The sequence below is a fragment of the Ornithinibacillus xuwenensis genome (assembly GCF_039614845.1).
Taxonomy (GTDB): domain Bacteria; phylum Bacillota; class Bacilli; order Bacillales; family Amphibacillaceae; genus Ornithinibacillus; species Ornithinibacillus xuwenensis.
Genome location: NZ_JBDIML010000007.1, coordinates 56,521 through 114,191, shown reverse-complemented (window position 1 = coordinate 114,191; position 57,671 = coordinate 56,521). Strand labels below are relative to the sequence as shown.

General features: G+C 37.5%; 55 protein-coding genes, 1 tRNA gene and 1 pseudogene (2 of these 57 only partly in view). 34 read left to right on the top strand and 23 right to left on the bottom strand.

Annotated elements, in window-relative coordinates; all coding sequences use genetic code 11:
- Positions 1–246, bottom strand: the 5' portion of a protein-coding gene (locus ABC228_RS16910) for a hypothetical protein (protein ID WP_345826354.1). 234 nt of this gene lie to the left of the window's left edge; 246 of the gene's 480 nt are visible here — the first part of the coding sequence; it begins with the start codon at positions 244–246; the stop codon falls past the left edge of the window.
- A gap of 195 nt (positions 247–441) precedes the next feature.
- On the opposite strand from ABC228_RS16910, the gene ABC228_RS16905 reads away from it, so the two are divergent.
- The 6 genes from ABC228_RS16905 (at position 442) to ABC228_RS16880 (ending at position 5,796) form a co-directional block, all read left to right on the top strand.
- Positions 442–1,179 carry an ABC transporter ATP-binding protein gene (locus ABC228_RS16905; protein WP_345826353.1) on the top strand — a complete coding sequence of 246 codons (738 nt, stop codon included), beginning with the start codon at positions 442–444 and terminating at the stop codon, positions 1,177–1,179.
- Positions 1,169–2,203 carry an ABC transporter permease gene (locus tag ABC228_RS16900; protein ID WP_345826352.1) on the top strand — a complete coding sequence of 345 codons (1,035 nt, stop codon included), beginning with the start codon at positions 1,169–1,171 and terminating at the stop codon, positions 2,201–2,203. Before ABC228_RS16905 ends, ABC228_RS16900 begins: the two co-directional genes overlap by 11 nt.
- An 87-nt stretch (positions 2,204–2,290) precedes the next feature.
- Positions 2,291–2,911, top strand: coding sequence for a TetR/AcrR family transcriptional regulator (locus tag ABC228_RS16895; protein ID WP_345826351.1), 621 nt, complete (start codon positions 2,291–2,293; stop codon positions 2,909–2,911).
- Between the two features lie 183 nt (positions 2,912–3,094).
- On the top strand, positions 3,095–4,135 hold the full coding sequence (locus ABC228_RS16890; RefSeq protein ID WP_345826350.1) for a LytTR family transcriptional regulator DNA-binding domain-containing protein: 1,041 nt from the start codon (positions 3,095–3,097) through the stop codon (positions 4,133–4,135).
- 108 nt (positions 4,136–4,243) lie between these two features.
- Positions 4,244–5,092: an ABC transporter ATP-binding protein gene (locus ABC228_RS16885; RefSeq protein WP_345826349.1), complete on the top strand. Its 849-nt coding sequence runs from the start codon at positions 4,244–4,246 to the stop codon at positions 5,090–5,092.
- Positions 5,089–5,796, top strand: coding sequence for an ABC transporter permease (locus ABC228_RS16880; RefSeq protein ID WP_345826348.1), 708 nt, complete (start codon positions 5,089–5,091; stop codon positions 5,794–5,796). Before ABC228_RS16885 ends, ABC228_RS16880 begins: the two co-directional genes overlap by 4 nt.
- 88 nt (positions 5,797–5,884) lie before the next feature.
- Here ABC228_RS16880 and ABC228_RS16875 read toward each other — a convergent pair whose 3' ends face one another.
- Complete coding sequence (locus tag ABC228_RS16875) at positions 5,885–7,912, bottom strand: prolyl oligopeptidase family serine peptidase (RefSeq protein ID WP_345826347.1); 2,028 nt, start codon at positions 7,910–7,912, stop codon at positions 5,885–5,887.
- A gap of 286 nt (positions 7,913–8,198) precedes the next feature.
- On the opposite strand from ABC228_RS16875, the gene ABC228_RS16870 reads away from it, so the two are divergent.
- The 4 genes from ABC228_RS16870 to ABC228_RS16855 all read left to right on the top strand — a co-directional run bounded on the left by ABC228_RS16870 (position 8,199) and on the right by ABC228_RS16855 (position 11,514).
- Complete coding sequence (locus ABC228_RS16870; RefSeq protein WP_345826346.1) at positions 8,199–8,528, top strand: DUF4870 domain-containing protein; 330 nt, start codon at positions 8,199–8,201, stop codon at positions 8,526–8,528.
- Positions 8,529–8,948: 420 nt separating this feature from the next.
- Positions 8,949–9,695: a metal ABC transporter ATP-binding protein gene (locus ABC228_RS16865; protein WP_345826345.1), complete on the top strand. Its 747-nt coding sequence runs from the start codon at positions 8,949–8,951 to the stop codon at positions 9,693–9,695.
- Positions 9,695–10,552 (top strand): metal ABC transporter permease, encoded by an 858-nt coding sequence (locus ABC228_RS16860; RefSeq protein ID WP_345826344.1) that lies wholly within the window; start codon positions 9,695–9,697, stop codon positions 10,550–10,552. The genes ABC228_RS16865 and ABC228_RS16860 overlap by 1 nt, the downstream gene beginning before the upstream one ends.
- A gap of 23 nt (positions 10,553–10,575) precedes the next feature.
- Positions 10,576–11,514, top strand: a complete 939-nt coding sequence (locus ABC228_RS16855) for a metal ABC transporter substrate-binding protein (protein ID WP_345826343.1) — start codon at positions 10,576–10,578, stop codon at positions 11,512–11,514.
- 98 nt (positions 11,515–11,612) lie between these two features.
- Here the strand turns inward: ABC228_RS16855 and ABC228_RS16850 are convergent, their stop codons facing one another.
- Positions 11,613–12,338 carry a ZIP family metal transporter gene (locus tag ABC228_RS16850; RefSeq protein ID WP_345826342.1) on the bottom strand — a complete coding sequence of 242 codons (726 nt, stop codon included), beginning with the start codon at positions 12,336–12,338 and terminating at the stop codon, positions 11,613–11,615.
- Between the two features lie 228 nt (positions 12,339–12,566).
- On the opposite strand from ABC228_RS16850, the gene ABC228_RS16845 reads away from it, so the two are divergent.
- The gene (locus tag ABC228_RS16845) at positions 12,567–12,944 is read left to right on the top strand and encodes a metal-dependent transcriptional regulator (protein ID WP_345826341.1); all 378 of its coding nucleotides are present in this window, start codon (positions 12,567–12,569) and stop codon (positions 12,942–12,944) included.
- Positions 12,945–13,043: 99 nt separating this feature from the next.
- Here the strand turns inward: ABC228_RS16845 and ABC228_RS16840 are convergent, their stop codons facing one another.
- The 4 genes and pseudogenes from ABC228_RS16840 to ABC228_RS16825 form a co-directional block, all read right to left on the bottom strand.
- The gene (locus tag ABC228_RS16840; protein WP_345826340.1) at positions 13,044–15,698 is read right to left on the bottom strand and encodes a heavy metal translocating P-type ATPase; all 2,655 of its coding nucleotides are present in this window, start codon (positions 15,696–15,698) and stop codon (positions 13,044–13,046) included.
- Positions 15,698–16,030, bottom strand: a complete 333-nt coding sequence (locus tag ABC228_RS16835; RefSeq protein ID WP_345826366.1) for an ArsR/SmtB family transcription factor — start codon at positions 16,028–16,030, stop codon at positions 15,698–15,700. The genes ABC228_RS16840 and ABC228_RS16835 overlap by 1 nt, the downstream gene beginning before the upstream one ends.
- Before the next feature lie 201 nt (positions 16,031–16,231).
- The gene (locus ABC228_RS16830) at positions 16,232–17,047 is read right to left on the bottom strand and encodes a ZIP family metal transporter (protein ID WP_345826339.1); all 816 of its coding nucleotides are present in this window, start codon (positions 17,045–17,047) and stop codon (positions 16,232–16,234) included.
- A gap of 180 nt (positions 17,048–17,227) precedes the next feature.
- Positions 17,228–17,383: pseudogene (locus ABC228_RS16825) on the bottom strand (polynucleotide kinase); the annotation flags it as partial.
- A 248-nt stretch (positions 17,384–17,631) separates the two neighbouring features.
- Here ABC228_RS16825 and ABC228_RS16820 point away from each other — a divergent pair.
- Together ABC228_RS16820 and ABC228_RS16815 are read left to right on the top strand one after the other, a co-directional pair.
- Positions 17,632–18,138 carry an RNA polymerase sigma factor gene (locus tag ABC228_RS16820; RefSeq protein WP_345826338.1) on the top strand — a complete coding sequence of 169 codons (507 nt, stop codon included), beginning with the start codon at positions 17,632–17,634 and terminating at the stop codon, positions 18,136–18,138.
- A complete protein-coding gene (locus ABC228_RS16815; protein ID WP_345826337.1) occupies positions 18,125–19,054 on the top strand; it encodes an anti sigma factor C-terminal domain-containing protein in 930 nt (309 codons plus the stop codon). Before ABC228_RS16820 ends, ABC228_RS16815 begins: the two co-directional genes overlap by 14 nt.
- Before the next feature lie 91 nt (positions 19,055–19,145).
- On the opposite strand, the gene ABC228_RS16810 is transcribed toward ABC228_RS16815, so the two are convergent.
- A tRNA-Ala gene (locus ABC228_RS16810) sits at positions 19,146–19,218 on the bottom strand.
- Positions 19,219–19,356: 138 nt separating this feature from the next.
- Here ABC228_RS16810 and nagZ point away from each other — a divergent pair.
- Positions 19,357–21,054, top strand: coding sequence for a beta-N-acetylhexosaminidase (gene nagZ / locus ABC228_RS16805; RefSeq protein WP_345826336.1), 1,698 nt, complete (start codon positions 19,357–19,359; stop codon positions 21,052–21,054).
- A gap of 231 nt (positions 21,055–21,285) precedes the next feature.
- Positions 21,286–24,993 carry a 5'-nucleotidase C-terminal domain-containing protein gene (locus tag ABC228_RS16800; RefSeq protein WP_345826335.1) on the top strand — a complete coding sequence of 1,236 codons (3,708 nt, stop codon included), beginning with the start codon at positions 21,286–21,288 and terminating at the stop codon, positions 24,991–24,993.
- A gap of 369 nt (positions 24,994–25,362) precedes the next feature.
- Here ABC228_RS16800 and ABC228_RS16795 read toward each other — a convergent pair whose 3' ends face one another.
- Both ABC228_RS16795 and ABC228_RS16790 read right to left on the bottom strand, forming a co-directional pair.
- On the bottom strand, positions 25,363–27,399 hold the full coding sequence (locus ABC228_RS16795; protein WP_345826334.1) for an ankyrin repeat domain-containing protein: 2,037 nt from the start codon (positions 27,397–27,399) through the stop codon (positions 25,363–25,365).
- Entirely contained in the window at positions 27,365–27,907 is a 543-nt protein-coding gene (locus tag ABC228_RS16790; RefSeq protein WP_345826333.1) for an RNA polymerase sigma factor, read from the bottom strand. The genes ABC228_RS16795 and ABC228_RS16790 overlap by 35 nt, the downstream gene beginning before the upstream one ends.
- 222 nt (positions 27,908–28,129) lie before the next feature.
- On the opposite strand from ABC228_RS16790, the gene ABC228_RS16785 reads away from it, so the two are divergent.
- The 4 genes from ABC228_RS16785 to ABC228_RS16770 all read left to right on the top strand — a co-directional run bounded on the left by ABC228_RS16785 (position 28,130) and on the right by ABC228_RS16770 (position 31,536).
- Positions 28,130–28,411 (top strand): YhdT family protein, encoded by a 282-nt coding sequence (locus ABC228_RS16785; RefSeq protein ID WP_345826332.1) that lies wholly within the window; start codon positions 28,130–28,132, stop codon positions 28,409–28,411.
- Positions 28,408–29,859: a sodium/pantothenate symporter gene (gene panF / locus ABC228_RS16780; RefSeq protein WP_345826331.1), complete on the top strand. Its 1,452-nt coding sequence runs from the start codon at positions 28,408–28,410 to the stop codon at positions 29,857–29,859. Before ABC228_RS16785 ends, panF begins: the two co-directional genes overlap by 4 nt.
- An 82-nt stretch (positions 29,860–29,941) precedes the next feature.
- Positions 29,942–30,334, top strand: a complete 393-nt coding sequence (locus tag ABC228_RS16775) for a thiol-disulfide oxidoreductase DCC family protein (protein ID WP_345826330.1) — start codon at positions 29,942–29,944, stop codon at positions 30,332–30,334.
- A gap of 110 nt (positions 30,335–30,444) precedes the next feature.
- The gene (locus ABC228_RS16770) at positions 30,445–31,536 is read left to right on the top strand and encodes a DUF4097 family beta strand repeat-containing protein (RefSeq protein ID WP_345826329.1); all 1,092 of its coding nucleotides are present in this window, start codon (positions 30,445–30,447) and stop codon (positions 31,534–31,536) included.
- Positions 31,537–31,773: 237 nt separating this feature from the next.
- Here ABC228_RS16770 and ABC228_RS16765 read toward each other — a convergent pair whose 3' ends face one another.
- The 6 genes from ABC228_RS16765 to ltaS all read right to left on the bottom strand — a co-directional run bounded on the left by ABC228_RS16765 (position 31,774) and on the right by ltaS (position 37,895).
- Positions 31,774–33,765, bottom strand: coding sequence for an acetoacetate--CoA ligase (locus ABC228_RS16765; RefSeq protein WP_345826328.1), 1,992 nt, complete (start codon positions 33,763–33,765; stop codon positions 31,774–31,776).
- 237 nt (positions 33,766–34,002) lie between these two features.
- Positions 34,003–34,527, bottom strand: a complete 525-nt coding sequence (locus ABC228_RS16760) for a type 1 glutamine amidotransferase domain-containing protein (RefSeq protein ID WP_345826327.1) — start codon at positions 34,525–34,527, stop codon at positions 34,003–34,005.
- Between the two features lie 128 nt (positions 34,528–34,655).
- Positions 34,656–34,898, bottom strand: a complete 243-nt coding sequence (locus ABC228_RS16755; RefSeq protein WP_345826326.1) for a DNA alkylation repair protein — start codon at positions 34,896–34,898, stop codon at positions 34,656–34,658.
- A gap of 82 nt (positions 34,899–34,980) precedes the next feature.
- Positions 34,981–35,430, bottom strand: a complete 450-nt coding sequence (locus ABC228_RS16750) for a YueI family protein (protein ID WP_345826325.1) — start codon at positions 35,428–35,430, stop codon at positions 34,981–34,983.
- A 181-nt stretch (positions 35,431–35,611) separates the two neighbouring features.
- The gene (locus ABC228_RS16745; RefSeq protein ID WP_345826324.1) at positions 35,612–35,785 is read right to left on the bottom strand and encodes a YfhD family protein; all 174 of its coding nucleotides are present in this window, start codon (positions 35,783–35,785) and stop codon (positions 35,612–35,614) included.
- Between the two features lie 118 nt (positions 35,786–35,903).
- Complete coding sequence (gene ltaS / locus ABC228_RS16740; protein WP_345826323.1) at positions 35,904–37,895, bottom strand: lipoteichoic acid synthase; 1,992 nt, start codon at positions 37,893–37,895, stop codon at positions 35,904–35,906.
- A gap of 248 nt (positions 37,896–38,143) precedes the next feature.
- Here ltaS and ABC228_RS16735 point away from each other — a divergent pair, with 248 nt between their 5' ends.
- Positions 38,144–39,007, top strand: a complete 864-nt coding sequence (locus tag ABC228_RS16735) for a YitT family protein (protein WP_345826365.1) — start codon at positions 38,144–38,146, stop codon at positions 39,005–39,007.
- 59 nt (positions 39,008–39,066) lie between these two features.
- Here ABC228_RS16735 and ABC228_RS16730 read toward each other — a convergent pair whose 3' ends face one another.
- A complete protein-coding gene (locus ABC228_RS16730) occupies positions 39,067–39,861 on the bottom strand; it encodes a TIGR00266 family protein (RefSeq protein WP_345826322.1) in 795 nt (264 codons plus the stop codon).
- Positions 39,862–40,007: 146 nt separating this feature from the next.
- Here ABC228_RS16730 and ABC228_RS16725 point away from each other — a divergent pair, with 146 nt between their 5' ends.
- Positions 40,008–41,960, top strand: coding sequence for an aconitate hydratase (locus ABC228_RS16725; protein WP_345826321.1), 1,953 nt, complete (start codon positions 40,008–40,010; stop codon positions 41,958–41,960).
- 21 nt (positions 41,961–41,981) lie between these two features.
- Complete coding sequence (locus ABC228_RS16720; RefSeq protein ID WP_345826320.1) at positions 41,982–42,158, top strand: hypothetical protein; 177 nt, start codon at positions 41,982–41,984, stop codon at positions 42,156–42,158.
- Positions 42,159–42,209: 51 nt separating this feature from the next.
- On the opposite strand, the gene ABC228_RS16715 is transcribed toward ABC228_RS16720, so the two are convergent.
- Entirely contained in the window at positions 42,210–42,824 is a 615-nt protein-coding gene (locus ABC228_RS16715; RefSeq protein ID WP_345826364.1) for a spore coat protein, read from the bottom strand.
- Between the two features lie 241 nt (positions 42,825–43,065).
- On the opposite strand from ABC228_RS16715, the gene ABC228_RS16710 reads away from it, so the two are divergent.
- Positions 43,066–44,013, top strand: a complete 948-nt coding sequence (locus ABC228_RS16710) for an MBL fold metallo-hydrolase (RefSeq protein ID WP_345826319.1) — start codon at positions 43,066–43,068, stop codon at positions 44,011–44,013.
- A gap of 435 nt (positions 44,014–44,448) precedes the next feature.
- Here the strand turns inward: ABC228_RS16710 and ABC228_RS16705 are convergent, their stop codons facing one another.
- The gene (locus ABC228_RS16705) at positions 44,449–45,213 is read right to left on the bottom strand and encodes an exodeoxyribonuclease III (RefSeq protein ID WP_345826318.1); all 765 of its coding nucleotides are present in this window, start codon (positions 45,211–45,213) and stop codon (positions 44,449–44,451) included.
- A 249-nt stretch (positions 45,214–45,462) separates the two neighbouring features.
- Between ABC228_RS16705 and ABC228_RS16700 the strand changes: the two genes are divergently transcribed.
- Genes ABC228_RS16700 through ABC228_RS16675 form a run of 6 tightly spaced genes read left to right on the top strand, consistent with a single transcriptional unit; the run spans position 45,463 to position 50,701 of the window.
- Positions 45,463–45,852: a GntR family transcriptional regulator gene (locus ABC228_RS16700; protein ID WP_345826317.1), complete on the top strand. Its 390-nt coding sequence runs from the start codon at positions 45,463–45,465 to the stop codon at positions 45,850–45,852.
- Complete coding sequence (locus ABC228_RS16695) at positions 45,849–46,538, top strand: ABC transporter ATP-binding protein (RefSeq protein WP_345826316.1); 690 nt, start codon at positions 45,849–45,851, stop codon at positions 46,536–46,538. Before ABC228_RS16700 ends, ABC228_RS16695 begins: the two co-directional genes overlap by 4 nt.
- The gene (locus ABC228_RS16690) at positions 46,535–47,368 is read left to right on the top strand and encodes a hypothetical protein (RefSeq protein WP_345826315.1); all 834 of its coding nucleotides are present in this window, start codon (positions 46,535–46,537) and stop codon (positions 47,366–47,368) included. Before ABC228_RS16695 ends, ABC228_RS16690 begins: the two co-directional genes overlap by 4 nt.
- A 5-nt stretch (positions 47,369–47,373) precedes the next feature.
- Positions 47,374–48,663, top strand: a complete 1,290-nt coding sequence (locus tag ABC228_RS16685; RefSeq protein ID WP_345826314.1) for a hypothetical protein — start codon at positions 47,374–47,376, stop codon at positions 48,661–48,663.
- 17 nt (positions 48,664–48,680) lie between these two features.
- Positions 48,681–49,373 carry an ABC transporter ATP-binding protein gene (locus tag ABC228_RS16680; protein ID WP_345826313.1) on the top strand — a complete coding sequence of 231 codons (693 nt, stop codon included), beginning with the start codon at positions 48,681–48,683 and terminating at the stop codon, positions 49,371–49,373.
- The gene (locus ABC228_RS16675) at positions 49,370–50,701 is read left to right on the top strand and encodes an ABC transporter permease (RefSeq protein ID WP_345826312.1); all 1,332 of its coding nucleotides are present in this window, start codon (positions 49,370–49,372) and stop codon (positions 50,699–50,701) included. Before ABC228_RS16680 ends, ABC228_RS16675 begins: the two co-directional genes overlap by 4 nt.
- Before the next feature lie 23 nt (positions 50,702–50,724).
- Here ABC228_RS16675 and ABC228_RS16670 read toward each other — a convergent pair whose 3' ends face one another.
- Together ABC228_RS16670 and ABC228_RS16665 are read right to left on the bottom strand one after the other, a co-directional pair.
- Complete coding sequence (locus ABC228_RS16670) at positions 50,725–51,063, bottom strand: thioredoxin family protein (RefSeq protein ID WP_345826311.1); 339 nt, start codon at positions 51,061–51,063, stop codon at positions 50,725–50,727.
- A gap of 139 nt (positions 51,064–51,202) precedes the next feature.
- A complete protein-coding gene (locus ABC228_RS16665) occupies positions 51,203–51,754 on the bottom strand; it encodes a CotY/CotZ family spore coat protein (RefSeq protein WP_345826310.1) in 552 nt (183 codons plus the stop codon).
- 414 nt (positions 51,755–52,168) lie between these two features.
- Between ABC228_RS16665 and ABC228_RS16660 the strand changes: the two genes are divergently transcribed.
- Positions 52,169–53,281, top strand: coding sequence for a D-alanyl-D-alanine carboxypeptidase family protein (locus ABC228_RS16660; protein WP_345826309.1), 1,113 nt, complete (start codon positions 52,169–52,171; stop codon positions 53,279–53,281).
- Here the strand turns inward: ABC228_RS16660 and ABC228_RS16655 are convergent.
- Positions 53,250–53,804, bottom strand: a complete 555-nt coding sequence (locus ABC228_RS16655; protein ID WP_345826308.1) for a hypothetical protein — start codon at positions 53,802–53,804, stop codon at positions 53,250–53,252. The genes ABC228_RS16660 and ABC228_RS16655 overlap by 32 nt on opposite strands.
- Before the next feature lie 218 nt (positions 53,805–54,022).
- Here ABC228_RS16655 and ddlA point away from each other — a divergent pair, with 218 nt between their 5' ends.
- Complete coding sequence (gene ddlA / locus ABC228_RS16650) at positions 54,023–55,123, top strand: D-alanine--D-alanine ligase (RefSeq protein ID WP_345826307.1); 1,101 nt, start codon at positions 54,023–54,025, stop codon at positions 55,121–55,123.
- Positions 55,124–55,230: 107 nt separating this feature from the next.
- Here the strand turns inward: ddlA and ABC228_RS16645 are convergent, their stop codons facing one another.
- Positions 55,231–55,794: a nitroreductase family protein gene (locus tag ABC228_RS16645; protein WP_345826306.1), complete on the bottom strand. Its 564-nt coding sequence runs from the start codon at positions 55,792–55,794 to the stop codon at positions 55,231–55,233.
- Positions 55,795–56,020: 226 nt separating this feature from the next.
- Here ABC228_RS16645 and ABC228_RS16640 point away from each other — a divergent pair, with 226 nt between their 5' ends.
- The 3 genes from ABC228_RS16640 to ABC228_RS16630 all read left to right on the top strand — a co-directional run.
- Positions 56,021–56,473 carry a DUF2269 family protein gene (locus ABC228_RS16640; RefSeq protein ID WP_345826305.1) on the top strand — a complete coding sequence of 151 codons (453 nt, stop codon included), beginning with the start codon at positions 56,021–56,023 and terminating at the stop codon, positions 56,471–56,473.
- Positions 56,474–56,545: 72 nt separating this feature from the next.
- The gene (locus ABC228_RS16635; RefSeq protein WP_345826304.1) at positions 56,546–56,995 is read left to right on the top strand and encodes an SRPBCC family protein; all 450 of its coding nucleotides are present in this window, start codon (positions 56,546–56,548) and stop codon (positions 56,993–56,995) included.
- A gap of 110 nt (positions 56,996–57,105) precedes the next feature.
- A protein-coding gene (locus ABC228_RS16630; RefSeq protein WP_345826303.1) for an amino acid ABC transporter substrate-binding protein crosses the window boundary here: on the top strand, positions 57,106–57,671 show its 5' portion. The gene runs 256 nt beyond the window's last position; the window shows 566 of its 822 coding nt (coding positions 1–566); its start codon is at positions 57,106–57,108; its stop codon lies off the right edge, out of view.

Sequence of the window (57,671 nt, the reverse complement as noted above, 5' to 3'; positions counted from 1 at the left end):
TGGTGTAGTTGGTGCACCTGCCTGCTGTCCTGGGAATTGTCCTCCTGTCTGTCCGCCTCCAGGAAATCCAGGGTACTGCCCACCGGGATAGCCTCCAGGAAACTGTCCTCCGCCTGGAAACTGACCTCCTCCAGGAAACTGTCCTCCGCCCGGAAACTGACCTTGGTTACCAAAGAATTGCCCCCATAAATAACCAGGTAAATTTAATTGCCTTTCATCGTCATAAGGTGGTTCAAAATAATTCAATTTATATTTCCTCCTTAAAATGTATTCCATTTAATATATGGGGAAAACGACTAGATTGGGAGTTTTTTCATGAAGAATGGGCGTTTCACCCGTATTTTGAACGAGTTGAACCTCAAATGAGTGATTACTCACTTTACAAATTTCAATATGGGTCGTAATATAGAAGTGAGTAATCACTCACTTAGGAGGGTAAAAATGGCAGAACAAAAAATATGTGTTGCTATTAAGAACGTATCCAAACAATTCGGAAAGCATGTCGTACTTAAGGACATAAACCTTGATATCCGAGAAGGAGAAATCTTTGGACTATTAGGTCCATCTGGGGCAGGTAAAACAACCCTTGTAAAGGAGCTTTCCGGTCTTGATGTATCAACGACTGGCGAAAATATAGTGTTACAACAAAAGATGCCCGATTTAAAAACCATTAATCGAATTGGCTATATGGCGCAATCGGATGCGCTTTATGAAGATTTATCTGCTAAGGAGAATCTACAATTCTTCGCCAGCCTATACGGTTTAAAAAAGAAAAAACAAAATGAACGAATAAACGAGGTGATGCAATTAGTTGATTTAACGGATCACCTTTATAAGCTAGTTTCGGATTATTCAGGTGGTATGAAGCGAAGATTATCATTAGCCATTGCGTTATTACACGAACCAGAGCTATTAATACTGGATGAGCCAACTGTGGGGATTGACCCAGTATTAAGGAAAAGAATTTGGGATGCCTTTTATCAGCTAAATAATGGTGGAACTACCATAATCGTAACGACACATGTTATGGACGAAGCTGAAAAATGTGATCGGCTTGGGTTAATGCGAGAGGGTTCATTAATTGCGATTGGATCTCCTGTGGAATTAAAGAAAAATACTAATACAGAATCAATTGAAGAAGCGTTTCTTGTCTATGGAGGTGTGGCACATGAGGCTTAGGGCTTTAACAATACGAATACTTAGACAAATTATTCGAGATAAACGAACAATTGGTATGCTGCTATTTGCACCAATTCTCGTACTGACGATGCTACATCTAGTCTTTGATGGAGACGATTATGTTCCAAAAGTAGGGCTTGTGGGAATACCGAAAGAAATTAGTTCGAATTTGGATTTAGAAAATGCAGAAATTACGTATTATGATGTGCTGGCAGATGCCGAAGCGGATCTATCTGAACGAGAGATAGATGGCTATGTTACGTTAGAAAAGCAACAACCTATTATTTATTTGGAGGGAAGTGACCCAACTGTTAATGGTGCGACATTAAAATGGATTCAAGCTACATTTTCCTCCCTACAAGAAGCGGGTAGTATTAAATCGGTTGAGTCACAGGTTCATTATCTTCACGGTTCAAGTGAAATGGGACAGTTTGATTATTTTGGTCCAGTACTGTTAGGTTTTTTTGTATTCTTCTTTGTTTTTATTATTGCAGGTGTCTCGTTTATTCGGGAACGATCAACAGGAACATTGGAGAGGCTGTTAGCTACCCCATTGCGTAAGTGGGAAATTGTATTAGGTTATGTGTTTGGCTTCGGAATTGTAACCATGATTCAATCCACTATTATTGCTGCGTACGCTGTTTATGTATTAGATATGATGATGGAGGGTTCATTCCTTTTAGTCTTACTCGTTATCTTAGCATTAGCGTTCACAGCACTTACATTGGGGATATTAATTTCGTCGTTTGCAAACAATGAGTTACAAATGATTCAATTTATTCCAGTTATTGTTGTACCACAAGTATTCTTTTCTGGATTGTTTAATTTAGAAACCATTTCAAATTGGTTGAGCTGGATTGGACCTTTTACCCCGTTATATTATGCCGCTGAAGCATTGCGGGATATTATGGTAAGGGGAAATGGTCTGGAAGACATTCTGATGGAAATTATTATTTTATTTAGCTTCTCACTTTTGTTTATGGTGTTAAATATTCTTGCACTTCGAAAGTACCGGAAAATCTAATGCTTCTATTAATTGCATCGTTTTATAAGATTGCCGTATCATAACAATAGTAGCTTATCCATACAGGAAGATTAGAGGAGATAAACGTTGTTTAATGATGAACAAAATCTAACAGAAAAACAAAGAGGTATCTTAGCTGCCGCAACGGAATTGTTTGCTGAAAAAGGGTATGCTGGAACTTCTACTAGTGAAATTGCCAAAAAAGCTGGCGTTGCAGAGGGAACAATATTCCGACACTATAAATCTAAAAAAGAATTATTACTGACGATTGTATCGCCAACCATGATTAAGATTCTGGGGCCAGTTTTTAAGAGGGATTTTAATAAGGTGCTAGATAAAGAATTTGACACTTTTCAAGATTTTATCCGTGCGATGATTCAAAATCGAATTAAGTTTGTAAAAAACAATACACCTCTATTACGGATTCTTATTCAGGAATTACCGTTCCATGAGGATTTAAAGAAGCAATTTATTGAACATATTGGAAAGGATGTATTTGAGAAGCTAAGAGAAACTGTTCGCCATTTTCAAGCGAAGGGACAGCTAATCGATACGAACCCAGATACTATTATTCGTATAGTGGGCTCATCCATATTCTCCTATATCATTTCTAGATATATTGTTATTCCAGACGCCGATTGGGATGATGAAGAAATTGAATGGATTATAGAGATCTTAACGAATGGTATTTCTAGAAAAGAATCGTAAGGAAGATGACAAACTAAGCTTTGTCATCTTTTTTTATGGAAAAAAGTTATAAAAAAAGCTAGAAAATATGGAATATTAACGATAACATTATAACGATATACTCATAATGATATTTTGATAGAATTGCATAAGAAGAATAAAGCTTAGCAAACATGATGATTACGAACAGAGGATTGTGATGAAATGAATGTTTTATCGATACGTGATTTAGAAAAGCACGAAAAGGATGTATTGTTGTTTTCTGCATTTCATTTTGATTTGGCTTCGAGTGAAGTGGCAGCGATTCACTCTAGCCTTAATATACGAGTCGCCTTGCTCAATATGCTGTTAGGTAAGGTGCCAATTTCAAATGGAAGTATACTAGTCTCAGGAGAAAATATTACACAACATAAGCGATTACACGAAAAACAGATCGGAATTTGTTTCTTTGACCAAGGGTTATATGATCGGCTAACCGTGATGGACCATATTAAATTTTTCAAGCAGCTCTATGCCTCTGAACTTGATATGGACCAAGTTTTACAATTAACACAACTAGGGACTTTAAGAAGCAAGAAGGTGAATAAACTAACCTATTCCGAGAAAAGACGCGTACATTTTGCTCAATTACTACTTAAAAACCCAACATTATTTATTTTTGAAGAGCCTGATTTAAATGTGGATGTGGAAACAAAACGTGTATTCTTAAATATTTTAGAGTATTTAAAAAGAGAGCAAAAAGGGGTCTTAGTGTTAACTGGAATAATGGAAAGTGCTATTACAATAGCAGATAGTGTCTATCGCTTAAATGAGGACGGCATACATAAAATTGAAATGGAAGATGAAAAAGAAAATGAATCTGAGCCCAAAGTTGTGGAGCAAGAGGAAGCTATCCCGACAGCCTTTAACTTTAATAAAGTTCCTACGAAAGTAAATGAAAAGATTATCTTATTTGATCCTCCCGAAATCGATTATATTGAAAGCAATGATGGTCAATCACATGTTTATATAAAAGGAGAGTCATTTCCGAGTGTATTTACATTAAATGAATTGGAGGACCGATTAAAGCCTTATGGTTTTTTTCGCTGTCATCGTTCATACATTGTAAATCTCCAAAAGGTTCGGGAAGTGATTACTTGGACTAGAAATAGTTACAGTTTGGTCTTGGATGATAAACCAAAGTCTACCATTCCACTTTCTAAAACAAAAATGACACAATTAAAGGAAATGTTGGGGCTTAAATAAGCGCCATTCAACCTGAATTTTGCGCTTTTCAAGGAAAATATGCTGTGAAAAGCCTGATAATCCCCTATTCTAAGAGTGTAAGAAATAAGTTCAGCACGGGGGAGTAAAATGGAAAAAATAATAGAAGTAAAAAATTTAGCGAAGGTATTTGGCAATCAAACTGCATTAGAAAATGTAAATTTTAATGTTAAAAAAGGAGAGACGTTTGGATTTTTAGGTCCAAGTGGATCCGGTAAAACGACTACCATAAAAATATTAACAGCACAATTACAGCAAACTTCAGGTGAGGCAGAGGTGTTTGGTGTACCTAGTACCTCGCTTACGAATGGGTCTTATCGAAGAAGAATTGGAGTCTTATCTGATAATAGCGGATTATACCAACGCCTTTCTGTAGAAGAGAATCTGAAGCTATACTGTGATTTATATGATGTTCCGAAAAAAAGAATGGATGAAGTATTAGATCTGGTGAACCTTTCTGGTGAAACGAAAAAGGTTGTCTCGAAGTTATCCAAAGGAATGCTACAGCGTGTATTGTTAGCAAGAACGCTACTTCATGAACCAGAGCTATTGTTCTTAGATGAACCAACATCTGCACTTGACCCAGCAAACTCTAAGCAAATTCATGAGGGGCTTCGTCGCTTAAATGAGAAGGGGACAACAATCTTTTTGACTACCCATGATATGAGTGAAGCTGAAACATTATGTGACCGTGTTGCTTTCCTAAACAAAGGAAAAATACAATTGTTGGGTGAACCAAAGGCACTTCGCAGACAATATGCAGATGGTAGTATAACAATAGAGCTGAAGGATGGAAATATAATAAATTTACCTGGCGGAACAGAGGGAGCAGACGAGGTCTACCAATACATGTCTAGTAATCAAATTGTTTCCATTCATTCTAACGAGCCTACGTTAGGAGATATTTTCGTAGACATTACAGGGAGGGAACTAGTATGACATTTTCAATGAAACGAATCTATGCAATTTTTCAAAAGGATTTAAAGGATGTAACCAAAAACTATTTTGTAAGCTCGATTATTATCCTGCCAATCATAATGGCATTTCTATATTCCAGAATTGGTGAAGTAACGATTGAATTGCACTATTTAATTATTAATCTAGCATTATCGTCCGTAACGGCATTTATTCAGTGTGCTGTGATTGCGGAGGAGAAGGAAAAGCATACATTGAGAAGCTTGATGCTGTCACCAGCTTCCCTGACAGAAATTCTAACAGGTAAGAGCTTGGTGAGTTTTATCCTGACGGTAGTAACCATTGTATTATGTGCGATGATTACTGGATATAGTCCGACAAACATTAGTATAATAGCAATTGCTATTATTGTTTCGGTATTATTCTACCTAGCATTAGGAACAATACTGGGCTTGTTGTCTCGAACAGTTGTAGAAGCTTCTGTAATCATTTTACCGGTTATTTTCTTGTTTGGTTTTGGTTCCATGCTAATGGCATTAGTGGATCAATATCCCATACTTGCCTTTGTAGAGTATCTTCCGAATATACAGCTAGTGGAAATTGCGTATAAGGTAGAAGAGGGTCTAGGATTTGGTGACATTTGGAGCCACTTGGGTATCTTAGTAGCTTGGGCAATCGTAACGTCTATTTTAACGGCATTTGTTTATAAGAAAAAAGAAATGGATTAATAATAAGAAAGAGTGTCCAAATGGGTATCTACCCCTAAAAGTTAGTATTCTACTCTAACTTTGGGGGGTAGGTACCTGGACACTCTTTTTATTTTTCGTTTAGTTCCATATCCAAGAATGCATAAAAATCAACCCATTCTTCAATTAACTTCGATGTAGGTTTTCCTAAGCCGTGACCTGCTTTTGCTTCCAGTCTTAAAATAATCGTTGATTCGGTATCAGCTTTTTCCATTAAGGTAGCAGCAAATTTCTTCGCATGTGCTGGTACAACACGATCATCGCTTTCTGCTGTTGCAATAAGAACTGGTGGGTATTTCACACCCTCTTGTACATTATGAAGTGGAGAATAAGCGTACAAGAATGGAAAATGTTTCGGATTATCGGCACTGCCATATTCAGGAATCCAGTAACGACCAATGGTGAATTTATGATAACGCAACATATCGATTACGGGGACCCGACAGATAACTGCACCAAATAAATCTGGTCGTTGCACCATACAAGCTGCTACTAATAATCCACCATTAGAGCCACCCATAATCGATAATTTTTCTTTACGGGTATAATTTTGACTAATTAACCATTCACCAGCAGAGATGAAATCGTCAAATACATTTTGCTTATTTTCTAACATCCCTGCACGATGCCACTCTTCCCCGTATTCGGTACCGCCACGAAGAACGGCCACTGCATAAATACCACCTTTTTCTATCCATCGAAGGATTGCTGGATTAAAAGAAGGCGTCATATTAACATTAAATCCGCCGTAGCCATATAGAATCACTGGATTTTCGCCATCTAAATTAAGGTCATTACGATGAGTTACAAACATAGGAACTCGAGTTCCATCTTTGGATGTATAGAATACTTGATTCGTAACGTAAGCAGATGTATCAAATGGTAATTCTGATTCAGCAAAAACCTGTAGTTCCTTTTGATCCATTTTATATTGGTAAACCACCGTTGGACTTAAGAAGGAAGTAATTCCGAAATACATTTCATTGTCTTCTTTTGAGCGAGTTATATCTGTGATGGAACCAAGTAACGGTAATTCTATCTGATGGGAGTAATTTCCGTTAAGTTGATAGACATGTAATTGGTGATGTGCATCATGAAGCAGGGCGATAACCAACTGGTCGTTCAAAAAAAGGACATAATCCATGACATCTTTTTGTTCTGGAATGACTTCCTGCCAATTTGAAGGCTCAGGATTATGAAGGTCTAGTGAGATGATTTTCCCATTAGGTGTATTGAAATCGGTTTTAAAATAAAAGATGTTATCTTTATTTGTAATATATAGATACTCAGCATCCGCCTTATCGAGAATACGAGTAAACTTCTCATCTGAATCAATCGGCTTTAAATAAACACGATTTTCTGTTGCCGTTCCTAAATATACATAGAGACAAAGGTACTTGTCGTCATCACTTACAAAGGATGAAAACATTAATTCTTTATCCTCTGGCTGTTCGTGAATGAGTTGGTCCTCTTCTTGTCCAGTTCCAATTTGATGGAAATAAACTTTATGAAAGTTGCTTTCGTCCTCCTCCGCGACACTACCTGGTTCAGGGAAACGACTATAGAAAAATCCAGAATGATCTGGTGACCATGTAATACTTGTGAATTTAACATATTGAATATGATCGTTGAGATCTTCACCAGTCATGAGATTACGGACACGAATCTCTTGCCAGTCGCTACCATGTGTTGAAGTTGCATAGGCAAGATATTGACCGTCTTTACTAAAGGAGTAATTCGTCATGGCTACAGTTCCATCATCACTTAATGTATTCGGGTCTAATATGACCGTTTCACCATCAGAATCGTTTCGATATAATGTTGCCTGATTTTGTAACCCATCATTTTTCTGGAAGTATAGCTGGTCTTTCACTTTCTTTGGAACGAAATATTTCGGATAGTTCCATAGCTCCTCTAGCCGTTTTCTATCTGCGTCACGTGAAGTCGTTTTAGAGAAATATGTATGAGAGCGTTTTGTCATCCAGTTGCTCCACTGGGTAGATAGCTCGGAATTTGGATCCTCCAGCCACCGATACGGATCGCTAACTTGTGTTCCGTGATAATCTTCTACAATATTGTCCTTCTTTATTGTAATCAAATTGGTTTCCCCCCTTGAAATAGCTTACTAATAGTATTCGAGAGTAAAGTACGAAATCCCTTTAACGAATGAATAAATTCTCTGTTCCTGTATAATCTTTTAACCTGCGGGTCTATTATCGGATTGCTGGAATAATTTAATTAGATAAAGGGTATAGGTAATATAGCATGTAAATCAATTTGATTATTTAATTGTAAAGAAAATTCAGTAAAATGTTTGGCGGGATGTAGACGGCGATGTAGATTAAAGTTACAATAAATAGGAGATCTATTAAGGAGGGAATAAAATGGCAACTACAGAGGACGATCGCTTATTTTCAATGCTATTATATTTATTAAGTTTACCGTTCCCAATCTTGGGGCCACTCTTAATTTGGCTGCTGAAACGAGATAATTCCGATTTTGTCGATTATCACGGAAAAGAATACTTTAACTTTTTAATCTCATTCACAATCTACGGTATTGTAAGTAGCATCCTTATGATCGTTTTAATTGGTTTTGTATTGCTATTTATAGTTGGTATTGCTGCACTTGTGTTAACCATTATAGCGGCGGTTAAAGCATATCAAGGTGAGCAATATAGAATACCGCTAGTTATACGGTTTATTAATAACTAAATTGAGAAACGTTCAAGCTTTAGTCTCGCTTGAACGTTTTTTTATGTCCTTAACGTTCTTCAATCATACGTGACAACCCCATTTATATAAAGCACCTCCAATTAATATCCTTCCGTTAATCACAAAATTTACAATACAGCATTTGAAAAAACTTTTTAATGGAAATCCTACCCCTTAAGGCTTTCTAGCCACATTAAACTACCAAATTATGGCTTATCTATTTTAAGTGTTTGAATGTAAGAGTGAAAAAAATTATATAATTCTGTTGACATTTTTAAATGGGCGCATATAATTTGAACTAAGGCAAAACTATTTTAGTTATTAAAAATTAGTGCATAAATAAATAAAATTAGTTGTACATCACATTTTAGGGTGTTGGTAAAAAGTCGTTCATATCAATTAGAAAAGGAGAGGTCTCTCATGGTTGATCATGCAATATCTATAAACGACCTACATGTTTCCTATCATGGAAATGAGGCTGTAAAAGGAATAAGTCTTTCCGTTGATGCAGGTAATTTAGTTGGAATCATTGGTCCTAACGGTGCGGGTAAATCAACATTTTTAAAGGCAATGCTAAATCTTATTCCTAGAGACAAAGGGGAAGTAAAGGTATTGGGAAAATCAATAAAAGATGTTAGAAAGAACATTGCATATGTACCGCAACGAAATGACATTGATTGGGATTTTCCAATTACAGTAATCGACGCTGTTTTACTTGGTACTTATCCGCATTTGAAACCTTTTAGACGTCCAAAGAAACAAGAAAAAGCTTGGGCATTACAATGCTTAGAGCGTGTAGGAATGCAAGACTTTAGTAAAAGACAGATTGGAGAGTTATCAGGTGGACAGCAGCAACGTGTCTTTCTTGCAAGAGCATTAGCACAGCAGGCAGATTTGTTTTTTCTTGATGAACCATTTGTTGGTGTTGACGTATCTAGTGAAGAAACCATAGTCAACATACTAAAAGAGTTATGCCAACAAGGGAAAACGGTAATTGTCGTTCACCATGATCTAAGTAAAGCAAATGATTATTTTCATCAACTAATTTTATTAAATAAAGAGTTAGTTGGTTTTGGTCCCGTTAAAGACGTATTTAAACCGGAGATCATTGAAAGAGCGTATAAAGGACAATTTGCGTTCATGAATGAGATGGGGGTGTCATTGTAATGGAATTTCTTGAAGCAGTTATGCAATATGGCTTCTTACAAAAAGCATTATTAACATCCATTATGGTAGGAATTATCTGTGGTGTAATTGGCTGTTTCATTATACTTAGAGGAATGGCGTTAATGGGAGATGCGATTTCACATGCAGTACTTCCAGGTGTAGCTATCTCTTATATGTTAGGAATTAATTTCTTCTTTGGTGCTGTGTTTTCAGGAGTGTTAACGGCTTTAGCAATTGGTTACGTGACACAAAACAGTCGAATAAAGCATGATACCTCGATTGGAATTATGTTTACAGCGGCATTTGCTTCAGGGATTATCATGATTACCATGCTAAAGAGTAGTACCGATTTATACCATATCTTGTTTGGGAATGTGTTAGCGGTAAGGTCATCGGATATGTGGATTACCTTAGGAATTGGGATATTTGTAATACTTGCTGTTTATCTGTTTTACAAAGAATTATTGGTTACGTCTTTTGATGAAACAATGGGGGCAGCATATGGCTTACCCGTTCGATTAATTCACTATTTCTTAATGACATTATTGACTATGGTTACGGTTGCTTCCCTGCAAACTGTTGGAATTGTTTTAGTAGTTGCCATGTTAATTACCCCTGCTGCAGCTGCCTATCTATTAACAGAAAGATTATGGATTATGATTTTTCTAGCAGCTGGAATTGGCGTAATTTCATCAATCGTTGGGCTATATTTTAGCTTTACTTATAATCTTGCATCTGGTGCTACGATTGTTTTAGCAGCTACTGCCATTTTCATTCTTGTATTCTTGTTATCACCAAAGCATGGATTAATTTGGAAAACATTAAAAGCAAAAAAGAAAAGGGCATCACTAGCCTAATAAGAAATGAGGAGGAGAATAGAATGTTTAAGAAGCATGTCATGTTCATAATGACTACCCTAATTGCTTTATTATTAACCGCATGTAGTGATGAGGATGCATCAAGTAGTGCAAATGGAGAAGATAAAGTTCAAGTAGTTACGACATACTCCATTGTGTATGACATTGTAAAAAATGTTGGTGGTGATTTAGTAGAGATTCATAGTTTAGCACCAATTGGATCGAACCCACATGAATATGACCCATTACCAGAAGACGTACAAAAAGCAACAGATGCTGATGCTATCTTTTATAATGGCTTGAATTTAGAGGCGGGGAATTCGTGGTTTGATAGACTCTTGGAAACTGCTGAAAAAGACGGTGATGATGCGCCGGTTTTCTTAATGAGTGAGGATGTTGAACCGATGTACTTAACTTCCGAGGGTAACGAGGGAGAAGAAGACCCACATGCCTGGTTAGATGTTACAAATGGCATTAAATATGCAGAAAATGCACGGGATGGATTAATTGAAGTTGACCCCGATAATGCTGATATTTATAAACAAAATGCTGAGGAGTATACGGAGAAATTAGAAGCGCTTCACCAAGGTGCTGTGGAGCAATTCAATGAAATCCCAGAGGAAGAACGGGTCCTTGTTACAAGTGAAGGTGCCTTTAAATACTTCAGTAAAGCATATGGATTCCATGCAGAATACATCTGGGAGATAAACCAAGAGAACCAAGGTACACCAGACCAAATAACTAGAATAGTAGATATTATTAAGGAAAAGGCCATAAAAGGATTGTTCCTTGAAACAAGTATTGATCCCCGAAGTATGGAAGCTGTATCTGCAGAAACCGATGTTCCAATTATGGGTAAAGTATTTACCGATTCATTAGGAGCGCCTGGTGAAGATGGGGACACCTATATCGATATGATGAAATGGAATATTGATACAATAATAGAAGGCTTGTCTAACTAACAATCTTTTATGAAAAAAATTCTAACGAACTAGACACCTCTTACAGGTGTCTGGTTTTTTTTAGGTTACTGTATTACAGAAAGCATATGTTATCGAATTTATCGAAACCACTCTGTCAATAACACCATCGTAACGAATCCAAAAATGAATGCCAAAGTTGCTGCTCGCTCATTTCCGTCACCATGACTTTCTGGAATCAATTCTTTATAGACAACGAAGAGTAATGAACCTGCCGCAAATGCTAGACCATAAGGCACGATATATTCAAAGGTTCCTCCAAAGTAGACGCCTATGAAGCCAGCACACATTTCTATTATTCCCGTTACACTAGCAATCAGAATTGCTTTTATTCGTCCTACATTTTGCGTAATTAAAAAAAGCGCTACTAAGAATCCGTCTGGTACATTTTGTAAGCCAATTGCAAATGACACGAGTGTCCCAATGTTTTGATTATCCGTTACATTAGTTATCCCAACGGATAATCCTTCAGGTAAATTATGTAAAGACATGGCAATTAAGAACAAGACTATTACGCCGGAGTGGTCTGTTGAACGGCGTGAATGATCTAAGTCGATATGTGGAATTAGGCTTTCTAACAAGGTCAAGGTCAACGTACCAATTAAAATCCCAATTACCATAATGGGTAAGCTGGATAGTTTTATAGCAGCTGGTATTAAACCGTAAGCGGCTGCAGCGACCATGATTCCAGCTGTATAGGCTAATAATATATCCTTTCCTCTGTGGGAGATGTTTTTAATCAACAAGACTGGTAAAGCACCAAGACTTGTACAAAGTGATGACAAAATAATAGGCAGTAAAAACATTAGAGTCCTCCAATAAACTTTCATACTATCCGTTATTACAAACCTTAAAACAAATTCATAGCTTGACCAATCCATAGTAAATGCTTTGCTCTATTAATTTATTAAACCTAAATGGTAAAGATTCCAATATTGTCCGATTCAGGTAGTATTAATTATTTTTTTGGGTAAAGATGGATACGTTCTGTTTGAAAGTAATGAAGCGATTAAGAAGCAGGAAGGTGAAAATGGGTGTCTAATAAAAGGTACAAATATCTTTTTGAAATATATAAACAAGAAAATAGAAAAGAATATGCTACCATTTCAGAGGTAGCTAATTCATTAAATGTATATGCTTCCTCAACCTCTAAGATGGTAGTGAAGTTAAGAAAAGCAGGATATGTTAACTTTGAGCGCTATGGACCAATAATGCTGACAGAAAAAGGATTAGAAATTGGAAAACAATTGGATTGTAATCATCGAATATTGGTTGCCTTTTTACAAGCAATTGGAATTAAAGACGATGAAATTGAGCAAGAGGTACGTAAGATGGAATTAGCTTTTAATCCGGTGATAATTGGTAAGCTTGAGGAATTCTTATCCCAAAATGGCTATATAAATATTAAGTAGAATGTGTCGATAAATTACATGAAGAATAAAAAGTTGTAACATAATAAGCGAAATCCATTTTAAATGGATTTCGCTTATTTGATAGCAATTCTTTTATTGTTATTCCTGGGTTTTCAATAGACGGAGCGCATTTAATATTACAATTACCGCGGCGCCAGTGTCGCTCAATACCGCTAGCCAAAGGGTGAGCATGCCAGGGAAGATAAGCACTAATGCAATTAATTTTACAATTAAAGAGAACCAAATGTTTTGCTTAATAATCGCTAGCGCTTTTCTGCTTAATTTTATCGTGTGTGGCAGCTTTTCAAGATTATCAGCCATTAATACAATATCGGCCGTTTCCATTGCAGTATCGGTTCCTGCTCCACCCATAGCAATTCCTAAATCGGAGGTAGCTAACGCAGGAGCATCGTTAATCCCGTCACCTACCATCGCTACATGATAGCCTTCTTTTTGTAATTGTTTAATCGCATTCACTTTATCCTCAGGCATTAATTCAGCAAAATAACGATTTACACTGGCTTGGTTTGAAATCATTTTTGCTGTTCCTTCATTGTCACCGGTTAACATGACTACTTGTTTAATTCCGACCTTTTGTAATCCCTTTAATGCCTTGACAGTAGTTTTACGGATTGTATCCGCAACAGAGATTATCCCCAATATTTCTGTAGCCGTACCAATGATAACTACACTTTGACCTTTGCTTTGAATTTCAGGTAAGTAACGCAGAGTAGTGTTCAATGGTACATTTAGTTCTTCAAACAGCTTAACATTGCCGGCATAATAAATCTCGCCATTAATGGTTGCTTGAACTCCCTTACCAACTATACTCTTATATAACTCACCATTTTTAGGTTGAAATCCCTTTTCTTTTGCATAGGAAGCAATTGTTTTTGCTATCGGGTGTGTCGAGTAATCCTCTAACGTTAAGGCGATTGAGAGTAATTCTTCTTCGGATGTGGCTAATGCCTTGATGTCTGAGACTTTCGGCTTTCCTTCTGTTAGTGTTCCTGTTTTATCAAAGGCAATTGCGCTTATTGCACCTGCTTTCTCAAGGAATGTACCACCTTTGATTAAGACACCATTCTTGGCTGCATTACCGATTGCCGAAACAATTGCAACAGGAGTGGATATGACCAAGGCGCAAGGACATGCGACTACTAATAACTCAAGTCCTTTATACACCCATTCTCCCCAACTACCCATACCAAACAAAGGTGGCAACACAATCATGGCTAATGCTAATGCAAATACGATAGGTGTATAAATGCTAGCGAACTTATCGATGAATGCCTGTGTTGGCGCTTTTTGCTCCTGTGCTTCTTCAACTAAATGAATAATCTTAGAAATAGTGGTATCCTCGACCAGCTTGGTTACTTTAATTTCAATAGACCCACTCTCATTGATGGTGCCAGCGTATACAGAATCTCCGGTAAATTTGTCGACAGGTATGGATTCACCGGTAATAGGCGCTTGATTTACACTTGTTTCTCCTAGAATAACTTCTCCATCTAATGGAATTCTATCGCCAGGTTTAATAACAACAATCTCCCCAACTAACACATCATCTACTGGCTTCTTAATAAGCTCCGAACCAGCTTTAATCCATGCTTCTGATGGTGCGAGGTCCATTAGATTCCGAATAGATTTCCTAGTTTGTTCAATAGACTTGTTCTGCAGTGTTGTTCCTAGTGCAAATAACCAAACAACGGTTGCACCTTCAAACCATTCTCCTATTAATGCTGCTCCAATTGCGGCGGCAGACATGAGCACATTCATATCCAGTGATCGACTTTTTATAGCATAATAAGCACTTCTTGCAGGCTTGTGGCCACTGATAACAATAGCGAGAGCATATAGCATCGTTGAAAAAACTGGTGACAAAGCGGTATACGCTCCAACAAAACCAAGCGCAATTAATATCCCCGACAATATAATGGATTTGAATTCACCAGAATGTCTCGTTTCATTTTTTAGGTTATTATTGTTTTCGATTAAGGAAGCCTTGTAACCAATTTTCGAGACTTCTGACAAGATTTCTTCAACACTATTTTCGTGATCGAGTTTCATTTTTCCGGTTGAAAAATTAACACTTACACTTTTCACTGCGGGAATTGTATTTAAATGATTTTCAATACTTTTAGCACAACTCCCACAGTCCATGCCCTCCACATGGTATGCTCTCATATTTTTATTTTGGTTTATTGGTTCAGCAGTAAAACCTAACTTTTGTACGGTCTCTTCTACTTCTACAAGTGAAGAATTATCATAACCAACAACCTGCAATTTTCCAGTGTTGTAATTTACCGTAGCGTCATGAATTCCACTTAAACCACGTAAGCCTTTTTCGATTGTTAATGCACAAGAAGGGCAATCCATGCCAAATACACGGTATTCATTTGCTGCACCTTGAATAGAAGTATCGGGTTGGTTTACAGCTTCGTCTTCATGACTAGCACAACAGCTTGGATTTCCTTGATTACGCTCGTCACTGGAGCTACTGCAACACGTAGAATTTTCCTCAAGTACTGGATCCGATGCATGAGGACTACAACAATCATCTTTTGTATCTTCTGAATTACAGCAAGATGATTTCTCAGTAGTTAAGGGTATTTCCTGAAAGGATTGCTGCTTGCAGCAGCTACTTTCAATTTTGTTGTCCTTCCCCGACTTTAATTCTTCAGAATGACTATTACAACAAGCTTGAGTATCTTCAGTTTTGAGTTTTTCTGAACTACAACATTTATCGGACATTATACATCACCGGCTTCAATATGGTTTTCACAAGTAGCTACATCATTTTTAACATCTACTAGTACATCATCAAACATGGACAATAAGTCACGAATCTGCTTATTACGTAAGCTATAATACATATATTTTCCTTGCTGTCTTCCAACAATAATCCCACAACCCTTTAGGCAGGCTAAGTGTTGGGAAATGTTAGACTGATTTCCTTCAATATCAGCAACGATTTGTGATACGGTTTTTTCGGTGTCTTTTATACATTCGAGTATTTGAATGCGAGTTTTATGGGAAAATCCATGTAGGAACTTTACTTTTGTTTCAACATCTACTTTTAACATCATTTCCCCTCCTTATATATTAGGAATGACTAATATGTTATATTGCTATCATATTAGCAATATCGAATATGTGTGTCAAACTTTTACGACCTTTAATCATTTGGGCAATGTAATAACTGGGCGATGCTCAAAATAAAAAGGTCAAAGGAGCAATACGCTATGTATTGCTCCTTTGACCTAGATTACATAAACTTCATTCATTTAGCCAAGTGCCACATCTAAAATCATCATGATAGTAAAACCAATCATTAAACACATGGAAGCAAGATCTTTGTTACCATTTTCTTGTGAACCTGGGATTACTTCCTCAGCGACTACAAATATCATTGCTCCAGCTGCAAAGCTTAAGGCAAATGGTAGAAGTGGTTCCATTAATGTTACTGCCAACACACCAATTACAGCAGCAATCGGCTCAACCATACCTGAAAATTGTCCGTACATAAAACTTTTTCTTCTTGACATTCCTTCTCGCCGTAATGGCATTGAAACCGCAGTACCTTCAGGGAAGTTTTGAATACCAATTCCAATCGCTAACGTGATGGCAGCCGCTAATGATGCTGATGGAAAACCAGCTGCAACTGCTCCAAATGCTACCCCTACGGCAAGGCCTTCTGGAATATTATGAAGTGTAATGGCAAGGACTAATAGCGTACTCCTTCTTCGCCTATCAGGATGAATGCCTTCTGCCGTGTTTATTTTTGCGTTTGGATGTACGTGTGGAATAACCTTATCGACTCCCCAAAGAAATATACCACCAAGCATAAATCCTATTGTGGCAGGTAGCCAGGCGGGCCAACTGTCATTTCCCGCCATTTCGATTGCAGGTGACAATAAAGACCAAAAGCTAGCAGCAATCATGACGCCACCTGCAAATCCTAGCATTCCATCCATAAGCTTCTGGTTCATTGTTTTCGTTGTAAAAACTAAGGCAGCACCAAGTGCAGTCATACCCCAAGTAAATAATGTTCCTAATAATGCTTGTGATACTGGACTCAATGTAGCAAAAAACTCAACCATTCTTTACACCCCTGATGTTCAAAAAAAGCAGTTAATATACTTCTATACTCAATATATGCAATATAGCAAGTTTATTCTTATAAGTAAACCAATTGATATATAGCTAGAATATGATAATAGACCAACTAAAGTGATCCGTGCACTTCCTTAGTATGCAAGGAAGACACAATAGCTACTTCATTATAATCTCGGATCAACACGATCCGATTCCATTGCTAATGTACCGAGCACACATTCATGCACTCTTTCAATCGATTCCTCATGAACAAATCTTCGAATACCTTCTACTCCCAGTGAAAATTCCTTTAGCGCTAGCTTCTGCTTCTTATGTGGGTATCGATGGACAGTGGACGTTAAGTGGTATCATAAAAGGAGATACCAGTTCATTCCAAACTATAGAGAGATAGAATAAAAGATTACAATCAGTTGAAGAAGTAGCGTTGAAAACGATTATATTTGAAAATATTTCGATGGGAAAGGTATTACCTCTTAGAATAAGCAAATCTAAATTCAGAATTAAATAATTCGTATGTTTTTGTATACTTTTATCTTTGTAAAACGTCTTATAAACAAGGGGGAGGGACATGGGCAAAGGAGAGCTTTTAGGGGACTTAAATAACGAACTAAATATGGTTTATCGATACTTAGTAAGTAAGGGAATCCCCCATATCGATGCCGAAGATGCAGTTCAAGAAACAGCATATAAATATCTAAGATACTCGGATACGATTCAACTATCAAACGTTCGCAGCTGGTTAATACGCGTTGCGCTTAACTTTTACTATGACCAATGTAGAAAAAATAAAAAATACATACTTCATTTTGACGATGGCATGCTTGAAAAAGAAACATCTGAACTTCCTGAATTGATTATGCTAGCAAAGGAACGCACCAACGAATTAAATGAAATGCTTCTAAAGTTAAAGCCCCACTATGCTGAACTTCTTCTGTTAAAATACCAGTCAAATTTATCATATTCAGAGATATCTGAATTACTGGGGATAAGCAATAGTACGATAAAAACGAATCTATTTCGTGCGAGAAAGAAATTGTTGAAAATATATAAGGAGGAAAAAGATGGTCAAGAATAGAAAAACAGAACAAATAGGCGAAAGAGATTTTGTTAGTAGTGCTGCATTTCAAAAAGCCTTCCGAAAAACTAAATGGAAACAAATTAGCCTTTATATCATTATTTCTGTCCTTACAGTATGCGCCATTATATTTTTCCTTCAAGCTGGAAGTAAAGCACTCATTAACAAGAAATTTGAACAAGAAATGGAAAGATTAACGGAGCAAATTCATGGTACCCCAGGCAAAGGTGCTGGGATTGTGGATCTTGATGCCAGTATTTCATATGGATTTCTAAGTGCAGAAGGAAAATTTACCTATTATAAGAAAATGGGGGATAGATTGATTCCTTGGGAAATCGTAACAAAGGAATATCCTGCGATTGGTGACGTTAAGCAAACAAACCCAACTAGAGTTGAAGTGTTTTACACAAGTAAGCTTGAAAGAACGGTACGGTACAATCACTTGAATAATGAAAGAGAGATTGATTTTTATTATCCTCATATTGGTTACCATCAATTACCTAATGAATTGGAAATTGCAACAGGCCTAGATGAAAACACGTTAATTGAGGTTGCATTATCGTTTGTAAGACCGATGAAACAAGAAGAACTTGGAGAAATTATAGGCGGAGAGAATGTCGAGTGGTTATGGATTGATAAATCAAATGCTGAACATTTTAATGAGCTGCATTATAGTGAATCGGATTTTTTCCATGTAATGCATGGAGATGACGCTTATGGTCTACCTGTTTCAGAAGACTCTCCATACTGGGAAAATAACGATTCTACAATCGAAATTCCAGGAGTTGAATCTACCAACACGGAGTATCTGATAAGCGGTGCTATCGTAAGTGGTACACCGAGTGAACTGAAAAGGTTTAAAGAGATAGATATTATAAGGGCCTCTGTAATTGGGCTAACGATTGATAAATATTAATGGATGGTCTTGGTTTTAAAAAAGTATTGTCTCAAAATAAGAAAGGACTCAATCCCAATAAGAATAAAGGGTTGAGTCCTTTCTGTATGAATGGAGCATAGCGGGCTCGAACCGCTGACCTCTACACTGCCAGTGTAGCGCTCTCCCAGCTGAGCTAATGCCCCAAATAATTAGATGTTATAATTATAATATCTCCAGTAATCTATTTCAATATGGATTAGACTTCAAAATGTATACATGAAACATTATTAAGAACATAACGTCTAATTAAGTGGAGAAATATTTAAGGGGGCGAGTGTCGGATGAAAAAGGCAATTGGATATAGTGTACTAGTGTTAGTCCTTCTCATAATTATTGGTGCTTTCCTCTTTGGGGATAAGCTGACTCAATTAAAAGATACACATGATGCAAAAGATGTGCAGGACATTGAACATGAAGTAGAAAATAAGGATGACTTTACCGTGAATGCCCCGAATGAACGGATTGGTGAAATCTTTGAACATGCCGCAGAGGGTAAAGTGGAAGAGGTATCCGTAGTAGCTGGAGAATCAAGTATTGAGGAGGTCATTAGTAATTGGGGTGATCCTACTAGCGAAACAATTGCTGGTGAGGGGACTTATATTGATTATTCTAGTGAGGGAATTACCTTTGGTTATAAGAATCATACAGTATTTGACGTAAGGTCCTTTTCTGAGGAACTGCAACAAATACATTTTGAGGATATTATTCAGGCAAAGGGAAACCCAGATGCACAGCACTACTATAAGGATGAGAGCACGGATCAAATCATTCTTGTCTATCAGGTAAATGAGCTTTATCAGTTAAAGTGGATTTTGCCCCGGCCGACAGACGAAGAACCTAATCCAGTGGTACATCATATCTCCGTCTATACAGAGGTTACAAATATCGTAAATGATATTCCTAGCTTAATAGATTCCATGACATTAGATGAGAAAATTGGTCAAATGATGATTGCTGGAATCGAAGGGACGACAACGACAGCTGAAACCATAAACTTGATTGAAGACTACAAAATTGGCGGGGTTATCTTTTTTAGCAAAAATTTAACGGCAGTTGGCCAAACACTTGATTTAGTAAATAGCATCAAACGGATAAATTCATCCAACAAAGTTCCATTGTTTTTATCGGTTGATCAAGAAGGTGGGCGCATAACTAGACTGCCTGGGGATATTCGTGAGCTTCCAACCAATCAAGCTATTGGCCTAAAAAATGATCCTGAATTTTCTTATCAAATTGGTAAGATTTTAGCACAAGAGCTAAAGACTTTTGGGATGAACTTAAATTTTGCGCCAGTAGTAGATGTGAATAGTAATCCTAATAATCCGGTAATTGGAGACCGTTCATTTGGTGAAGATCCTGAGTTGGTTAGTAACCTCGGTATTCAGACGATGAAAGGTATGGAGGATGAAAATATTATCCCAGTGATGAAGCATTTTCCAGGTCATGGTGATACATCGGTCGATTCTCATTTAGAATTGCCGAAAATCAACAAAAGTTTAGAAGAGCTTAGGCAGTTGGAATTAATCCCGTTTGTTCATGCGATAAAAGAAGGTGCTGATGTGGTGATGGTCGCACATATCTTATTCCCACAGCTTGACGCAGAGTTTCCCTCATCCATGTCCAAGCCGATCATGACAGATTTACTTCGTGAAGAATTAAATTTTAATGGTGTAATCATTACGGATGATATGATGATGGATGCGATAAAGAATCATTACGACACAGGTGAAGCAGCTGTACAATCGGTTAAGGCGGGAAGCGATATTATTCTTGTCAGTAAAGAATATGAGGATATTGTAGAAGCATTTCGTGCGTTGAAGCAAGCCGTTGAATCAGGTGAAATTTCTGAAGCAAGAATAAATGAAAGTGTTACTAGAATTCTAGCGTTAAAGCAGGAATATGGTATTCGGGATAAGGAAGTTGACTATCAGGATATCCAAGAATTAAATGAATCGATTGATAAGGTGTTAAATAACTAGTGGTACTGTTCCTTTCGGGGAACAGTCTTTTTTATTATTGATAATTATAGTCATAATACCCTACATCAGAAATCTGGGTATATATAACTGTTTTTAACATATCATAGGCTAATAGTATGGAATATTCCCTCTATTTACAAAAAGTTAATAGAAACAGCTTGGTGGATGTGGTAATAATGAATTGTCAGATGCAAATTTGCATCAATATTCTATGAAAAATGGAGGGTACAAATGAAAAAAGCATCGATCAAAAAGTTGCTAAATCTATTTCTTATTTTTGCTCTTGTATTCATGAATACTTCTAATGTGTTTGCTATGAGTGCAGCAGAGAGTAATGAGGTAGTAGATCAATTTGCCGAAGAGCTATTCATCTCTGAGTATATAGAGGGAAGTTCTTACAATAAGGCGATTGAAGTATTTAATGGCACAGGGGAGTCTGTTGATCTATCAAACTATCAAATCGAGTTGTATAGTAATGGTTCCCAGACACCGAGTCAGTCATTAACACTTTCCGGAACACTAGAACATGGCGATGTATTGGTATTAGCTCATCCAAGCGCATCAGCAGAGATACAAAATGTAGCAGATGTAACGAATGGAGCAGTTATTAACTTTAATGGTGATGACGTTATTGTATTACGCAACCATGATAGTTTACTAGATGTATTTGGAAATATTGGTGAAGATAGTGACTTTGCGAAGGATGTAACATTTGTAAGGAATGCGTCCGTTATAGCTCCAAATTCTAATTATGACGCATTAGAATGGACAGAATATGGACAAAATACGTTTGCTTACCTTGGAAATCATGTGCTGGATGGATTAGATCCAGGTGACCCAGGAGATCCTGGTGACCCAGATGATCCAGGTGCAGAAGTGACGCCAATTGCTGATGTTCGAGACTTGTCTGATGGTACCGTTGTAAAAGTAGAAGGTATTATAACGGCAGATAATGCAGCATTAAGCAATGGGACACAATTTACAACTTATATTCAAGATGATACAGCAGGTATAAATTTATTTGCTTTTGAACAAGGGGAATTACCATCAGTAGAAAAGGGAGACCGTGTACAAGTTATAGGAGAACTAGATTCCTATAATGGTTTAAAAGAAATCGTCCCATCAACAATTGAGGTTGTGGAGCAAGGGCAACCGTTACCAGAACCAAAATCAATTACATTAGAAGCATTACAGGACCCTGCTGTTGCGGAGTCCTATGAGGGACAGTTAGTACAGATTAATGGCTTTATAGATAATATCCCAGAGAGTCCAGCTGGTGGAGGATATAATGTTTCAGTAGTGGACGCGGAGTTCAACGGAACAACTCTACGAGTCATGCAAAATGCATTGGATATTAGTTTAATAGAATCAGATATGTGGTATGACATTACAGCAATCGTGAGCCAATATAACGATTATCAGCTGATTCCTACTCAGCAAGAGGATATTCAAGTGGCTGCAGAACAACCGGAGCCGCCGTCTGCAGCGGGTCTTTATGAAACTACAGTCGAAAGTATCACAGATGGTGATACGATTCGAATTGAGTCACCAGTGTTTGGTCAAACAAGAGTACGTTTCTTGAATATCGACACAGCGGAGACTTATGATGCTCATAATGATGACCCTGCTCGAGCAGAAATTAAAGAAAACCAGAAATATTATGGAGAATTAGCAAAATCATATATTAGTGAGTTGCTACAGCCTGGTGATGAAATCTATTTGAAGATTGGTGATGAGCCAACAGATGATTATGGAAGAATTTTGGCGGAGGTTATTCGTAAAGAGGATAACGTAAACATCAATCTTGAAATGGTTGCTCAAGGCTATGCATCAACATATTTCATTGCGCCAATTGATGAAGAAGCCTACCCGGTATTTCAGGATGCTGTTCGAGAAGCGAAGGATGCAGGACTTGGAATTTGGAATCCAGAAAACCCATTATTAGAATTACCGTTTGTATTCCGTGCGTTTGACGATCAAAAGGGATTGTTACGATATGTTGGGAATTCGGATACAATGCAATATGTAGTGCCAGAGGACTGGGCAGAGGTTCCAGTTGATAAACGAATTTTCTTTTCTAGTCCAGAGGAAGCGGAATCCTATGGATATACTCCTGTTGGTGAAGATGATAGTGAAAACCCAGAAATGTTAGAAGTACAACTCTTGAGCATGAATGACCTTCATGGGAAAATTGATCAAGAATATATGATGGACCCAGATGGTGACGGAACAGAGGATATGTACGGACGAATGGATTATACAGCTGCAGCAATTAAGGAACGGGAAGCGGAAAATCCAAACACCTTAATTGTACATGCAGGTGATATGATTGGTGGAAGCTCACCCGTATCTGGATTACTACAGGATGAGCCTACTGTGGAGATTATGGAAGAAATCGGATTCGATGTTGGTACAGTTGGAAACCATGAGTTTGATGAAGGCTTAGATGAATTACTGCGAATGGTTAATGGTGGTGAACACCCAGAAGGTAAGGGAACAGATGGCTATGATGGCATGAACTTCCCTGTTCTATGTGCAAATTGCGTATATGAAGACACTGGCGAGACATTCCTTGATCCATATTATATAGCAGAGGTAGACGGTGTAGAGATTGGATTTATTGGTGTCAACACAACTGAAACAGTGAACATGGTAATGCCTGCATCACTAGAAGGTATAGCTTTTACAGATGAAGCAGAAGCAGTCGACAATGCGGTAGCGGAGCTCACCGATCAAGGTGTAGAAGCAATCGTCGTATTAGCACATATGCCAGCAAATCAATCTGGTGATTCTGCTACTGGAGAGGCTGCGGATTTAGCGAACACCATCAATGATGAAGTAGATATTATTTTTGCGGCACATAACCATGTTGTTAATAATGCCGTAGTAGATAATAAGTTAATTGTGCAAGCAAATGAATATGGAAAAGCATTTGCAGATGTAGATATTCAAATCGATCGCACGACTGGTGATATTGTAGAGAAGGAAGCGGAAATCGTATTTGTTAAGCAAAGCGACTATACCCCAAATGCAGAGGTTGCAGAGACGTTAACTCATTACGAGGAAGCAATTGCACCTATTATTAATGAGGTAGTGGGATACAATGCTCAAGATTTATCCGGAAGCTATACGAATGGAAGTGACCATGGCTTAGGAAATCTTATTGCAGATGGGATGAATTGGGCAATGGACAGTGACTTTGCCATGATGAATGGTGGCGGAATCCGTGATATCCTTCCTGCTGGACCAATCACGTGGGGAGAACTATATAATATCCAGCCATTCGGTAATACGTTAATGACGGTTGAAATAACGGGTGCAGATCTATACCCAATTTTGAACGAGCAAATATCAAGCTATGGTTCAGATTATAGCATTGCAGGTTTCCATTACACATACAACCCAGAATTACAACAAGTCGTGGATATTACCTTCCCAGATGGCACGCCAATTGATGAAGATGCAGTGTATACATTGACAGTAAATAATTATATGGGAACTTCTGAAGGTCCAATTAAAGAATTAGGACAAAATCCAATTATGGGACCAGAGGACATTGAAGCAACCGTTAACTATGTAAGAAGCTTTAATAGTTCTGAATCACATCCAATCGTCTATGAAGCAGAAGGAAGAATTTCTGTCACGGACGAAGAACCTGGTGATGGCGAAGAACGTCCAGTTGTAGAAGTGGAGCCAAAGAAAAATAACGGGATGGCCACCGTTTACATGCAGGATTTAGTAGCACTCGAGCATGGTGTTCAAGTAGTAATCAATATCTACAACGAAAAGAAAATCAGAATGCTCCTTTTGAATAAAAGACATGTAGACATTTTGAGAGAAAAAGAAGTGACACTTGTAGTAACAGATGGAACAACATCAAAGACATTTGAAATGGCAGAATATGAAGATAAAGTTCTACAAGTAAGCTTAGAGGATTAATACAAGAAGGGATCTCCTGGAAAGGGGATCCCTTTTTTATAGTTAATGGGTGAATTGCTGATAAAAGCACCTGATTCGCTGATATAATCGTAGAATCGCTGATAAAAGCACCTGATTCGCTGATATAATTGTAGAATCGCTGATAAAAGCATTGGATTCGCTGATATAATCATGAGACCGACGAAAAGGAGTCCCGGTTCGCTGATAAAATGTTGATTCGCTGATAAAAGTCCCGATTCGCTGATATAATCGTAGAATCGCTGATAAAAACGAGAATGCGCTGATAACACCCCCTGATTCGCTGATAAAATTGGAACAACCGATGATAAAAATACCCGAACCGCTGAATCCCCAATACATCCACCATTCTTATGGCGTCCAAGCATTATGAACAATACCGACTAATTTCCATTCACCTTGATATGGTTCAAAGATTAGCATTAGGCCGGCCCAGCTTAAATCGTAGTCACTTTGGGTTTCATTATAGAAATACTCTACCGTTTGTGCATCTGGATATACTTCTCTGACGCTATACAAGTATTCGGTTCCTCCATGTGCTTCTTCGTTCACATACAATACATCAGGTTCTTGTTTCGTATACACATAGTTATCAAAGTATTCAGCGGCTGTCATTTCAATTGGTAGCCCGCTCGCTCCTTGAACGCCCCAATTATATATGGTCGAGTCATTTAGGAGACCAGGTATTTCATTAGTCTGGAAATTAATAGGTTCATGTTCCTCAGACATTGGCGTTTGCTGTATTTGTAAATATGGAGCAAAGATTACGCCTTTATCCGGATGAATTTCTTCTGCTAAACCATTCATATCTTGTTCCTGTAATAAGGTTAATACGTTATTTGCCTGTTCGACTATGCCTGGTTGTTTATAGATTAATTCTAGCGATATGACGCGTGCTTCTTCTTTTGAATAGCTCTCGCTTCCCTCAACAGTAAACTGAAGTTCATAATGCTCAAGATTATAAGAGAGAATTCGTAAGTCTTGTTCAGAAGTTACCGTGCTTGGTTCTCCTAGTACATTTTCAACATTAGCAACCTTGACGACATCGCCGGGGTTCAGTTCATACCGATAGGAAGTATATAGTTCGTTTTCACCTGGTTTTATAAAGATGTGATCACCATAAACTTGCGCAATACCATCGTTAACCGTAATGGTTTCAAATGGCTCACCATAACGATTAGCAAACGTATTGGGGTCGGATGGAATCTGAATCATAGGAACTCCTGGTAATCTCCCTGTAGCAGCATATGAAAGTAGGTCATCCTCCAGCATGTCGGTTAACCAAGGGAATTGTGATATCATCCAAGATTCTTGATCATAACCATCTACTAGGGTAGCACCATGCTGAATTAGTAAATCTCTAATAGACTGGTCATTGTATTTTCCAGCCATCCATAATACGCTTATCTCACTATCCATTTGGACTGTTGTATTTGGATTTGCTCCTAATTCTAATAATTTTTGGACCATCTGGGTATGATGTCCATAAACCGCAATTACTAGAGCGCTGTAACCTCGCTCGTTCCGAAGTTCAATATCAGCACCATAATCGAATAAAATAGAAGCTATTTCCACCCTACTTGTTAGCATTAAAGGAGTGTTTTCGGATTCATCGGTCGTATTTGGATCTGCTTGCTCCTGAAGTAGTTGCGTAACAGCGGTAATGTTATTTTCCTCTGCCGCGAATAGTAGAGCCCTGTCTGGATTTGCTCCATCCTTTACATATGCTAGTATTTTCTCCCAGTTTCGTTCACGTGGTGATTTTGCAAGTTCCTCTTCTAATAGGACCGAAGCATCTTCTGATTCTAGAGGTGATTTCTCGGTATCTTCCTCGTCTATTTGGTATTGCTCTGTAAAGAATACTTTTTTAAATTCCTCCCATTTTGAAGGGTCTACTTCGTATTGTTTTCCGTCTACTAGCATCAAATTGCTTTCACCAAAATGAATCGTATTTATTATGGCATGGGCACTATAGAGCTCTAATGAATGAGTTATTTCTAAGCTCTCCTTTTTAGTCTTTGTTAACTCCATCGTACCTACAGTATTGGAAAAGAGTTCAATTATTTCGCCTTCCTCTGAAGAAAATTTTTCACCATCGAATGTTCCGACAATCTTATCGATATTCTCTTCCACTAAATCTGAGAAGTTTAGGGAAGTAGATTGCGGGTTATGGCCAAGATTGCCGTATATTAAAAATGCAAAGATTACGGTAGCTACAATTGCACCTAGAGAAGTGGTAATCGCTTTATAACTTCGCTTCGGTTTTGCAGGAATCCTCGTATTCTGGATGGCATGCTTAATATTATCTTTCTTATCCCTAGTTAAATTAGGCTTCGGCATCATTTTTAAGTGTTCATCTAATCGTTCTAGGTGATTTAATCTCTTCATAAGAGAAGCACCTCCTTAGTTCTTCATGTAGGGCTTTTTTTGCACGATAATGTGTCGACTTTACCTTACTTTCACTCCATTTTAGTATTCTAGCTGTTTCTTGAACGGAAAGTTCCTTAATTCCTCTTAAGATGATGACATCCTGGTATTTAGGCTTTAAAAGCTGAATACATTGATAAATAGCTTTTGTTTCTTCATTGAAATCTAAAATCGTTTCAGGAGAGTCATTCGTTTTTGGTTCATTGCTTGTATCAATTGGAATAGTATCTGCCCATTTTTTTGACTTTTTTCTTCTTGATTCATCAATAGCGATATTTCTTGCGATACTAAATAGCCAAGTTTTTGGTGTAGCGTTTTCTTTAAAACCATTAAAACCTTTTAATGCTTTAATAAAGACCTCTTGCAATAAATCTTCGGCATCTGTTGGTCCAACTCGATATATTAAGAAGTGATAAATATCATTTCCATAGCGCTCAAACCAATTTGATATTATTTCATTATGCGACACAATACATCACCTCCTGGTTTTCATTTAATTAGACGAATTTAGTTGAGATAAATTGCATTTATATTCAAAATGGGCTCAAATTCCGGCATTTTACAGGATAATTTTAGAATTGGTATAATAAAATCTGAACGAAGTAATACTGATATTTAATTATTTCTTTTGTCATATCTATACTATATAGTAGATAGTGAATATTGTACGAATAGACAAGGGGGGTCTAGATTGCAAGATAAGAAAGATTATCGCAATAAGATTGCCAATCGAGAAGCACTAATTGGTGTTGGTTTAGTCATATTCAATTTCATTTGGTGGTATGCTTTTGCTTATGGGCTAGGAAGTAAAGACCCCGAGGAGTATGGTGAGGTCTTTGGACTACCAGACTGGTTTTTCTATAGCTGTGTCCTTGGGTTTATTGTTATGGTAATTCTAGTATTCTTAGTCGTAAAGCTGTTTTTCGTTGAAGTTCCCTTTGATGATGAGGAAGAAGGGAAGGATCAATCATGAACCTTGAAGCACTAATTCCGTTAATTATTTTTCTAATTATTATCTTTGCAGCAGGTATGTATGCTGGTAAATATGTAAAATCATCTCAATCCTTTATGCAGGAATATTTTCTAGGGAATCGTAGTTTAGGTGGATTTATTCTTGCCATGACGATGACAGCTACTTATGGAAGCGCCAGTAGTTTCATTGGTGGTCCGGGGACAGCTTATACCCAAGGACTAGGCTGGGTGCTCCTTGCCATGACACAAGTGGCAACAGGTTATTTTGTATTAATGGTTCTCGGGAAAAAATTTGCCATTGTAACGAGAAAGTATAATGCGATTACGATGGTGGACTTTTTAAAGGAACGCTATAAATCTACTTCAGTTGTTGTGCTGTCGGCAATTAGTATTATTGTATTTTTGTTTTCAGCGATGGCTGCACAATGGATTGGTGGCGCTAGACTAATTGAGTCCTTGACTGGTATTTCCTATACGACTGCTTTGTTTATCTTTGCACTCTCTGTATTAATCTATGTTACAGTTGGTGGTTTTCGTGCAGTTGCGTTAACAGATGCGATACAAGGCAGTGTCATGTTTGTTGGGACATTGATTTTGTTAATAGCAACGATAATTGCGGGTGGAGGAATTTCCAATATTATTGCAGACTTAAGTGCGGAGAATCCAAACCTAATTACGCCATATGGGGCAGATGGGACGTTAACACCTGCCTTCGTATCGTCATTCTGGATTTTAGTTGGGGTTGGGGTTGTTGCCTTGCCGCAAATAGCGGTGCGTGCAATGTCTTACAAAAATGCAAAGTCGATGCATCGTGCATTAATCATCGGTACGATTGTAGTCGGTTTTATTATGTTAAATATGCATTTAATCGGTGTATTCGCAAGACCGATTTTACCTGGTATTGATGTTGGGGATAAGGTAATGCCACTTATTGCTTTAGAGGTGATGCCTCCTTGGCTTGCAGGTATCGTATTGGCTGCGCCAATGGCAGCAATCATGTCAACAGTTGATTCTTTATTAATCTTAGTCAGTTCGACTATTATTAAAGATGTCTATATTAATTATGTTCGCCCGGATGCTTCACATCAACGTATTAAGAAACTAAGTATTTCAATTACAGCTATATTAGGGGTAATTGTATTTATTCTTGCACTGGATCCCCCGGATTTAATCATTTGGTTAAATTTATTTGCTTTCGGTGGATTAGAAGCTGCGTTTATATGGCCAGTAGTTCTTGGGCTATACTGGAGGAATGGTAACAAGTATGGTGCGATAGCTTCGATGATTGTCGGAGTAGGGTTGTATATCCTTTCTGATTTTGACATATTCCCACAGCCATTCGGTATGCATGCAGTAGTTCTGCCAATTGTAGCTTCATTTGTAGCATATGTTGTGGTTAGTATGGCAACAAAATCAATGATACCGGATGAATTAAAGCCAACTTATTAATAAAGTAAAAAGCGCTCTATTGGAGGGGCGCTTTTCCTGTAGGCAAAAAGTGATAAATATCTTCCGAATGGAGGTGCTTGCTATGGATCGAATTATTCTCTTTGATGGCGAATGTAACTTCTGTAATTCTAGTGTCCAGTTTATTATTAAACGTGATCCAAAAGGGATCTATAAATTTACCTCGCTACAAAGTGATATTGGGCAAAGTCTTTTAAAGGAGAATGGTATCCCTAAGGAGCTTGATAGCTTTGTTTATATAGAGAATAATAACGTATATGTGAAATCTACAGCAGCCCTAAAGGTTTGTAGAAATTTAAAGGGATTGTGGAAGCTATCCTATCTTTTTATTATTGTACCAAGACCAATTCGTAATTTTGTTTATGAAATAATTGCTCGTAACCGCTATAAATGGTTTGGGAAACGTGACAGCTGTATGATTCCTTCACCTGCATTACGGGATCGTTTTTTAGAGTAAGTAATATCAGCCTCAAGGCTGAGAATACCTCCATCAGTAGGACGTTGTGAATAACCGTCATTCTAGTACACTAATGGTAAGAATTTTTTAAAACATAGGAGCTGGTATTTGTGGAAAATAAGGGATTTGGTTTACTAAATTTGTTAAGAAAAACTCCTAGAGAAACGATCATACAAGAAGCAACAATTGCGTGTACTCGCGTAAAAAATCTTATCATGTCTACATCTAGTGCTGAGGTTGAGGTAGTTGTTCATGAGCATCCAAGAGTTGATGTTGTGTTGCATACGTATGAAGGCGGTCCAGAGCTTAAAACCAAACACACGGAAGATACATTAACGATTACTGCTAAAAAAGAGGAAAAGGTGACCTTTATGCTCTTTGGAAATATGCCGAAATGTCATTTGCAATTGAAGGTTCCAAAAGATATTGCAGAGAATTGGGATATTGCAACTGCTTCCGGGAAAATCTCTGCAAAGCAATTGATTGCAAATCGCTTAAATGTGCATGCGACTTCTGGCGCCATCAAGCTATCTGAAATTAGTGCAGAAAAAATTAAATCTGTTAGTGTTTCGGGTAAGCTTACTATACGAGAAGTTAAAGTGGAACAATTAGACTTCACGGTAACATCGGGAAGTGTCGATGTTCATTCGGTGTATGGTGATATCAATGGAGAAGTGGTATCCGGAAAAGTAGTGATGAAGGGGATAAAAGGACAACAGCTAGATGTTAGGGCTGGTTCAGGGCGTATTCATTTACAGGATGTTCAAATGCAGGATGTTGATTTACATGCAAGCTCTGGAAAAATTGAAGCGGAGCATTTATATGCGGAAACCATTAAAGCTATTGTTTCTTCTGGTAAAATCAGCTTTCAGGATACTCGAGGAGATATTAAAGGACATGCGATGTCTGGAAATATCGACTTAACGATAAAAGAGAACGCTACTCTAGATTTGAAAGCGGGTAGCGGCAATATTAATTTAGAGTTTCAGGAGTATGAGCTTAACAGTATGTTCGATATTAAGACGGGTTCAGGATCGATTGTAGCAAATATCCCAATGAGTATCGAGCACAAGGAAAAAAGAAGCCTTCAAGGTAAAGCTGGGGAAGGTGAACAAACAATTCGTTTGCGTACTGGATCTGGTAACGTAATCATGTATTCTTCAAAGCATGCAGCTTCAAAGGATGTCATTGTCACGAAATAAGAAGTAGGGAGTCAATTAGACTCCCTACTTTTAGTTCTGAATGAAATAGATAATGACTAGTATTATGACAATGATAATACTATGAATAAATGATAGAAATAGATCCTGTTTACGTGTGCGTTCCGAGATCCGTTTTTGGACCCTTAAGAAAATGAAGCAAACCAACCAATAGATTAGTATTGTCAATAGCCAATCTGTCAGAAAAATCACCAATATCCTCCCTACAGCTACTACCCATTAGGACTTGGAGGGCATTTTTTCTTTTGCGAATTGTTCGAAGTAATAAAGAGAATCTGGGTTACTCAAGGAACCTTTATTGGCTACATTCTCCATGGATTGTCCCATTAGGATTTTCTTAACAGGAATCTCAAGTTTTTTACCATTTAATGTCCGTGGTAAGTCAGATACGACAATGATATCGGTTGGAACATGTCTTGGAGAGCATTGTGTTCTGATTTGATTTTTTACCGACTTGATAATAGCTTCTGTTAGCTGTTGACCATCCTTCATCATGACAAATAGTGGTACAAAGGAGTCACCAGTTGACAATGGTATATCAACTATTAAACTATCAGCAATCTCCTTAATTTGATCTACAGCTCGATAGATTTCACTTGTGCCAATACGGATTCCACCACGATTAATGGTTGCATCGGAGCGACCATAGATAATGCAGGTCCCTCGGTCTGTTATCTTTAAATAGTCTCCATGTCGCCAGATTTCAGGGTACATATCAAAGTAACTATCATGCATTCGACTTCCATCTTCATCATTCCAAAAATAGATTGGCATAGAAGGGAAAGGCTCGGTTAGGACAAGCTCTCCAACTGCATCTATTTTCGACTGTCCGCGTTCATCAAAGCTCTCAATTTTCGCACCAAGGCCCCGACACTGAAGCTCTCCTGCATAGACTGGTAAGGTAGGTGCTCCTAGAATAAACGCAGTACAAACGTCCGTACCACCACTTACAGATGCAATCCACAAGTCTTCCTTTACATGGTCATAACACCATTTAAATCCTTCGGGTGGTAATGGTGAACCAGTAGAGCTAATATTTTTTAGATGTTTTAAATTAAATGCTTTACCTGGCGAAAAACCATCCTTCATACAGGCAGTAATATAGCTTGCAGAGGTACCGAAGATAGTCATTTTTGTTTCTTCGGCAAGTTTCCATAGCATTTTTTTGTCTGGATAAACAGGATTGCCATCATATAATATAATGGCACTTCCGGTTAGTAATCCACTGACAAGATAATTCCACATCATCCATCCAGTTGTTGTAAACCAAAAGAATCGGTCATCCTCATGTAAATCCGTATGGAATGTTAATGCTTTTAAATGCTCTAGTAATATGCCGCCCTGGCTTTGAACAATTGGTTTTGGCTTCCCTGTCGTACCAGAAGAAAATAGAATCCAAAGTGGATCATTAAAATTTACATGCTCAAAAGTAAGGGGGGATGTAGCATCATGAATGGCATCCCTCCATAACGTCACATCTTTTAGTTCTTCGAAATGATGTCCAGCGTTTAAGTACGGAATGCCAATGGTAGCTTCTAAAGAGGTTAGCTCTGCTTGAATCTCTTGTATAACCTCAGTACGATCAAAATTCTTCCCACCATAGCAATAACCATCTACTGTAATCATGACCTTTGGTTCTATCTGTTTAAAACGGTCTATGACACTTTGCTTACCGAAATCAGGAGAGGCACTTGACCAGATTGCACCGATACTTGCTGTTGCAAGAAAGGACACGATGGATTCATATATATTTGGAATATAGGCAACGACACGGTCTCCTTTTTCGACACCTAGATGTTTAAGTGTTTTTTGAAGTGCTGCAGTATCATGATAAAGTTCTTTCCACGTAATAGCTGAAGTTTCAGGACGTAGCTCAGAGGTATGTATGACTGCAGTTTTATCCTCTGCATAGTTTCTAAAAATATGTTCTGAGTAATTAATAGTAGCACCTTCAAACCATTTGGCGCCGGGCATCGTGTGTTTTGATAGAATAGATTCATACGGTGTAGCAGATTGGATATCAAAATAATCCCAAATAGTCTCCCAGAATGTTTCCAATTCATTAACCGACCATTCCCAGAGAGATTGATAGTCTTCTAATGGAAGGCCTTTTTTATCTTCTAGCCACTTCATATAATGTACCAGGTTTGATTGGTTAATTCGTTGGTTATCTGGTTTCCAAAGTAACGTACCTTCTTCGATTTGTTTCATAAAACTCCTCCCCGATTGTTGTCGTTAATCTTATTATATGGAAACGTTTTCTATGTGTAAAGAAAGCAAAAAAGCATGGAACTATACTTGTTGTAACAACAATAAGCCCATTATGACTGACATAATGGGCATTTACATCGATTGTATCTTGTTTTTAGCATCCAATTTACCCGTAAAGACATTCGCCCTGGTATGAGAGGAGAAGAAAGAAATCCCCACTACCTATGAACTCCCACTTTATTTTTCGGCTAATAGATCTGCAAATGCTTTTACGTATGGCGGTAAATCAGGTGGACGACGACTAGAAACAATATGTCCATCTACTACCACTGGCTCATCATGCCAAGTAGCTCCTGCATTTGCCATATCATCTTTTATTCCAGGCGTACTCGTAACCTGTTTACCCTTCAATATGTCTGCTGAGATTAATACCCAACCAGCGTGACAAATTTGGCCGATGGGCTTTTGTGCTGCGTCCATTTCTTGAACAAATTTTATAACCTCTGGATAGCGTCTAAGCTTATCCGGTGCCCATCCACCTGGTACTAAAATCGCATCATAATCTGCTGAAGATATCTCGTTAAATGAAAAATCAGACTCAGCAGGAACACCATATTTGCCAATATATTTAGATTTCGCTTCTTTTCCTACTAAATGAACGATTGCTCCTTCTTCCTGCAGACGTAATATAGGATACCAAAGCTCTAGATCTTCAAAATCATGCTCTACAAGAGCGATTATTTTTTTATCCGTTAAACGCATGTGAACACCTCCATCCATTAGTGTAACAGAAAAAATGTTGCAATATATACTAATACGTTATGGGATAAAATAGAAGAACCACAGCTCTGATCTGTGATTCTTCTACATACCTCCACCTAAAAATCTTGTTATTGTAATTCTGCAAATTTAATAAAAGTCTTTTCATCCTCGACTAGTCCACAAGAACCGCATTGAACACGATGTTTCGGACCATTATAAGCAGTATGAAATGGCTCTAGCTGGCTATTGGAATAATCGTTAAGTACATCACCAGTTTGTGGATCTAATTTTACTGGCTTCGCAACTTGCTCAATAATGTTAAATCGCGAACGATTCGTTTTGCAATTTGGACAACGATATTTTTGTGCCATTATACACACCTCCATGATTAGTATGGAACTGTTTATAGCTTTTATTCTCATCAAAAAAGATAGGTATTATAGCTTACCTATCTTATTGAAAGAAGTTTTTTAATTTCGTCACAACCGATTGTTTGTGATGGTCTTTTGTGTTCTGTTGATTGGTTTGATTATTATCGAGCTCTAGGAAAATCTGTTCTTTATCGATAGCATAATCATATGTTAGTACGGCACCAATGTCGGTCTCGACATGTTCATTGGTAATAACAGTATAAGGGATACTGTATTTATTAGCTAATTCCTTCTCTGCTTTTAGGAACCTGGAAGCGATTTTTCCATTAAAAAGTAATGTAGCTTTGCGATGGTTTTTCATCGTTTCCTCTAAATAATCTAAACCTTTATCTGTCATGATTTGACCAATTGTCAACGCTAATACGATGCGTTCACGTAAGGTGCCTAAAAAATAATCACGTTCTTCTTGTTTTGGTAAGCGAGTTCCGTAAATTCCTTCTGTAAGGTAATCTTCTACATTTTTTTTACTCATGATTAAAATTCCTCACTTTCCCATTTTCTCGGGTAGTTAAATGGAAAATATTATTATATTTATTGTAAAGGATATCATTCGATTGGTGCAATGGAGAGGTATTACGAATCGCTAAATAGCATTACATTATGTATGAATTAGAGTTTTGTAAAGGCACCCTAAAGGGCACCTTTACAAAGGGTTATTTTCGTTTCGCACGTTTATCGGCAGCATTACTTCTTTCCATTGCTACCACATCATCATGATCAGCTAGTTCCTTTGAATACTCGACATCAATTCCATCGGATAATTGATTCTTAGGAGTTTGAGCAAGAACGTTCTTACCAGTTGCTCGATTATGGTCACCACGTCCCATAATATCACCTCTTTTCTGAAGTATTCCCCAATAGTATGAGCAGAAAGATCTTATTTCATGAAAAATAAAAAAGAGTAACCTATAGGAAAATCTTCCTTTAGGTTACTCTGTATGGTTCCTATTCAGATTGGGAATCCGTTACTTCTGATTCCTCCACATCTTGATTTTCTTGATCTGCTGGTATTTCACCAGATTCGTTTCCATAACGATAAATCGATGGATCAACAGGTGTCCATTCTTCATTAGGTGTGTAGAATCGTAATAAATCACCATTTAGAAGCTTATCGGAAAGCTCTAACTCAAGAAGCGCTTCGTCTTTTATCTTCAACATCTCTTCCGTTGCTTCGATTTCCTCACCAGATTCATTATCATAGAAGGTTCCAGAAATATAGCTATACGCAGGTGTGATAAAATCACCATTACGGAATGGAACATATTCTTTATGGCCTTCTGAGAATAAATCTGTACCAAATTGGATATAATCCTGTGAATCGATTCCAAGTAAGTGAAGTAAGGTAGGCATGACATCCATTTGGCCTGAATATTCATGAACCGTTCCTTGACCTTCTACACCAGGGATTTTAATTAATAATGGTACACGTTGTAACTGTGCACTTACAAATGGTGTTATTTCTTCACCAATGATTTCACTCATCGCACGATTATGGTTCTCAGAAATTCCATAGTGATCACCATAAATAAGAATTACGGAATCTTCATATAAACCATTTGCTTTTAAATCGTTAAAGAATTGCTCTAAAGCTTCGTCTAAATAACGAGCAGTTTGGAAATACGTATCCACTGATTCATCACCAGTTTCAGCAGGAGCAATAGTTGCATCCTCTTCTCCAACTAGATATGGGTGATGGTGTGTTAATGTCATCATATGCGCGTAGAATGGTTGATCTAATGATTCTAACAGCGGCATGGACTCTTCAAAGAATGGTTTATCCTTCAGACCATAGTTGATTACATTCTCTTCACTCATATCATAGTAGCTTGCGTCAAAATACGTGTCGATACCAAATTGCTTATAAATTTCATCGCGATTCCAGAAAGATTTGTAATCTCCGTGGAATACGGCTGAAGTATAACCTTGTTGTTGATTTAATATTGCAGGTAATGCTTGGTACGTGTTCGTACCTCTTGTTACAAATGCAGAACCTTGAGGTAATCCATAAATTGAGTTGTCCATAATTAACTCGGCATCTGCTGTTTTACCTTGTTCAGTTTGGTGGAAGAAGTTATCAAAATACGTATAGTTCTGTTCTGAATCATTTACTAATGAATTTAGAAAAGGTGTTACTTCTTCACCGTGTAATTCATAATTAATTAAGAATGTCTGGAAAGACTCTAAATGAATCTTAATAATGTTCTTTCCTTCAGCAACACCAAACAATTCTGGGTTTGGTTCTGCGTATTTGTTTTTCGTATAGTTTTCAACTTCCGTAATATCATCACTATCTGCTAGTACACGTTGTGATGAAGATTTAATGTTTTGTACTGCATCATGAATTGTGAAGTTATAAATTCCTAAATACTTCACAATATAATTACGATCAAAAGTTCTTTTTAGTAGTTCTGGTCGGTCCGCTTCTGCTAAACCTAAATTTATGGAAAATGCAATTAAACCGATAATAAAAATAAGGATCGGTTTTCTTCTACTGATTCGTTCTGTACTCCAATGCTTTTTAGACCAAATGAATAGTCCAATTAGAATAACAACATCGAGTGCATAGAAAATGTCTGTCCACTGCGTTAAGCTAGCAATACTGCCGCCAAGACTACCGAAGTTATCAGTCTGGGTAAGTGTTGGAAGCGTAATGTAGTCGTTATTAAATCGATAGAACACAACATTAGCATACAAGAGTATACTCATGAAAGAATCAATAATGATAATCCAAATACCAGCACGCTTACCCTTAGCAAATAATCCAATACTAAGGAATATCAAAGCGGAACTAATTGGATTAAAGAAAAGTAGGAATTCTTGCATTCCATTTTTAATGTCTAAATTAAATTCAGTTACATATATCAGATACGATTTTAACCAGATTAAAATAACAGCTACGAAAAAGAAGGACATTTTTGATGTAAAGATTTTTTTCATCGTATTCACCCCATCTTTTTTATGCTTAAAAAAATCAAGCTTCTTTCTATATTAAAGTCGTCAAGTTATGATTTTAACGCAAAACATTCTATGAATCAAGTAAATTGTCAAAAATTTCTATTGGGAAAGTTTGGGGTTATTTCCTCTTCCTTATATAGTAGTCATTTTAGATTTTATACAATTAACTAGGAACGTATGATAGAATATTATTTGCATGTTTAGCTATAGAAAGGAACGCATAGATGAAAATGACTTCACAACGTAGAAATCTAGTAAAAGAATATTTACTTGTTATTATTGGTGCCACATTAGTGGCGTTGTCTTATAATGTATTTTTGCTACCTTCTAAACTTGCTGCGGGTGGTATCTCGGGGATAAGCACGGTTTTATATGAAGCATTTGAGCTGAGTCCTGCACTGACGCAATTTGTTATTAATATACCAATCTTTATTATTGGATGGCTTACATTAGGAAAAGATTTTGGTGGAAAAACATTAGTTGGTACATTTTGGGTGCCGTTTATTATTGGGATAACGGCAAACACTCCAGTAACCGTTACAAATCCACTTTTAGGTGCTCTTTATGGTGGAATTGTGTTAGGTGTTGGTCTTGGGATTGTCTATTTAGGAAAAGGATCTACCGGTGGGACAGCTTCGATTGCTCAAATTGTTAAGAAGTTTACTGGTATATCTAGTGGGTACTCACAACTAATAGTAGATGGAATAGTTGTGATATCTTCCATTATTGTGTTTAATTTAGAACTTACTCTTTTTGCGTTAGTTGCAATCTATATTTGCAGTAAGACAATTGATTTTGTTCAACTTCGTACTTCTGCATCAAAATTAGTTGTCATCATAACCGAAGAGGAACAGAAAGTACAAACATTAATTCGGGAAGAAATTGATCGTGGTTTAACGAAGGTGAGATCTGTAGGAGGTTATTCGAATAAGGATAAGACCCTTATCTTATGTGTAGCAGAGCAACAAGAAGCCGTGAAGTTAAAAGGTTTGCTACAGCAAGAGGATGATACGGCGTTTGTAATCTTCTTAAATGCTTCAGAAATCTTAGGCCGAGGCTTTTCTTTAGATAAATATTATGGGCAAAAACTATAAAGGATAACGAAATGAACCGCACCTAAAAACTAGGTGCGGTTTAATTCTGTCAATACTTCTTATTTTCGATCTCCGCCTAATAAATCAAATAAACCACCAGCAATGCTTCCTTCGCCTTTAGAGCCTCCTCTTTCTGGGGCTGCTGCAAATATTCTGCTTGCCAATCTGGAAAATGGTAATGATTGAATCCAGACTGTACCTGGGCCTCTTAGTGTTGCAAAAAATAAACCTTCCCCGCCAAATAAAGCGGTTTTTATACCACCGACATATTCGATATTGTAATCAACCTCTCCAGTCATCGCTACAAGACAGCCTGTATCAACACGAATGGATTCACCTGGCTGCAGCTCTCGTTTGTGAATGGTACCTCCAGCATGAACGAAAGCCATTCCATCCCCTTCTAGCTTCTGCATAATAAAACCCTCTCCACCGAAGAATCCCGTACCTATCTTACGCTGAAATTCGATACCGACTGCAACACCTTTTGCAGCAGCCAGAAAGGAGTCTTTTTGACAGACTAGCTTTCCATTCATTTCACTCAGGTCCATTGGTATGATTTTTCCCGGATATGGTGAGGCGAAAGAGACATGCTTTTTCGATACTCCTTCATTGGTAAATGCAGTCATGAATAAGCTTTCACCTGTTAGGACACGCTTTCCTGCTCCTAGAAGTTTGCCCATTAATCCACCTTGGCTAGCTGCACCATCTCCAAAAATCGTTTCCATTCGAATGTGGTCATCCATCATCATTAGGCTACCTGCTTCCGCAATTACCGTTTCTTCTGGGTCAAGCTCTACTTCTACAAATTGCATATCATCACCATACAATTTGTAATCAATCTCATGGTTGTTCATTTGCATACATCCTCTCGCAATTTATCATTACTACTTACATTTACGTATGGAAAGAATTTTAGATTCATTATTTTAGGGTCTAACTTATAAATAATTCTTTACCATTTTTCACAAACTATTAAAGAAACTAGGTAGGAGGAAGATAGATGCCGCTTAATATTACACAAAAGCTCATTCAAGACCATTTGATTTCAGGAGAGATGGTACCTGGCACTGAGATAGGGCTGAAGATTGATCAAACGCTAACACAGGATGCGACAGGTACACTTGTAATGCTAGAGCTTGAAGCCATGAAGTTAGATCGTGCCAAAACAGAGGCTTCGGCACAGTACGTAGACCATAATCTAATCCAAGAAGATAGTAAAAATCCGGATGACCACTTATTTTTACATAGTGCAACTAGAAGGTTCGGACTCTATTATAGCCGGCCAGGTAACGGGGTAAGTCACCCGGTTCATATGCAGCGTTTGGCTAAACCTGGCAAAACATTATTAGGCTCTGATAGCCATACCTGTGCGAATGGATGTATGGGAATGCTTGCAATGGGTGCTGGAGGTATTGATGTTGCCTTAGCAATTGCAGGCGAGCCGTTTTATGTGAAAATGCCTCAAGTATGGGGCATCAAGCTAACAGGGGAGATGCCAGATTGGGTTAGTGCGAAGGATGTTATTTTAGAATTATTAAAAAGACATGATGTGAAAGGTGGGGTTGGTAAGGTTATTGAGTACTACGGACCTGGTCTAGATTCATTAAGTGCCATGGATCGACATGTAATTGCAAACATGGGTGCTGAATTAGGGGCAACAGGCACTGTTTTCCCGTCCGATAAGGAGATTAAACGCTTCTTAAAGGAACAGGGTAGAGAAGATGATTGGATGGAGTTAGTGGCTGATAAAGATGCAACCTATGATATTCATGAGGAATTAAATCTGTCGGAAATCGAGCCGCTTATCGCAAAACCATCAAGTCCTGGAAATGTAGTGTCGGTTCGTGAGGTGGCAGGAACCCCTATTTATCAATCCTATGTTGGATCATCTGCTAATCCTGGCTATCGAGATTTTGCTGTGGCAGCAGAAATTGTTAAAGGTAACCATATAGCGGACGGTGTATCCTTCGACATTAATCCAACTTCTAGGCAAATGTTAACCGACCTCGTCAAGGAAGGGCATATTGCGAGTCTTCTTCAAGCGGGAGGTCGTCTACATCAAGCTGGGTGTAATGGTTGTATAGGAATGGGGCAGGCACCTGCAACAGGTAGGAATAGCTTGCGAACTACGCCGCGAAACTTTCCAGGAAGGTCGGGAACGAGAGAGGATAGTGTGTTTTTATGTAGCCCAGAAACTGCTGCAGCATCTGCGTTGAAAGGAGAGATTACTGATCCGCGATCCCTTGATATAGACTATCCAAAAGTAAAAGATCCTAAGAAACCAACAGTGGATATGAATTTATTGGATGCACCGCTACCGCTAGAAGATGCAAGAAAGGTTGAATTGCAAAAGGGACCAAATATCGCTTCCATTCCAGATATGGATGAAATGCCAGATAATATCGAAATTCCTGTTCTATTAAAAATGGGTGATAATATTTCTACTGATGAAATACTAGCTGGTGGAGCCCGTGTTTTACCATATCGTAGTAATTTACCTGAAATAAGTAAATTCACTTTTGAAATCATTGATGATACGTATTACCACCGTGGTAAAGAAACGGTTAAGCAAGGTGGACATGCAATTGTTGCTGGATTTAATTATGGACAAGGATCGAGTCGAGAGCATGCTGCACTTGCTCCTCGCTATTTAGGCTTAAGGGTTGCTTTGGTAAAGGATTTTGCCAGAATACATTGGCAAAATCTAGTTAACTTCGGTGTACTACCTGTAACATTTGTGGATGAATCCGATTATAACAAACTGGAACAGGGTGATGTTTTAGTAGGGAAAGGACTTCGAGATAAGATTAAGCAAGGGCAAGAATTCACATTAGAAATAAAAGGTAAGAATGAAGAAATAAACGTCAGACATACACTGTCTGAGAGACAGGTGGAGATAATGCTAAAAGGTGGCATTATTAATTGGGTAAAAGCACGAAATGTAACCGTATAATTAGGAAAGGATGTGTATACAATGGTTGACCGTAATCAAGAATGTAAGGCTTGTGAAGGGGTAGGAATGCTTGCGGATGATGAAGGGTGGCAATACCGATGTCCAGTGTGTCGAGGGGACGGTGCTTACTCCCAAACAGAGGCGCATCAAGAAGCAAGAGTAATGGCTGTAGATGAAAATAATCGATTATTAGATTAAAGGAAAAGGGTGTTCGACAACTCGAACACCCTTTTTAAAATCTTACTTAAATTAATGAGGTAATGTCCCTTGAATAGGTGCAAAACTGTTCATATAGTTTTGCATATCCTCTTGCTTTAATTGCGGAACTTGATAATATTGATGTTTATTTTGGTACAAGAATAATTCATAAGCCATTTCAATAACGTGTGGAATGCTATCCGCAAAAACTCTTCTCATGACAGGGTTTGTTGATTCTAGTGCTGTCATGGTAAAGGCTGATGCATTTGATTTTAAAATTCCCATCATGAAACCAGTAATACACTCGTCGTTAATTTCAGAGACAGATTGAGCTGGCTTTTTTGGTTGAGAAGGTTTCATGCCGTAAATCACATCATTGCTGGTAGCCATGTTATACGTTTGCGTTTTTGTACTTGGCTCGTTACCGGTTTTTAATGTTTCAACAATGGAATTATACGTTTGCGTTAAATATGCTTTATGCTGTTGCATCATTGTTTTTAACTGTGGATCTTGGACGTGCTGTTCATAAATAACATACTGCTCCATTCCACCGACTAAACCACCAAGTGCTTCGTGTACATCAAGTAATTCATGTCCACCATGACTTATATTTGCAGGCATTTGAGAAGTACCTGTTAGGTTTTGATTCTGCTGCTGATTATTCATATTCATCATGCTTTTAGCCTCCTTAAGAAGAATCAAGCTTATTATTTTCTTTTCCGTTTGAAATATTCGAGCCAACACATACAGAAATTGAAAGGAATATATCCTGAAATACCAATCATTGGAGCGGTTAATACTACTTTGTTAAGAAATGATAATAAAAGTCTCTCTTATTATTTTAAGAATGTAATTTTAAAAAATTATGCTACGATAGAGTAAATTAAAAAGAAGTGGAGGGAGATTTATGCAAGAAAGAGACCCAATTCAACTTCATGATAAAAGATTCGTAATAGATGGTTTTGATATGGGAATTCCATCTAGAACCGGTACCTATGTATTGGATGAGGACGATCTAACCATTATTGAAACTGGTCCAAGTCCTTCAGTTAAATATGTTAAAAAAGGATTAGAATCACTAGGCTTTTCATTGGATCAGGTTAAATACATAATTGTGACACATATCCATTTGGATCATGCTGGCGGGGCTGGATTATTATTAAAGGAGTGCCCGAATGCAACAGTTGTGGTTCATTCACGGGGGAAAAGACACCTTGTAGAACCAAGGAAGTTAGCAGCGGGAGCCCGAGCTATTTATGGAGACAGCTTCTCCGAGTTTTTCGATCCAATAGTTCCAATCCCTGAGGAGAGATTAATCGAAAAGGGGGAAGGAGACTTCCTTCAAATTGGTCCAAATTGTACACTCCAATTCCTTGATACACCAGGACATGCAAAGCATCATTTAAGCATCTATGATCCTGTAACGAATGGAATGTTTACTGGGGATACTGTTGGAATCCGTTATGAGCAACTGGTTCATGAAGGGGTGGATTTGTTTTTACCAACGACATCACCAAATCATTTTGACCCAAGTGCGATGCATGAATCGATCGAGCGAATGTTAGAGATGAATTTAGATTATATTTTCTATGGTCATTTTGGTATGACGGAGAAGACGACAGTGGCTTTACATCAAGTGTCAGAGTGGCTAGATATATTTGTTGAAGAAGGGCAGCAAGCGATTGCTGAAGGAAAAGGCTATGACATACTCGCCGAGCGCTTATTGAATCGAGTGAAGGAGCATCTTAGTCATCTTACTATTCCAGGCGATCACCATGTTTATGTATTAATCAATTTGGATATGCAGGTGAGTGCACTTGGAATCATTGACTATTTTCAGAAGATAAAGCAATAAAGCGGTTGAGACATAACCGTAAGCATATCAAGGAAGCTACGTAGAAACTTTGAAAACACTTTTTCTGTTTCATACTGTCGTAGCTTCCTTTTCTATGAGAAGAAAGGCAACGTGAGACTAGTAGCGCTTCAGTACGAGGAGGCTCACTACCGTAGTAAATTTCCGGATTCGTTAAAATGGATTGTTAACCATAGTTTTGACACAGAATCTTCCAGTTTACAATGGACTATTGGCTTTTTCGTCATGTATAAAGTCATTTGCCTTTATGACTTCTAATATTTGATGGTAAGCATCCGATACATTATTTACGTTGATTACGATCCTTTCACTTGATAAATCAACTCTCCGTTAACTATAGAATATAAAAGGCCGATGTTATCAGATAACATCGGCCTTTTTAGCAAAGGAAACACTCATGCTACATGACAGGAATCCCTAGTTAGATGATAGGTTTATGTCAAGTGCAATTGGGCAGTGGTCACTTCCTAATATAGATGCATGCACCTCTGAATCGACTAAATAATTTTCTAGTCGGTTCGATACAATAAAGTAGTCTATCCGCCAACCAATGTTTCGCTCTCTTACCGTTTTCATATAGGACCACCAAGTATAGATCCCTTCTTGATCAGGGTGAAAATAGCGAAGTGAATCGATGAAACCACCATCAAGAAAACGAGACATCTTTTCACGCTCCTCATCGGTGAATCCTGAATTTCCGTAATTTGTCTTATAATTTCTGATGTCGATTTCATGGTGAGCCACGTTTAGATCGCCACATAAAATGACAGGTTTAATTTTATCGTGCTCTTTTACATGTTCTAATAATGCATCTTCCCATTCTAGGCGTACAGCTAATCTAGCTAAATCACGCTGGGAGTTTGGTGTATAAACATTGATAAGGAAAAATTCTTCAAATTCCAAGGTGATTATTCTTCCTTCTGGTTGTGATTCGGATGTTCCTAGCCCATATTTTACCGATAGTGGCTTTTTCTTTGTAAATACAGCTGTTCCTGAATATCCTTTTCTTTCGGCATAATTCCAATATTGAAAATACCCCGGTAAATCGAGGGTGATTTGCCCTTCTTGTAGCTTTGTTTCTTGAACACAAAAAATATCAGCATCTACTTCATTAAAATAATCTAAAAATCCTTTTCGGACACAGGCGCGTAGTCCGTTTACATTCCATGATACGAGCTTCATCGAAAATCTCCTTTATATCACTGATTCTATTAATCTTTTTTTACCTTATTTATCATAACACCGATTGAAAAAGCCGTCATTGAAGGTGAATTTGGTGGTATAAAATTAGTTGTTGACAGGTAAACTGTATTAAGCATATAATACACACAGAGGTGTACTAAGTCCTTAATACATATTTTTTTGTATACAGTGTACTAAGGGGTTAATACAGTAATTGGAGATCACCAAGATAAATTGGGAGTTGTGTCTATGAATGTAAAGTTTAACAATCGAGATCCTGTTTATATTCAGGTTATCCAGCATTTCAAGGAGCAAATTGCAACGGGGGTTTTTGAGCCTGGACAGGAAATTCCATCTCGTCGGGAATTAGCGAATAGATTAAAGATTAATCCGAATACAGCTCAAAGGGCTTATAAGGAAATGGAGGAACAAGGTTTGATATATACCGAGCGAAATTTACCTAGTCGTATTACAAAAGATGAAGCTGTTATTAAAGTGGTACGAGAGGAACTAATAGTTGAAGCAGTAAATTCATTTATAGCTTCTGTCCAGTCCATTAATATTCCGTTAGATGAAGTACTAGATTTAGTGAAGAAAAAATATGAGACATTCCAGGATGAACAGGGGGAGAACTCATGATTGAGGTCAAAGAATTAAGCAAAAAATTCGGTAGAAGAAATGTACTAAAGGGAGTATCTTTTACTGCAAATAAGGGAGAGATTACGTGCTTAATTGGGATTAATGGTGTAGGTAAAACGACAATTTTAAATGCTATTATGGCACTTACACCGGTTAATGGTGGCGAAATTCTTATTGATGGTGAAAGAATTCATAAAGGAAGCTATGAAAAAATAGCATTTATTCCGGATGCTATTACCATGCTACCCCAAATGAGAATTAAGGACGCCATGCAATTTATGGCAGATTTTTATCAATCTTGGAACCAAAAACGTGCAAATGACATGCTTAAATTCTTCAAGCTGGATTTGAATGATAAGATTTCAACCCTTTCAAAGGGGAATACAGCAAAGGTTAATATGCTACTAGGTCTCGCAATGGATGTTGACTATATTCTAATGGATGAACCATTCTCTGGAATTGATATTTTCAGTAGAGAACAAATAGCGGAAGTATTCACAAGCCATCTTGTTGAAGACCGTGGGGTTATTATTACGACCCATGAGATTAATGATATCGAGCATTTAATCGATAAGGCGGTTTTATTGGATGAAGGTGTTGTGTTAAAGGAATTCAATGCAGAAGAGGTACGTGAGACCGAAGGCAAATCTGTAATTGACGTGATGAGAGAGGTGTACCAAGCATGATGCGATATATAAAGTTAGTTAATTTTGAGCTAGGTCGGTTTCTGAAAATATACCTTGTATTAGTCGGCTTGACATTGGTATTACAGCTCTTGGGTGTGTTTTTAGAAGCTAATGGATATCTGGGTGAGGTAGAGGAACTGGTTGTTAATGGAAACCTCACACAGGAGCAATTTTTACATGACTATGGATATTTTTCGTTTAATGATGTTTCACGAAGCGGCTGGTTTATTGTGCCGATATTATTCTGTATCTTAACGCTCATGATATATGTGTTTTTTATCTGGTATCGGGATTGGGTGGGTAAAAATACGTTTGCTTATCGACTACTAATGCTACCAACGGCACGAATTAATGTTTTTTATGCGAAGGCAACGGCAATATTTTTGATGGTACTCGGTCTTGTTTCGCTACAACTAGTTTATCTACCAATCGAGAATAGTGTATTAAGGATGATGGTGCCAAGCGATTTTCGGATTGATATGACCGTCGATCAAATCCTTAATGGGTTTGATAATTTACGTGTTATTTTTCCAACTTCCCTCATTCAATTCATTATCAATTATGGGATTGGATTTACGGCAGTGTTTGTCTTGTTTACTGCTATATTATTTGAACGAAGCTTTCGTTGGAAAGGAATTATACTTGGCCTGATTTTTGGGGCAGTAGCAGTGGTAGTATTTATATCACCAATTCTAGTGCAAGCATTTGTTCTTCCAGAATTCTTTTATCCTATGGAATTGTTTATTTTGGTCGTGATAACGGGATTAATCGTATTAGCAGGAACGATATGGACTAGTAATTTCTTATTGAATAAGAAGATAAGGGTGTGATTTTGATGAATATAAAGCGATACTGGAAGCTTATTTCTATTCTTGCTGTCATTGTTGTTGTTCTTACAACCTACTTTATTCAATCCAGTTTGGCAGCAAGTAGGTATCCGAATTTTGTCTTGAAAACAATAAGTGGAGATAAAAGTGAAGTAGAAAATATAACGATGTATGGTGAATATTATCAGCTAGATAGCACTTCCTCGGGATATTTAAGATTAACGAGTGAAGGTACGGAGTATTTACAAGAGCAGTCTTACTTTGAACGCCTAAATAACAAATTTGAACCAAGTGAGATAACTAGACTGCAAGATGAGTATCGCAACTTTATGCGAAGCAAGCCAGACCTTCCTGCCTTGTATTTTGAGGATGATAACGTCGTAGCTTATGCGAACTTAGAGTCAGAAGAAAGATGGGGAACCATCTATCCAGAGGATTATTATTTTGATATAGCGGTTTTCGATAAAAAAACAAATGATACGTCATCATTTGAAATAGAGATTCCAGGTCAAAAGGATTATTGGTACATGAACGTCTATGATGTTCAGGTTGTCGATGGAATGTTAAAGGTTGTAACGGATGTGTTTCATCAGGATGGAGAAACAGAAGAACATACGCTAAGTGTCTATACCTTTGATATCGCCACGCAAAAGTTGGTAGGAGATGAAACAGTGTTAACTGGTATTGGTGAAGAGTCAGAAGGAGTTATGAAGAGAACCAGCTTTACACTATTAAATGATGCTGATTTTATTGGAATTCAAACAAATCTCTTCTTAATGAAGGAGGAGAGTACGGAGACTATTATTCAATCTAAGGAAAATGAAAGTACGGATGTTGATACAGAGGTTATTGAGGATCAGGTTACGAACCGACAGGTGTATGTCTACAATCTAGCTACAAATGAAATGACGGAGCTAGCACTATCTGATGAAATCAAAACACAGATTGAAAACACGCCATTCAATTCAACCGCATTCATTGACGAGGAGTATGCATATTTTAATTTACGAACAGAAGAGAACCTGACCGTTGTCGGGTATAACATCGAAACGTTAACAGAGGAAATGAAACAAACCTTTGATTTAGCTAATTTAGGAATTACGAACCCAACTATTCGGATAAAGAACAATAATGTATACCTAGTTGAGTCACAACTGGAAGACGAGAATTCAGTTGAGGTTATAGTAGGGGATTTATTAACTGGTGACATCCTGTATGAAGGAGAAATTGTCATAGAAAATCCGACTAAGGAACAGAAAAATTATGGTTTACAGCTATACGAAATTGAAATTAAGTAATTATTGGAGGAGAAAAATTGATTACTGTTAAACAAATTAGTCACCATTTTGAATTGGGGAAAAAGGGACAAAAAACAATCTTACCAGTATTGAACGATATTACGTTTCAAGTAGATAAAGGTGAAATTGTGTCCATAGTTGGTAAAAGTGGTTCTGGTAAATCAACTTTATTAAATTTAATTAGTGGATTTATCCGTCCGACAAAAGGAGAAATTAGAATTAAGGAAGAAGTTGTTACGGATTTTTCAGAAGCTAAATTTGCAGATTTTCGCTTAAATCATATTGGATTTATTTTTCAAAGCTTTCAACTAATACCGAGTATGACTGCCTATCAAAATATTGAGCTACCGCTGATCCTAAAAGGAGAAAACGAAACCAATCGGAAACAAATCGTAGATCGTTTACTAGATAAAGTAGGCTTAGTAGATTTTAAAGATCATTATCCGAGCGAGTTATCCGGTGGACAACAGCAGCGAGTAAGTATTGCAAGGGCATTAGTACTTGAACCAGCACTCATTCTTGCTGATGAGCCTACTGGAAGTCTAGATAGTGAGACGGAAACAGAGGTTTTGGAAATTATTAAAACATTAAATAAAGAGTTAGGAATCACGTTTCTCATCATTACACATGATGAGGAAGTTGCACGAATTGGACATCGGACCATCACGATTAAAGATGGTAGTTTAATGGAGGGTGGTGTTGTTCAATGAAGCTAAAGGATCAATATCGCTTTATAAGACAAAATATCAAGAAAAATAGAGCTCGAACCTTTATGACAATCCTGGCAACTGCTATGGGATGTGCTTTTCTAATCGTACTAGCATCTGTTGGGTATGGTCTGCAACAAAGTATTGTGAAAGAGACCATGGAGCAACAAATTGTAACGCAAATTGATGTCTATGGTAAAGAAAAGGGTAATAATTATGAAGCACTAACCATGGAAGATATTGAACAGCTTGAAAAGGTTGAAAATGTGAAGGCTGTGACTAGAAAAAATCAGCTAAGGCAAATGCCAACGTACACCATTGATAATTATATTGCTGGAACAATGGCGGTTTCAACTTATTTTCCATCTGAGGTAAAGGCCGGCTTGGAGCTTTCAGAAGGAAGATTACCTGAGAATCCAAATGAGGTTGTTGTTGGATATCAATTTGCAAATGAGCTAAAGCTTGATACAGAAGAAAATGTTTATGATGAAGAAACGGGCGAAGTGAAAGAAGAGTTTCGTTATTCAGGTAACCTGGTAGGTAAAACAATCACGATGACGGTTCAAAAGGACATGGAAAGTGATGAGATAAGAGAGATTCCATTAACAGTTGTTGGGATACTTGAAGAACCAACTAAGGAATGGATGAGTGACTTAAATGTCTATATTTCTCAAGACGTTTTCGAACAAGTGGAAGCCTATACGGGTACACCTGGTGGAGAAATTGGTATTGATCCAGATACTTTGGAAAGTAATCAGGTCGAGTCGTTTGATGAGGTTCAAGTATATGCGGAAAATCTGGAAGCTGTTCAAGGTATAGTAGATGAATTAGGGGATAACAATTATGCTACTTATTCCGTTGTCAGTGAGATGAAAGAAATTAATACCTTGTTTACTATTGCAAAGGCTGGCTTAATTCTTGTCGGTACAATAGCCTTAATCATTGCCTCCATTGGAATTTATAACACGATGACAATGGCCGTGACCGAAAGAGCACCAGATATTGGAATTATGAAGGCAATTGGGGCGAATCCCAAAACAATCAAGAAAATCTTTCTATTGGAAAGTAGCTATATTGGAATTATTGGTGCCATCATTGGGACAATTGTTGCCTATTTAACGAGTATGTTAGTGAATATAGGATTACCGTTAATTTTAGAGATGGCATTCAATGACGAAATGCCTGAAGGATTGAAGTTCTCAGCTATTCCTTGGAGTCTTGTTGTTATAGCAGTAGGGATTTGTTTAGTGGTGACCATTCTATCAGGAATGCGTCCTGCAAAACGAGCAACTCAAATTGATGTATTGAAGGCAATGAGAAGAGAGATATAGTAATGGTAGTCAATGTGGTTGGATTATGGTCCAACCACATTTTTATATATTCTTTGTATTTTTTGGTCGAGTATATCGATATGAACAATGCGTGCTTCTCGAATATATTCCTTCCCTTCAACAAATAAAAGCAACACCGGAACGGTAAAAATGGAAAACCTTCCAGCAACTTCTTCTACAGTTGTGGTAGATAGATGCCCAAGTGCAATTTCAGGATATGTTGTCATTAGTTCTTTAATCTTCGGCAACAGTGCGTGACAAACACTACAATTAGGCTGCGAAATATACAAAAAAGCTAATGGATGTTCTTGGATAAATGTCTCCGTAACATATATAGAAGTTAGTTCAGTAAATTCGCGCATTATACTTCCTCCTAATCATTACTATATCCGAAGGAAGAGTATGTATCCATCTGAATGCTTCCCAAGGTGAATGAAGTTACGAGCTATAGAATGTAAATAAAAGCCTAGAACCAGAATAGGTTCTAGGCTTTTTGAGATTTTAAAAGACGTGACCGTGTCCGTGGCCGTTCCCATTATCTGCTGCAGGTGATACAGGTGTAGTCGGTGCTAGACATTGAATTGCAATGAAATGGTGTAAATCTACTGTAATACAGATACCAGTTTCAACAAAGTCTCCTGTTGCGTTTGGTGGAATGAAGTCACAGTTATCTTGTGGTGTTGGAATTAGACTTCCACCACCGCCTGAATTTGTCTCGAACTCTAATAATTCTAGTTCGACACAACAGCCCTTTTTAAATTTCTTAGCACGAAAGACTGGTGTTTCGATACAATCGAATGCTGCTCCATTACCGTTCTGTGCAACTCCGGTTGCAAAGAATAAGTCGCAATCGCCTTTACAGTACAATAGGAAGGGGATTGTTGTATTGCCGTTTGCTGTTGCAGGTGATAACAAATCTCTAATGGATTGCTCGCACCCTGTCGTACAACAATTGTTATCCATTGCTGCTGCTACTTCGTCCTGTGCCTTCACAATTTTACGGACAACATCACAAACACATTCACCAGATTGTTTGCCATGTGAACAACTCATGCTTTATCGCTCCTTTTCATATACGAATAGTTAATACACTATAATCTATGTTGGATAAAGTATCATGGTTGTTTAATAGTCTATTTCTAGTAAAAATAAGAAAGGTATCCTATAAAAAAAGGAAAATGTGTTGTTGTATCAAGTCATCTGCCAACACAGTAAAGGCAGAAATGAATAGACTTTTAGTAATTCTACTCAAAGACTATACTAGATTTTAGCCTCCTAACCCATGTTATGGAAGCCAGCTGGTCACTGGCTTCTTTTTTTTGGTATTACGCCATCGTAACAATCGTTAAATAAAGATTACAGCTTCTTTAATTTAACTTGGCTGTAATATTAGTCTATTAAAATAGTAAACAGACCCTTGTTTTACAACAAATTAGAGATGCACATCATGGGAGGAGTTAACTGAAGATGAATCGTAGGATAATCATTATGTTAGTCATACTTTTGATACAGATAGTCACGATAGAACCAATACAGGCTGAAGAAATAAAACTACCCAAAATTAGTAGCGAGGCTGCTATCGTCATAGATCCTGCAACTAACACAGTTCTATATGAGAAAAATGCCTCCAAACAACTATATCCCGCAAGCTTAACTAAGATTGCTACGGCAATTTATGCCATAGAAAATGGTAATCTAGAAGATTTAGTGACGATAAGTGAAAATGCATATCGTACAATGGGATCAACTGTGTATCTTGAAAAAGGAGAACAATTATCGTTAAAGCGGCTTTTAGAGGGATTATTAATTAACTCTGGAAATGATGCGGCGGTTGCCATTGCGGAGCACTTAAGTGGGAGTGTAGCTGAATTTTCCAATGAATTGAATACATATTTACAGGATGTTATAGGAGTTAAGCAAACACATTTTAAGAATCCACATGGTCTATTTGATGTGGAACATGTTACGACCGCAGAGGATCTCGCTGTGATTACAGAGTATGCCATGGAAAATGAAGTATTTAGCGAAATATTTGGCACAAAAGAAATACAATGGGAAAGTAAAGGGTGGGATACAACACTTTATACACACCACAAACTTTTACGAGAAATGCCTTATCCTGGAGTGACAGGTGGTAAGACGGGTTTTATAGAAGAAGCTGGCTTCACCCTTGCAACTACAGCAAGTCGGGACAACATGAGTTTAGTGGTTATTACTATGGGGAATGCGCATCAATTAGATGCTTATCAGGATACTAAAGCTTTATTAGATTATGGATTTGAACACTTTACAAGAGATGGAGAAGCTGTGACGATTCGGAATGATCGTCAAATTAAGCTAAGAAAGCTCGAAAACACCAAGAAATTAAGGGTTGAAGATGAAAAGGCTACATCCGGATATACAGTATTGTCGAATTCGAAAGAAATGCTAACGGCAAATCGAAAAGAGTTAAGGAAAATGACTAAAATACACCATGATGTTGCCTTGGATTTTTTACTATTAGGTAGCATTTTATTATTTATTTGGTTAAAGCTGTACAGGAAAAATCTCAAAAATCATGATGATGTGTATCATGATTAATAATCAGTTCTACATCCTTTAAGAAGAAAAACAGGACTACAATGGCTGTGGCATAGAAATAAGGGTGCTTTGTTACGATTAGGAACAATTTATGATTGGTAGACGATTTTAACGAATCCTCGGTTGCGTAATGAATAAGTAATACGATCATCATCGTGAAAAAGGTTAGTAGCTTTATCAGCGTGTCTGGACTAAACATGGGAAACATATCGCCTAGCATCGCTCCCATCATACCCCCCATTAAACCAGATACACTTCCATCAACTACTGCTGCTATACCAAATGGTAACCCTGCTAAATAGCCAACTACAAGTCCAACCAGAAAGGAAAAAATGAGCATGTTTTCATTCGTAGCTAGACCAATTACTGCTCCGAATAAAAGACCAGCTAACATACCTAAGGTCATGGAGATAACCATTCCATGCATGCTAGACAAATGTTTATGATAAATCATATTTAATAGCATAACGCCTAATAACTGTAAGCTACATATAATAAGGATTAGAATTAAAACAATTGACATGATAATCCTCCCGTCAAAATGGTTGTCCGTATTTTAATGTATTCGCTCTAGAAAACAATTATGATATACCCCTATTAGGTATTTATGAATAATCCGTGATTTTTTTGGTTTTGCTACTATTAAATACAAGCTAAATTATGCTATTTTAATGTAAGGAAGCTTTTTAATTACATGACACTTCATGACTATTAGTTTGCAAATGGAAGGGACGTCCAAAATTGAAGAAAAGAAAAGTAGGAATAATTTTTGGTGGAAAGTCTGCAGAACACGAGGTTTCGCTTCAGTCTGCTAAAAATATTGTAGATGCAATCGATAAAGAAAAATATGATGTTGTTTTAGTGGGTATTGATAAAGATGGAAAGTGGCATTTAAATGATAAAACCTCTTACTTATTAAATGCGGAGAATCCAAAGCTTATTGCCTTGAATAAATCAGAGGATAATATTGCAATTGTTCCGGGTACAGCAAATAACCAGCTGATTCATGCTGAAAATGCTGTTAGTCTGGATCAACTAGATGTGGTATTTCCAATTGTTCATGGTACACTCGGAGAAGATGGTAGTCTACAAGGTATGCTGCGATTAGCAAATCTTCCTTTTGTAGGTCCAAGTGTACTAGGTTCTTCTGTGTGCATGGATAAAGATATCGCAAAAAGGCTATTACATGCAGCAGGAATTAATGTTGCAAAAGGAATAGCTGTTAAACGTTCTAATCGAGGTAAGATTAGCTTTGAGGAAGTAAGCGGCTACCTTGGTACGCCAATGTTTGTAAAACCAGCGAATCAAGGTTCATCTGTTGGCGTTAGCAAGGTAAAGACAAAAGAAGAATTTGATGCAGCTATTGAGTCAGCATTCCAATATGATCATAAAGTAGTAATTGAAGAAAATATTATCGGTCGGGAAATAGAGTGTGCGGTATTGGGGAATGACGAACCAATTGCCTCTATCCCTGGAGAGGTTTTACCTAATACTGATTTCTATTCCTATGAATCAAAATATATCGATGAAAAGGGAGCCGATTTGGCAATACCGGCAGATCTTACTGATAGCCAAGTGAAGAAAGTACAGGAAGCGGCGATCAAGGCATTTCAAACTTTAGAGTGTGAAGGCTTATCCCGTGTGGACTTTTTCCTTACCGAGAATGATGAACTTTATGTGAATGAAGTTAATACATTGCCAGGTTTTACAAAAATTAGCATGTATCCAAAACTATGGGAAATCAGTGGGATTCCATATTCAGAATTAATTAGTCGTTTGATTGAATTAGCCATTGAAAGACATCAACATGATTCAAATTTAAAAAGCACGGTTTGGGAATGATAAAAAGTCTTGTCCTATCTTATTAGGGCAAGACTTTTTTTGAACTTTTGCTGTAAATTCATTTGTGGCCCATTCGTTTCCACGGGGCATCTTCGATTATTCTAACCTTAACTAAGGTTGAAGGTTTCAAATTTCGTAGCTACTGGAAAACGTTCTTTTTTCTCCGGTTGCTCATCAAAATATCCCATATGCAAAAAGCCAATAATTCTTTCGTTTTCTTGCACTTGAAGCATGTCAGCAACGTTTGGGTCATAAATATGTGGGTTAGTCTTCCATACGACACCTAAATTTTGTTCCCAAGCTAATAACTGGAAGTTTTGGATTAGACAAGCAGCTGCACCGAAGTTTTCATCACGCATCTTTTGGTTATCTCCATCTTCCATAATGACGACTAGAATCGCGCTTGGTTCCTTCAAATAGTTTTCACGATTTTGTTGTCGTTCCAGAGGATAAGTACTCGCAATTTTCTTAGCGAAATCGTTCTTTTGATTTTCTCCGACAAATATGAATCTCCAAGGCTGCCTCATACCATGGGTAGGCGCCCAAATTGCGTCCTCTAATAATTCCAGGATGGTTTCTTCTGATACAGGCTGGCTATTATAACCCTTCTTTATCGAACGTCGTTCACGAATGATTGTAGCTAAATCCGTTTGTTGTTTTAGTATTTGCATGGAAACACCTCTTCTTCCTGTATTGTAACGTACTTTGCGATTGATAATCATTTTCAATTAACATAGTATATGATTTGAAATGGAAAAGCAACAAGCTGACTAATATTTTTGCCAAGTTGAAGCGAATTCACGAAAGCCAAAAGAAATACAGTGTGATTTAGTTAACAATATGAAGTATTGTTTAGGTGTATGATAGAGGTAACGATAATAGAATTGGAGGTATACAATGTCTTTGTACAGTGTATTAGTTTTCATTCATATATTTTCTGCAATAATTGGAATGGGTCCGGGATTAGTGATGACTGGGATTGTATCACATGCGACAAATCTTACGGAGTTAAGGCATGCTTATGTTATTCGAAATCATTTGCACCGATTGACGATGATTGGTGGAACATTGCTGTTATTAACTGGACTAGCAATGGGAGCGATGCATACCTTTCTTTTTAAGCAAGGCTGGTATGTGATCAGTTTCGTGTTATTTTTAGTTGCACTCGCCTTTGGTCCTCTCTTGCTTAAGCCAAAATCAAAACCAATTAAGGAACTATTAAATACAGCAACAGGTGAGGAGATTCCACCGGAATACAACCGATTAGCTAAAAAGTTATTTTTTGTGGAAAGAATTGAAACGGCTATCTTTCTGGTAATTATTTCACTCATGATACTAAAGCCTTTCTAAAAAGACATCGTTCTAGAATAGGGCATTATGGTAGAATGAGAGAAATAATAAGTACAAAGGGGTAGTTTTTCGATGCGTGAATGGACAAAGGATACGGAAATTAATGCACCAATTGATCAGGTCTGGAAGTATTTTGAAGGATCACTAGCGGATATGCAAAAAATAATGCCCAATGTGGTAGAAAATCAACTAGTTAAAGAGACGGATGAAGGTGTAGGTACCATCTATCGCCAGAAATATCGTGAGGGAAAACGCGTACAGGAATACGAGGTAGAAACTCTCATCTATGAAAATGAACCGGAGTATAAAAAAATGAAAGTAGGATTTACGTTAGCAAATATGTTTGAAATTACGGCTACCTATGAATTGAAAAGACTGGCAGATAATAAGACTTACTTCTGTTATACAACGACTAATAAACCGTTGAAGTGGTTTGTGAAGCTAATATTGAAGCTTGCAGGCAGTGATAAGGTTGTAGTCCAATTTGTAGAACGAGTAAAGCGTGTAGCTGAAGCAGAATAAATAATTGATGTTTTTAGGCGTTAAACGAAATTTCGTTTAACGCTTTTTTGTGTTAGTTTTTGAAAAAACGTAAATACTAAACTGCAAACAAACCATTGGGGGTTAACAACATGAAGAAATGGAGATTAGGAATCCTTGCTTTCGCCCTATTGTTTATTCTAGCTGCATGTGGAGCAAATGATGAGAATGGTAATAATGGTAATAATGGAGAAGAGAATGGAGAACAGGGAGCAACGACAAAACTAAAAGAAGATGGTGTCTTGACTGTTGGTACGGAAGGAACCTATGCGCCATATACATTTCACAATGAAGAAGGAGATTTAACGGGCTATGATGTGGAAGTAATTCGAGAGGTTGCTCGTCGCCTGGATTTAGATGTTGAATTCATGGAAACACAATGGGATTCCATGTTTGCTGGTTTAAATTCGGAACGCTTTGACCTTATCGCCAATCAGGTTGGGATTAATGAGGAACGTCTTGCGAGCTATGACTTCTCCACCCCTTATACATATTCCTCAGCGGTAGTAGTTGTCCCACAAGACAATCAGGCTATTACCTCTTTTGAAGATTTAGATGGTAAGACCTCTGCACAGTCCTTAACGAGTAACTATGCAGCTATTGCAGAAGAAAATGGTGCTACATTAATTGGGATTGAAGGACTAGCCCAAGCAATTGA

Coding starts and splice junctions, on each gene's coding strand:
- ABC228_RS16905 (WP_345826353.1), top strand. CDS start 442: ATGGCAGAACAAAAAATATGTGTTGCTATTAAGAACGTATCCAAACAA.
- ABC228_RS16900 (WP_345826352.1), top strand. CDS start 1,169: ATGAGGCTTAGGGCTTTAACAATACGAATACTTAGACAAATTATTCGA.
- ABC228_RS16890 (WP_345826350.1), top strand. CDS start 3,095: ATGAATGTTTTATCGATACGTGATTTAGAAAAGCACGAAAAGGATGTA.
- ABC228_RS16885 (WP_345826349.1), top strand. CDS start 4,244: ATGGAAAAAATAATAGAAGTAAAAAATTTAGCGAAGGTATTTGGCAAT.
- ABC228_RS16880 (WP_345826348.1), top strand. CDS start 5,089: ATGACATTTTCAATGAAACGAATCTATGCAATTTTTCAAAAGGATTTA.
- ABC228_RS16870 (WP_345826346.1), top strand. CDS start 8,199: ATGGCAACTACAGAGGACGATCGCTTATTTTCAATGCTATTATATTTA.
- ABC228_RS16865 (WP_345826345.1), top strand. CDS start 8,949: ATGGTTGATCATGCAATATCTATAAACGACCTACATGTTTCCTATCAT.
- ABC228_RS16860 (WP_345826344.1), top strand. CDS start 9,695: ATGGAATTTCTTGAAGCAGTTATGCAATATGGCTTCTTACAAAAAGCA.
- ABC228_RS16855 (WP_345826343.1), top strand. CDS start 10,576: ATGTTTAAGAAGCATGTCATGTTCATAATGACTACCCTAATTGCTTTA.
- ABC228_RS16850 (WP_345826342.1), bottom strand. CDS start 12,338: ATGTTTTTACTGCCTATTATTTTGTCATCACTTTGTACAAGTCTTGGT.
- ABC228_RS16840 (WP_345826340.1), bottom strand. CDS start 15,698: ATGTCCGATAAATGTTGTAGTTCAGAAAAACTCAAAACTGAAGATACT.
- ABC228_RS16835 (WP_345826366.1), bottom strand. CDS start 16,030: ATGTTAAAAGTAGATGTTGAAACAAAAGTAAAGTTCCTACATGGATTT.
- ABC228_RS16830 (WP_345826339.1), bottom strand. CDS start 17,047: ATGGTTGAGTTTTTTGCTACATTGAGTCCAGTATCACAAGCATTATTA.
- ABC228_RS16820 (WP_345826338.1), top strand. CDS start 17,632: ATGGGCAAAGGAGAGCTTTTAGGGGACTTAAATAACGAACTAAATATG.
- ABC228_RS16815 (WP_345826337.1), top strand. CDS start 18,125: ATGGTCAAGAATAGAAAAACAGAACAAATAGGCGAAAGAGATTTTGTT.
- nagZ (WP_345826336.1), top strand. CDS start 19,357: ATGAAAAAGGCAATTGGATATAGTGTACTAGTGTTAGTCCTTCTCATA.
- ABC228_RS16800 (WP_345826335.1), top strand. CDS start 21,286: ATGAAAAAAGCATCGATCAAAAAGTTGCTAAATCTATTTCTTATTTTT.
- ABC228_RS16795 (WP_345826334.1), bottom strand. CDS start 27,399: ATGAAGAGATTAAATCACCTAGAACGATTAGATGAACACTTAAAAATG.
- panF (WP_345826331.1), top strand. CDS start 28,408: ATGAACCTTGAAGCACTAATTCCGTTAATTATTTTTCTAATTATTATC.
- ABC228_RS16775 (WP_345826330.1), top strand. CDS start 29,942: ATGGATCGAATTATTCTCTTTGATGGCGAATGTAACTTCTGTAATTCT.
- ABC228_RS16765 (WP_345826328.1), bottom strand. CDS start 33,765: ATGAAACAAATCGAAGAAGGTACGTTACTTTGGAAACCAGATAACCAA.
- ABC228_RS16760 (WP_345826327.1), bottom strand. CDS start 34,527: ATGCGTTTAACGGATAAAAAAATAATCGCTCTTGTAGAGCATGATTTT.
- ABC228_RS16755 (WP_345826326.1), bottom strand. CDS start 34,898: ATGGCACAAAAATATCGTTGTCCAAATTGCAAAACGAATCGTTCGCGA.
- ABC228_RS16750 (WP_345826325.1), bottom strand. CDS start 35,430: ATGAGTAAAAAAAATGTAGAAGATTACCTTACAGAAGGAATTTACGGA.
- ABC228_RS16745 (WP_345826324.1), bottom strand. CDS start 35,785: ATGGGACGTGGTGACCATAATCGAGCAACTGGTAAGAACGTTCTTGCT.
- ltaS (WP_345826323.1), bottom strand. CDS start 37,895: ATGAAAAAAATCTTTACATCAAAAATGTCCTTCTTTTTCGTAGCTGTT.
- ABC228_RS16735 (WP_345826365.1), top strand. CDS start 38,144: ATGACTTCACAACGTAGAAATCTAGTAAAAGAATATTTACTTGTTATT.
- ABC228_RS16730 (WP_345826322.1), bottom strand. CDS start 39,861: ATGAACAACCATGAGATTGATTACAAATTGTATGGTGATGATATGCAA.
- ABC228_RS16725 (WP_345826321.1), top strand. CDS start 40,008: ATGCCGCTTAATATTACACAAAAGCTCATTCAAGACCATTTGATTTCA.
- ABC228_RS16720 (WP_345826320.1), top strand. CDS start 41,982: ATGGTTGACCGTAATCAAGAATGTAAGGCTTGTGAAGGGGTAGGAATG.
- ABC228_RS16715 (WP_345826364.1), bottom strand. CDS start 42,824: ATGAATAATCAGCAGCAGAATCAAAACCTAACAGGTACTTCTCAAATG.
- ABC228_RS16710 (WP_345826319.1), top strand. CDS start 43,066: ATGCAAGAAAGAGACCCAATTCAACTTCATGATAAAAGATTCGTAATA.
- ABC228_RS16705 (WP_345826318.1), bottom strand. CDS start 45,213: ATGAAGCTCGTATCATGGAATGTAAACGGACTACGCGCCTGTGTCCGA.
- ABC228_RS16700 (WP_345826317.1), top strand. CDS start 45,463: ATGAATGTAAAGTTTAACAATCGAGATCCTGTTTATATTCAGGTTATC.
- ABC228_RS16695 (WP_345826316.1), top strand. CDS start 45,849: ATGATTGAGGTCAAAGAATTAAGCAAAAAATTCGGTAGAAGAAATGTA.
- ABC228_RS16690 (WP_345826315.1), top strand. CDS start 46,535: ATGATGCGATATATAAAGTTAGTTAATTTTGAGCTAGGTCGGTTTCTG.
- ABC228_RS16685 (WP_345826314.1), top strand. CDS start 47,374: ATGAATATAAAGCGATACTGGAAGCTTATTTCTATTCTTGCTGTCATT.
- ABC228_RS16675 (WP_345826312.1), top strand. CDS start 49,370: ATGAAGCTAAAGGATCAATATCGCTTTATAAGACAAAATATCAAGAAA.
- ABC228_RS16670 (WP_345826311.1), bottom strand. CDS start 51,063: ATGCGCGAATTTACTGAACTAACTTCTATATATGTTACGGAGACATTT.
- ABC228_RS16665 (WP_345826310.1), bottom strand. CDS start 51,754: ATGAGTTGTTCACATGGCAAACAATCTGGTGAATGTGTTTGTGATGTT.
- ABC228_RS16660 (WP_345826309.1), top strand. CDS start 52,169: ATGAATCGTAGGATAATCATTATGTTAGTCATACTTTTGATACAGATA.
- ABC228_RS16655 (WP_345826308.1), bottom strand. CDS start 53,804: ATGTCAATTGTTTTAATTCTAATCCTTATTATATGTAGCTTACAGTTA.
- ABC228_RS16645 (WP_345826306.1), bottom strand. CDS start 55,794: ATGCAAATACTAAAACAACAAACGGATTTAGCTACAATCATTCGTGAA.
- ABC228_RS16640 (WP_345826305.1), top strand. CDS start 56,021: ATGTCTTTGTACAGTGTATTAGTTTTCATTCATATATTTTCTGCAATA.
- ABC228_RS16635 (WP_345826304.1), top strand. CDS start 56,546: ATGCGTGAATGGACAAAGGATACGGAAATTAATGCACCAATTGATCAG.